General features: G+C 68.7%; 52 protein-coding genes and 2 pseudogenes (1 of these 54 cut by a window edge). 37 read left to right on the top strand and 17 right to left on the bottom strand.

What is annotated here, in order from left to right; all coding sequences use genetic code 11:
- Positions 1-121 precede the first annotated feature (121 nt).
- The 15 genes and pseudogenes from ACN28I_RS27505 (at position 122) to ACN28I_RS27435 (ending at position 18,040) form a co-directional block, all read left to right on the top strand.
- Positions 122-625 (top strand): DUF3304 domain-containing protein, encoded by a 504-nt coding sequence (locus ACN28I_RS27505; protein WP_420944903.1) that lies wholly within the window; start codon positions 122-124, stop codon positions 623-625.
- A 114-nt stretch (positions 626-739) separates the two neighbouring features.
- Positions 740-1,246 carry a DUF3304 domain-containing protein gene (locus ACN28I_RS27500; RefSeq protein WP_420944902.1) on the top strand — a complete coding sequence of 169 codons (507 nt, stop codon included), beginning with the start codon at positions 740-742 and terminating at the stop codon, positions 1,244-1,246.
- Positions 1,170-2,216: pseudogene (locus tag ACN28I_RS27495) on the top strand (T6SS phospholipase effector Tle1-like catalytic domain-containing protein); the annotation flags it as partial. The gene ACN28I_RS27500 and the pseudogene ACN28I_RS27495, both read left to right, overlap by 77 nt.
- Before the next feature lie 622 nt (positions 2,217-2,838).
- On the top strand, positions 2,839-3,123 hold the full coding sequence (locus tag ACN28I_RS27490) for a hypothetical protein (RefSeq protein WP_420948898.1): 285 nt from the start codon (positions 2,839-2,841) through the stop codon (positions 3,121-3,123).
- A gap of 242 nt (positions 3,124-3,365) precedes the next feature.
- On the top strand, positions 3,366-3,599 hold the full coding sequence (locus tag ACN28I_RS27485) for a hypothetical protein (protein ID WP_420948897.1): 234 nt from the start codon (positions 3,366-3,368) through the stop codon (positions 3,597-3,599).
- Positions 3,600-3,797: 198 nt separating this feature from the next.
- Positions 3,798-5,054, top strand: a complete 1,257-nt coding sequence (locus ACN28I_RS27480; protein WP_420944901.1) for an aromatic ring-hydroxylating oxygenase subunit alpha — start codon at positions 3,798-3,800, stop codon at positions 5,052-5,054.
- Positions 5,055-5,059: 5 nt separating this feature from the next.
- Positions 5,060-5,530, top strand: coding sequence for an aromatic-ring-hydroxylating dioxygenase subunit beta (locus ACN28I_RS27475; protein ID WP_420944900.1), 471 nt, complete (start codon positions 5,060-5,062; stop codon positions 5,528-5,530).
- A gap of 16 nt (positions 5,531-5,546) precedes the next feature.
- A complete protein-coding gene (ilvC, locus tag ACN28I_RS27470; RefSeq protein WP_420944899.1) occupies positions 5,547-6,542 on the top strand; it encodes a ketol-acid reductoisomerase in 996 nt (331 codons plus the stop codon).
- 319 nt (positions 6,543-6,861) lie between these two features.
- Positions 6,862-7,806: a LysM peptidoglycan-binding domain-containing protein gene (locus tag ACN28I_RS27465; RefSeq protein WP_420944898.1), complete on the top strand. Its 945-nt coding sequence runs from the start codon at positions 6,862-6,864 to the stop codon at positions 7,804-7,806.
- A gap of 176 nt (positions 7,807-7,982) precedes the next feature.
- Complete coding sequence (locus ACN28I_RS27460; protein ID WP_420944897.1) at positions 7,983-9,095, top strand: SH3 domain-containing protein; 1,113 nt, start codon at positions 7,983-7,985, stop codon at positions 9,093-9,095.
- Positions 9,096-9,158: 63 nt separating this feature from the next.
- A complete protein-coding gene (locus ACN28I_RS27455; RefSeq protein ID WP_420944896.1) occupies positions 9,159-12,599 on the top strand; it encodes a hypothetical protein in 3,441 nt (1,146 codons plus the stop codon).
- A 1,945-nt stretch (positions 12,600-14,544) separates the two neighbouring features.
- Positions 14,545-15,930 (top strand): hypothetical protein, encoded by a 1,386-nt coding sequence (locus tag ACN28I_RS27450; protein ID WP_420944895.1) that lies wholly within the window; start codon positions 14,545-14,547, stop codon positions 15,928-15,930.
- Positions 15,893-16,858, top strand: coding sequence for a hypothetical protein (locus ACN28I_RS27445; protein WP_420944894.1), 966 nt, complete (start codon positions 15,893-15,895; stop codon positions 16,856-16,858). Before ACN28I_RS27450 ends, ACN28I_RS27445 begins: the two co-directional genes overlap by 38 nt.
- On the top strand, positions 16,855-17,154 hold the full coding sequence (locus ACN28I_RS27440; protein ID WP_420944893.1) for a hypothetical protein: 300 nt from the start codon (positions 16,855-16,857) through the stop codon (positions 17,152-17,154). Before ACN28I_RS27445 ends, ACN28I_RS27440 begins: the two co-directional genes overlap by 4 nt.
- On the top strand, positions 17,138-18,040 hold the full coding sequence (locus ACN28I_RS27435) for a hypothetical protein (protein WP_420944892.1): 903 nt from the start codon (positions 17,138-17,140) through the stop codon (positions 18,038-18,040). The genes ACN28I_RS27440 and ACN28I_RS27435 overlap by 17 nt, the downstream gene beginning before the upstream one ends.
- On the opposite strand, the gene ACN28I_RS27430 is transcribed toward ACN28I_RS27435, so the two are convergent.
- Positions 18,018-18,215: a hypothetical protein gene (locus tag ACN28I_RS27430; RefSeq protein WP_420944891.1), complete on the bottom strand. Its 198-nt coding sequence runs from the start codon at positions 18,213-18,215 to the stop codon at positions 18,018-18,020. The two genes, ACN28I_RS27435 and ACN28I_RS27430, sit on opposite strands and share 23 nt — an antisense overlap.
- 93 nt (positions 18,216-18,308) lie before the next feature.
- Here ACN28I_RS27430 and ACN28I_RS27425 point away from each other — a divergent pair, with 93 nt between their 5' ends.
- From ACN28I_RS27425 to ACN28I_RS27400, 6 genes are all read left to right on the top strand, one after another.
- Positions 18,309-18,722 carry a hypothetical protein gene (locus ACN28I_RS27425; protein ID WP_420944890.1) on the top strand — a complete coding sequence of 138 codons (414 nt, stop codon included), beginning with the start codon at positions 18,309-18,311 and terminating at the stop codon, positions 18,720-18,722.
- A gap of 154 nt (positions 18,723-18,876) precedes the next feature.
- On the top strand, positions 18,877-19,341 hold the full coding sequence (locus ACN28I_RS27420) for a hypothetical protein (protein ID WP_420944889.1): 465 nt from the start codon (positions 18,877-18,879) through the stop codon (positions 19,339-19,341).
- Positions 19,342-19,354: 13 nt separating this feature from the next.
- Positions 19,355-19,987 (top strand): hypothetical protein, encoded by a 633-nt coding sequence (locus ACN28I_RS27415; RefSeq protein WP_420944888.1) that lies wholly within the window; start codon positions 19,355-19,357, stop codon positions 19,985-19,987.
- Positions 19,984-21,321 carry a hypothetical protein gene (locus ACN28I_RS27410; protein ID WP_420944887.1) on the top strand — a complete coding sequence of 446 codons (1,338 nt, stop codon included), beginning with the start codon at positions 19,984-19,986 and terminating at the stop codon, positions 21,319-21,321. Before ACN28I_RS27415 ends, ACN28I_RS27410 begins: the two co-directional genes overlap by 4 nt.
- Complete coding sequence (locus ACN28I_RS27405; RefSeq protein ID WP_420944886.1) at positions 21,321-22,592, top strand: two-component system sensor histidine kinase NtrB; 1,272 nt, start codon at positions 21,321-21,323, stop codon at positions 22,590-22,592. Before ACN28I_RS27410 ends, ACN28I_RS27405 begins: the two co-directional genes overlap by 1 nt.
- Positions 22,593-22,737: 145 nt before the next feature.
- Positions 22,738-24,168, top strand: a complete 1,431-nt coding sequence (locus tag ACN28I_RS27400; protein WP_420944885.1) for a hypothetical protein — start codon at positions 22,738-22,740, stop codon at positions 24,166-24,168.
- Positions 24,169-24,186: 18 nt separating this feature from the next.
- Here ACN28I_RS27400 and ACN28I_RS27395 read toward each other — a convergent pair whose 3' ends face one another.
- Both ACN28I_RS27395 and adh read right to left on the bottom strand, forming a co-directional pair.
- The gene (locus tag ACN28I_RS27395) at positions 24,187-24,579 is read right to left on the bottom strand and encodes a DUF779 domain-containing protein (RefSeq protein WP_420944884.1); all 393 of its coding nucleotides are present in this window, start codon (positions 24,577-24,579) and stop codon (positions 24,187-24,189) included.
- 21 nt (positions 24,580-24,600) lie between these two features.
- Positions 24,601-26,128 (bottom strand): annotated as a pseudogene (gene adh, locus ACN28I_RS27390) (aldehyde dehydrogenase).
- 418 nt (positions 26,129-26,546) lie between these two features.
- On the opposite strand from adh, the gene ACN28I_RS27385 reads away from it, so the two are divergent.
- From ACN28I_RS27385 to ACN28I_RS27375, 3 genes are all read left to right on the top strand, one after another.
- Entirely contained in the window at positions 26,547-27,998 is a 1,452-nt protein-coding gene (locus ACN28I_RS27385; protein WP_420944883.1) for an ELWxxDGT repeat protein, read from the top strand.
- A gap of 289 nt (positions 27,999-28,287) precedes the next feature.
- On the top strand, positions 28,288-29,640 hold the full coding sequence (locus ACN28I_RS27380) for a sigma-54-dependent transcriptional regulator (RefSeq protein ID WP_420944882.1): 1,353 nt from the start codon (positions 28,288-28,290) through the stop codon (positions 29,638-29,640).
- Positions 29,641-29,749: 109 nt separating this feature from the next.
- Positions 29,750-30,292 carry a hypothetical protein gene (locus ACN28I_RS27375; protein ID WP_420944881.1) on the top strand — a complete coding sequence of 181 codons (543 nt, stop codon included), beginning with the start codon at positions 29,750-29,752 and terminating at the stop codon, positions 30,290-30,292.
- A 106-nt stretch (positions 30,293-30,398) separates the two neighbouring features.
- Here ACN28I_RS27375 and ACN28I_RS27370 read toward each other — a convergent pair whose 3' ends face one another.
- Positions 30,399-31,850, bottom strand: a complete 1,452-nt coding sequence (locus ACN28I_RS27370) for a peroxidase family protein (RefSeq protein ID WP_420944880.1) — start codon at positions 31,848-31,850, stop codon at positions 30,399-30,401.
- Between the two features lie 327 nt (positions 31,851-32,177).
- On the opposite strand from ACN28I_RS27370, the gene ACN28I_RS27365 reads away from it, so the two are divergent.
- From ACN28I_RS27365 to ACN28I_RS27355, 3 genes are all read left to right on the top strand, one after another.
- A complete protein-coding gene (locus tag ACN28I_RS27365; RefSeq protein ID WP_420944879.1) occupies positions 32,178-33,344 on the top strand; it encodes a TPM domain-containing protein in 1,167 nt (388 codons plus the stop codon).
- A 29-nt stretch (positions 33,345-33,373) separates the two neighbouring features.
- On the top strand, positions 33,374-34,030 hold the full coding sequence (locus ACN28I_RS27360; protein WP_420944878.1) for a 2-hydroxychromene-2-carboxylate isomerase: 657 nt from the start codon (positions 33,374-33,376) through the stop codon (positions 34,028-34,030).
- Positions 34,031-34,112: 82 nt separating this feature from the next.
- Entirely contained in the window at positions 34,113-34,646 is a 534-nt protein-coding gene (locus ACN28I_RS27355; protein WP_420944877.1) for a hypothetical protein, read from the top strand.
- A 9-nt stretch (positions 34,647-34,655) separates the two neighbouring features.
- On the opposite strand, the gene ACN28I_RS27350 is transcribed toward ACN28I_RS27355, so the two are convergent.
- The 4 genes from ACN28I_RS27350 to ACN28I_RS27335 all read right to left on the bottom strand — a co-directional run bounded on the left by ACN28I_RS27350 (position 34,656) and on the right by ACN28I_RS27335 (position 39,825).
- A complete protein-coding gene (locus ACN28I_RS27350) occupies positions 34,656-35,156 on the bottom strand; it encodes a phospholipase D-like domain-containing protein (protein WP_420944876.1) in 501 nt (166 codons plus the stop codon).
- Positions 35,086-35,892 (bottom strand): phospholipase D-like domain-containing protein, encoded by an 807-nt coding sequence (locus tag ACN28I_RS27345; protein WP_420944875.1) that lies wholly within the window; start codon positions 35,890-35,892, stop codon positions 35,086-35,088. Before ACN28I_RS27345 ends, ACN28I_RS27350 begins: the two co-directional genes overlap by 71 nt.
- A 95-nt stretch (positions 35,893-35,987) precedes the next feature.
- Positions 35,988-38,798, bottom strand: a complete 2,811-nt coding sequence (locus tag ACN28I_RS27340; protein ID WP_420944874.1) for a TonB-dependent receptor — start codon at positions 38,796-38,798, stop codon at positions 35,988-35,990.
- Between the two features lie 28 nt (positions 38,799-38,826).
- The gene (locus ACN28I_RS27335; protein ID WP_420944873.1) at positions 38,827-39,825 is read right to left on the bottom strand and encodes a hypothetical protein; all 999 of its coding nucleotides are present in this window, start codon (positions 39,823-39,825) and stop codon (positions 38,827-38,829) included.
- A 336-nt stretch (positions 39,826-40,161) separates the two neighbouring features.
- Here ACN28I_RS27335 and ACN28I_RS27330 point away from each other — a divergent pair, with 336 nt between their 5' ends.
- Positions 40,162-40,800 carry a PaxA gene (locus ACN28I_RS27330; protein WP_420944872.1) on the top strand — a complete coding sequence of 213 codons (639 nt, stop codon included), beginning with the start codon at positions 40,162-40,164 and terminating at the stop codon, positions 40,798-40,800.
- A 25-nt stretch (positions 40,801-40,825) separates the two neighbouring features.
- On the opposite strand, the gene ACN28I_RS27325 is transcribed toward ACN28I_RS27330, so the two are convergent.
- The 5 genes from ACN28I_RS27325 to ACN28I_RS27305 all read right to left on the bottom strand — a co-directional run bounded on the left by ACN28I_RS27325 (position 40,826) and on the right by ACN28I_RS27305 (position 46,917).
- Positions 40,826-41,599, bottom strand: a complete 774-nt coding sequence (locus tag ACN28I_RS27325) for a DnaJ domain-containing protein (RefSeq protein ID WP_420944871.1) — start codon at positions 41,597-41,599, stop codon at positions 40,826-40,828.
- Positions 41,600-41,612: 13 nt separating this feature from the next.
- Positions 41,613-43,145, bottom strand: coding sequence for an Hsp70 family protein (locus ACN28I_RS27320; protein WP_420944870.1), 1,533 nt, complete (start codon positions 43,143-43,145; stop codon positions 41,613-41,615).
- Positions 43,146-43,168: 23 nt separating this feature from the next.
- A complete protein-coding gene (locus ACN28I_RS27315) occupies positions 43,169-45,127 on the bottom strand; it encodes a serine/threonine protein kinase (RefSeq protein WP_420944869.1) in 1,959 nt (652 codons plus the stop codon).
- The gene (locus ACN28I_RS27310) at positions 45,124-46,317 is read right to left on the bottom strand and encodes a hypothetical protein (RefSeq protein WP_420944868.1); all 1,194 of its coding nucleotides are present in this window, start codon (positions 46,315-46,317) and stop codon (positions 45,124-45,126) included. Before ACN28I_RS27310 ends, ACN28I_RS27315 begins: the two co-directional genes overlap by 4 nt.
- 153 nt (positions 46,318-46,470) lie before the next feature.
- Entirely contained in the window at positions 46,471-46,917 is a 447-nt protein-coding gene (locus ACN28I_RS27305; RefSeq protein ID WP_420944867.1) for a hypothetical protein, read from the bottom strand.
- 318 nt (positions 46,918-47,235) lie between these two features.
- Here ACN28I_RS27305 and ACN28I_RS27300 point away from each other — a divergent pair, with 318 nt between their 5' ends.
- The 6 genes from ACN28I_RS27300 (at position 47,236) to ACN28I_RS27275 (ending at position 52,329) form a co-directional block, all read left to right on the top strand.
- Positions 47,236-47,916, top strand: coding sequence for a Crp/Fnr family transcriptional regulator (locus ACN28I_RS27300; RefSeq protein ID WP_420944866.1), 681 nt, complete (start codon positions 47,236-47,238; stop codon positions 47,914-47,916).
- Between the two features lie 546 nt (positions 47,917-48,462).
- Positions 48,463-50,085, top strand: a complete 1,623-nt coding sequence (locus ACN28I_RS27295) for an ATP-binding protein (RefSeq protein WP_420944865.1) — start codon at positions 48,463-48,465, stop codon at positions 50,083-50,085.
- Positions 50,086-50,275: 190 nt separating this feature from the next.
- Entirely contained in the window at positions 50,276-50,725 is a 450-nt protein-coding gene (locus ACN28I_RS27290) for an NUDIX domain-containing protein (RefSeq protein WP_420944864.1), read from the top strand.
- Positions 50,726-50,743: 18 nt separating this feature from the next.
- On the top strand, positions 50,744-51,289 hold the full coding sequence (locus ACN28I_RS27285) for an NUDIX domain-containing protein (protein WP_420944863.1): 546 nt from the start codon (positions 50,744-50,746) through the stop codon (positions 51,287-51,289).
- A 14-nt stretch (positions 51,290-51,303) separates the two neighbouring features.
- Entirely contained in the window at positions 51,304-51,837 is a 534-nt protein-coding gene (locus ACN28I_RS27280; RefSeq protein ID WP_420944862.1) for a hypothetical protein, read from the top strand.
- A 102-nt stretch (positions 51,838-51,939) separates the two neighbouring features.
- Positions 51,940-52,329 carry a hypothetical protein gene (locus ACN28I_RS27275; protein ID WP_420944861.1) on the top strand — a complete coding sequence of 130 codons (390 nt, stop codon included), beginning with the start codon at positions 51,940-51,942 and terminating at the stop codon, positions 52,327-52,329.
- A gap of 44 nt (positions 52,330-52,373) precedes the next feature.
- On the opposite strand, the gene ACN28I_RS27270 is transcribed toward ACN28I_RS27275, so the two are convergent.
- Positions 52,374-52,739, bottom strand: coding sequence for a hypothetical protein (locus ACN28I_RS27270; RefSeq protein WP_420944860.1), 366 nt, complete (start codon positions 52,737-52,739; stop codon positions 52,374-52,376).
- A 71-nt stretch (positions 52,740-52,810) separates the two neighbouring features.
- Here ACN28I_RS27270 and ACN28I_RS27265 point away from each other — a divergent pair, with 71 nt between their 5' ends.
- Positions 52,811-52,942, top strand: a complete 132-nt coding sequence (locus ACN28I_RS27265; RefSeq protein WP_420944859.1) for a hypothetical protein — start codon at positions 52,811-52,813, stop codon at positions 52,940-52,942.
- A complete protein-coding gene (locus ACN28I_RS27260) occupies positions 52,939-53,073 on the top strand; it encodes a hypothetical protein (RefSeq protein WP_420944858.1) in 135 nt (44 codons plus the stop codon). Before ACN28I_RS27265 ends, ACN28I_RS27260 begins: the two co-directional genes overlap by 4 nt.
- A 140-nt stretch (positions 53,074-53,213) precedes the next feature.
- Here the strand turns inward: ACN28I_RS27260 and ACN28I_RS27255 are convergent, their stop codons facing one another.
- Both ACN28I_RS27255 and ACN28I_RS27250 read right to left on the bottom strand, forming a co-directional pair.
- Complete coding sequence (locus ACN28I_RS27255) at positions 53,214-54,128, bottom strand: hypothetical protein (RefSeq protein ID WP_420944857.1); 915 nt, start codon at positions 54,126-54,128, stop codon at positions 53,214-53,216.
- The gene (locus ACN28I_RS27250) at positions 54,125-55,288 is read right to left on the bottom strand and encodes an endonuclease/exonuclease/phosphatase family protein (protein WP_420944856.1); all 1,164 of its coding nucleotides are present in this window, start codon (positions 55,286-55,288) and stop codon (positions 54,125-54,127) included. Before ACN28I_RS27250 ends, ACN28I_RS27255 begins: the two co-directional genes overlap by 4 nt.
- A gap of 269 nt (positions 55,289-55,557) precedes the next feature.
- Here ACN28I_RS27250 and ACN28I_RS27245 point away from each other — a divergent pair, with 269 nt between their 5' ends.
- On the top strand, positions 55,558-56,316 hold the full coding sequence (locus ACN28I_RS27245) for a class I SAM-dependent methyltransferase (RefSeq protein ID WP_420944855.1): 759 nt from the start codon (positions 55,558-55,560) through the stop codon (positions 56,314-56,316).
- Between the two features lie 47 nt (positions 56,317-56,363).
- Here ACN28I_RS27245 and ACN28I_RS27240 read toward each other — a convergent pair whose 3' ends face one another.
- A protein-coding gene (locus tag ACN28I_RS27240; RefSeq protein WP_420944854.1) for an FG-GAP repeat domain-containing protein crosses the window boundary here: on the bottom strand, positions 56,364-56,389 show its 3' end. 802 nt of this gene lie beyond the right edge of the window; the window shows 26 of its 828 coding nt (coding positions 803-828); the start codon falls outside the window, past its right edge; the stop codon is at positions 56,364-56,366.

Here is a 56,389-nt window from a genome sequence, read left to right as displayed (position 1 = left end):
GGGCTCGGCAGCGCGGGTGGGGCGCGGAAACGCGGAGCAACGACCATTGATCCGCTCCAATGTCGCGGCCAGGCGCCTATTCGAGAGACGCGCAGGGCCGCTGCTCCTTGTGGGGCTCTCGATGTTGGTGGCCTGCAACAAGCCGAAGGCCGAGGAGAAGCCGGGCGCACAACTCGCGCAGGTGGAGGAAGCCCCCGTCATCACCGAGCCCGTCTCGCTGGAAATCAACGGCTTCAACTACACCGACTTGTACATCGACAGCTTCGAGGTGAATGGCCAGGGTGGAGGAAACCTCTTCGTCAGCTCTCCGACCTCGGGCGGTGGTGGAGGCGTGTGCTGTGTGAGCTTCACTCCGGGCACCCGACTTCCGGTGCAACTGAAGCTCAAGTGGACACGGGACCGGAAGCGCTGGTGCGAGAAGGAAGCGCTGCTCACTGGGCCAGTGCCAGCCAATCCCCGCCATCTCGGAGTGCACTTCTTTCTCGATGGGCATATCGAGGCCGAACTCACGGAGCAGGACCCGGAGCCGAGGCTACGACTGGAGCGAGTCGATCGAGGTAAACGCAAGGAGTCGGGTAACACCGTGACGGACGAGCAGACCGCGAGGTGCAAAGATGGCTACTAACGACGAGCCGAACGAACTCAGGGGCGTGTGATGGTAAGCGGATCAACGAGTCGTCATCAGGCCCGGAGTTTCCCGCGTGCGGCGCACGGGCGTCTGCTGCTGGTGGGGCTCTCGATGCTGGTGGCCTGCAACAAGCCGAAGACCGAGGAGAAGCCGGGCACACAGCCCGCGCAGGTGGATGAAGCACCCGTCATCACCGAGCCCGTCTCGCTGACGATCAACGGCTTCAACTACACCGACCTGTACATCGACAGCTTCGAGGTGAACGGCCAGGGCGGAGGAAACCTGTTCGTCAGTTCTCCGACAGCGGGGGGAGGTAAAGGCGTGTGTTGTATGAGCTTCAGGCCGGGTACCAAGCTGCCGGTGCAACTGAGAATCAAGTGGACGCGGGACCGGAAGCGCTGGTGTGAGAAGGAAGCGCTGCTCACTGGACCGGTGCCAGCCAATCCGCGCCATCTTGGGGTGCATTTCTTTCCCGACGGACATATCGAGGCCGAGATCACGGAGGACTACCCGGAGCTGAAGCTGAAGCTGCAAGATTATAATGATGAGCAGCGCAAGGCGTCGGGTAACGCCGTGGCGGACGAGCAGACCGCGAGGTGCAAAGATGGCTACCACTAGCGAGCCGAACAAACTGCAGTCTCCGGGAGTCCTGTGCCGGTCCGCATCACTTGCGGGCAAGACGGCCGACAAGACCGGGCGAGTGCCAGCCCCAACAAGCCATGTCTCCTCCAAGGACTCCATTGCTCCCGCTCACCAAGGCCTCAGGATTGCCTTCTTCTTCGATGGCACGGGCAACAACCTGGAGGCGGATGTCGGAAACGAGGAGCACAGCAATGTGGCGCGGTTGTTCCGAGCGCACCTACGAGACGACCTGGGTCAGGGAATAATCAGCTACTACATCCCCGGTATCGGCACGCGCTTCAAGGAGATCGCCGACTCCGGCGGAGAGACCCTGGGACTCGCCTTCGGTGGAAAGGGCCAGGCTCGCCTCGATTGGGCGATGCGCCAGTTCGAGGAGCGCGTCACCCAGAGCAAGGGCCACACGATCCACCTGGCGCTGTTCGGCTTCTCCCGGGGCGCGGCGCTGGCTCGCGCCTTCGCACGAATGGTCGCCGGACGCTGCGGTCGCGCGCCTGATGGCCTCTGGCGCTTCACGCACAAGGCGGGCCGGTATCCGATCCGCCTGTATTTCATGGGGCTGTTCGATTCCGTGGCTTCGGTCGGTGCGCCGATGGGCACGAACAATCTGCAATCCCTCGACCTGACGACTGGCGTGATGAAGCTGGAGCAGGTGCTGCAGAGTCGCCATGCCTACGGCAGCACGCTCGATGACATCGCCTTCGCGGATGGCGGCGCGCCAGGCGCGGATCCGTCTTCGGGCATGTACGACGGCCATATGGGCTGGGCGTCCGACCTCCGCATTCCCGAGATGGTCGAGAATTGCCTCCACATGGTGGCGGCCCATGAGATCCGCAATTCCTTCCCGCTGGACAGCGTCGCCCAGGGCTCTCGCTACCCGAAGAACTGCCGCGAGATCGTCTATCCCGGCGCGCACTCGGACGTGGGCGGCGGCTACCGCCAGGGTGAAGGCGCGCGAAGCCCGTCCCGCGGTTCGTTTCTGAGCCTGATGCCGTTGAGGGTCATGCGCGCCGAGGCCATCCGCGCCGGAGTGCCTCTGCGAGAGCAAATGCTCTCGGAGAGCCTGAAGGGGGACTTCGCGGAGGATCCGGCCAGCAAGGCCGCCCTGAATACGCTCGAGCGCCGCTTCAAGCTCTACATGGACACCGCGGGCTGGGGCGGCAGCAAGTCGTTGGGCGAGACGATGCTGGCCCACATGAAGCTCTACTACCAGTGGCGGTTCTACAGGATGGCGACCCGTGTTCCTGGCAAGCCCACGCCGGACCAGCTCCTTCTCCAGGAGTTCGAGCCGGGCTGGGCCAAGGAGGAGCGCCGGCTGACCAAGGACACGGAGGCGCTGCGGCGCGAGGCCAGTGAGCACAAGAAGATGGCCAGTCAGCTCGCCGGGTCGTCGGGGGGGTGGATGTTTGGTCCCGTGGCGAAGCGGTTCGAACAGGAGTTGAAGCTCGCGAACCAGAAGGAGGAGGAGTACCTCACGCAGAAGACCTTCCTGGACACGATGCCGAGGCTCGGATGGCTCATTCGCGCGCAACTCGGCCATCTACGACAACCAGCTCCTGGTGGACGCGCGCATGCTCCAGGCCTTCGCGAAGAAGAAGGGACGGGACAAGCTGCGCCCGCACTACAAGGCGGTGCTCGAGGCGTACGAGGCCGAGTTCGAGCGCAAGCAGGGGCTGCGCAACCAGGAGATCATCGCGTTCTTCGAGACCTATGTTCACGACTCCCTGGCGGGATTCGCCAAGGACGCGACCCTGCCTTCCGATCCCCGGGTCATCTACATCGGCGGGGACGAGAAGCTGCGCTACGCCGTGAACCAGCCCGCTGGACGGAGTTTCTCGAACACCGCCATCGGCTGAGCCCACTGCTTCGTGCCGGGGGGGCTTCCAGCCAAAGCCCCCGGCGCTGGAGTGGACACCACCGCTGGAGCGAATCAGCGCTTCCCACGTGCATTCCCACCCGCCTGCCCCGGCTCTCGGACGAGCGGAGGGCGAGCAGCCGGGCTCGGGCCCTTGTCGGGTGCCGGGACGCTTCGGACCTTTGCCTCATCACCGGGCCTCGTGCGGTGGCGTGCGGGGCCCCTCTGCGATGGGAGAGAGCGATGGCGGAGAATCAAGGTGGGCCGGACAAGCGCATCATGAATCCACGGGCGGACCAGGACGCGGAGAAGCTGAGGAAGGAAGCCCGGCACGAGGAGGAAGGTCAGGAGCGCCGGGACGTGGTGGACTCGGACGTGGGCATCGACGGCATCCTGGAGAAGGGCGTGGGCGGCCGCGGGGCCGACGACTCGAACGTGAGCAAGCGTGAGTCGCCGCCGCTGAAGGACAACGGCTAGCCGGATATCCCCTCTCCCCCCGGGAGAGGGACGGGGTGAGGGTTTCTCGCGCACTCGGGTTGCGAGCACCCTCTCCCTCTGGGAGAGGGCTGGGGTGAGGGACTGTTCCTCCCCCGTGGCCCGGACGAAGACCTGACTCCTTCACCGTGGTGAGGACGCGGGCCCACCAGCCCCGGCCCGCCGCGCCGGGAACCTCACATGCAAACTCCTCCTTCCGCGGAATCCTTCTGGCCGTGGCCCGAAGGTGACACGGCGCACGTGCCCTATCGTGTCTTCACGGACCCGGAGCTCTTCCAGCGCGAGCAGGAGCGCATCTTCCAGGGGCCCACGTGGAGCTACGTGGGGCTGGAGGCCGAGGTGCCGGAGGAGGGCAGCTTCCGCACCACGCACATCGGCGACGTGCCGGTCATCCTCTCGCGGGCGAAGGACGGGCAGGTGTACGTGCTCATCAACCGGTGCTCGCACCGGGGCGCGCTGGTGCTGCACGAGGCCTGCGGCCAGCACAAACGCTTCAACTGCGTCTACCACCAGTGGGGCTACGACCCGGACGGGACGCTGCGCGCGGTGCCCTTCAAGAATGGGGTGCAGGGGCAGGGCGGCTACTGCGGCGTGGACGTGGACATGAAGGCGTTGAGCCTGCGGCGGCTGCGGGTGGAGGTGCTCAACGGGCTCGTCTTCGCGAGCTTCCGCGAGGACACGCCGCCGCTGCGCGAGTACCTGGGAGGCGTCTGGCCGCAGCTCACGCGGGTCTTCGATGGGCGGAAGCTGCAGGTGCTCGGCTACCTGCGCCAGCGGGTGCGGGCCAACTGGAAGCTGTACTTCGAGAACGTGAAGGACCCGTACCACGCGGGCCTGCTGCACCTGTTCGTGGCGACCTTCGGGCTGTTCCGCTCGACGCAGCGGGGCGAGACGCTGGCGGAGCCGAGCGGCTGCGGGCACCTCGTCTCGTACAAGGGCGGCGCGGAGGAGCACCGCGAGGAGTACGAGCAGCAGGGAATCTCGACGTACCAGAAGGGCTACCAGCTTCGCGCGCCCGAGCTCATGCGCAAGCTGCCGGACTTCAAGGACGACATCGCCGTCTCCATCCAGACGATCTTCCCCAGCCTGGTCATCCACCGCATCTCCAACAGCATCGCCACGCGGCACGTGTTGCCGAGGGACGTGAACGACTTCGATCTCATCTGGACGCTGCTCGGCTACGAGGACGACACAGTGGAGCTGCGCAACCAGCGCATCCTCCAGGCGAACCTGGTGGGGCCCTCGGGCTACATCTCGCTGGAGGACGTGGAGGCGCTCGAAATCGTGCAGCGGGGCATCCAGGGCGAGCGGGGGGCGGCGGCCTTCGTGGCGCTCGGGGGGACACAGGTGCGGTACGGCGAGCCGACGAGGGATCTGGCCAACGAGACGGCCATCCGCGGCTTCTGGAAGACGTGGCGCACGTTGATGGGAGTGTGACGAGCATGGGGGACCCGACCATCCGCTGCACCGTGGAAGACCTGCTCTACCGCTACGCCGAGGCGCTGGACGATGGCGAGCTGGAGCGCTGGCCCGCGCTGTTCCTCGAGAGCGGGCAGTACCGGTTGATACCGAGGGAGAACCACCAGAAGGGGCTGCCGGTGAGCCTCATCCTGTGCACGAGCCGGGCGATGATGGAGGACCGGGTGGTGGCCATCCGCAAGGCGTGCGTCTACACGCCGCACGTGTGCCGGCACCTGCACACGAACGTGCGGGTGGGGGAGGTGGAAGCGGGGCACGTGGAGGCGCGGGCGAACTACGCGGTGTACCGGACGACGGAGGACGGCGAGACGGTGCTGCTGAGCGTGGGGCACGTGGAGGCGCGGGTGGCGCTGGAGCCGGAGCCTCGTTTCGAGCGGATGGACGTGGTGTACGAGACGTTCCGGATACCGGGGCTGCTCGTGTACCCGATTTGAGCGTGGGGGGAGACGAATGGCGCGGGTGTTCTACGACGCGGACGCGGACCTGGGGCTGCTGAGTGGGCTGACGGTGTCTGTGTATGACTATGGGAGCGTGGGGCGGGCGCAGGCGTTGAACCTGAGGGACTCGGGGGTGAGCGTGGTGGTGTGCGAGCGGCCGGGGACACCGGCGGCGGCACGCGCGGAGGCGGAGGGCTTCGAGCGGGTGGACGCGGTGGAAGCGGCGAGGCGCGGGGACGTGCTGGCTCTGCTGGTGGCGGACCTCGCGCAGGCGGAGCTGTTCCACCGGGCGGTGGAGCCGAACCTCACACCGGGGAAGCTGCTGCTCTACTACCACGGCTTCGCCATCCACTACGGACTGGTGCGCCCGCCGGCGCGGGTGGACGTGGCGATGATTGCCCCGAATGGCCCGGGGGACCTGGTGCGCAGGACGTACGTGGAAGGGCAGGGGGTGCCGTGCCTGGTGGCGGTGAATCAGGACGCGACGGGACAGGCGCTGGAGCGGGCGTTGGCGTATGCGAAGGGGATGGGGGCGACGCGGGCGGGAGTCCTGGAGACGAGCTTCCGGGAGGAGACGGAGACGGACCTCTTCGGGGAGCAGGCGGTGCTGTGCGGAGGAATCACGGCGCTGGTGCACGCGAGCTACGAGACACTGGTGGAGGCGGGCTACTCGGCGGAGGTGGCGTACTTCCAGGTGATGCACGAGCTGAAGCTGGTGGTGGACCTGATGTACGAGCACGGCATCGCGGGGATGCGCGAGCGCATCAGCGACACGGCGGTGTACGGGGACCTGACGCGGGGCCCGAGGGTGGTGGACGGGGCGGTGCGAGCGCGGCTGACGGAGATGCTGCGGGAAATCCAGGACGGCCGTTTCGCGAAGGAGTGGATCGCCGAGAACGAGGCGGGCCGGCCGAACCATCAGAGGCTGCTCGAGGAGGGCAGACGCCACCCCATCGAGGAAGTCGGCCGCCGCCTGCGAGCGATGATGCCGTGGTTCCAGAAGCCCTGAGCCAGGCCGTGTTGGAAAACCCGGTGTGATGGCTCCTTCTCGCGCCTCTCCCGGCGCTCGCTCTCGGCCTGCTCGTCGCAACAGGGCACGGAGTTCCTTGGGCCGCGTTCCTGCCCAGCTTCCTCTTTCTTGGCATTGCCGCGACGCTTCTTTGCATCGGAAGGTGCCGTCCGCCAGTTGCGCGGATTTTCATCCGTCCCAGCGGATGGCGAGGGGTTTGCCGGATTGACCACCCACCTCGGCGCGTGCTCCGCTGATCCCCATGGCCAGTGAATCGTATTCTGGGGGAATGGCCGCTTTTGGAATCCTTCGGCCTCGCTTGCGACACGGGGAGCACGAGTACGTGCTGCTCCGCTTCCACGAGCCACTGCCCGAGCGACATGAGCTCGTGGTGCTCGGGGACTCGTGGCAGGCCGAGCGCCGGCTGCGCGAATTCGCCCAGGACTCCTTCAACCTGCGGACGCTGCGCGAGCTGGTCTACACCCAGGTGAACGCGCGGCCGTATGAGCCGCTCTCCGAGGAGTCCGTGCTGCGGCAGGCCGCCACGCTGCTCGGGAGCAAGCACCTGAGGCTCGCCCGGGTGCCCCTCCCGAAGATGCCAGGAAGGATGATGCCCCGCGAGAAGGTGGAGCAGCAGCCGCCTCCCGCCGTGGTCGAGGAGAAGCTGCGGCTGATGGTGCAGATCGTCGACGACTTCAGCGAGGAGCCGATCACTCAGCTCGAGCTGAGCATCAAGCTGCCCGACGGCTCCAAGCAGAAGGCCACCACCGACGGCGAGGGCCGCATCTCGCTCTGGGACGTGCCCAAGGGGCGCGTCGACATCACCTCGGCGCTCGAGGGGGCGACCCTGGCCGAGACGCTGGCTTTCGTGAAGGCGGGTATCCTGGTGTCCCTCTCTCCGGGGAAGCGCCGCCGCCGCAAGCAGGCGCCCTCGGGGAAGTTCCTCGCTCGCATCACCGAGCACAAGGTGAGCGACGGCGAGACGCTGGAGAGCATCGCCGAGACGTATGCGCTCACGGCGGACCAGCTCGCGAAATTCAACTGGGGCACGACCGATCCCGAGGAGCTCCAGCGTCACCTGTACCTCGACGTGGGCTGCAAGACCAAGGACGACAGCGGCAAGTTCGTGCTGACCAGCCAGGACAGCCCCGGAGTCCTCTACATCGCCCGTCCGCTGGAGATGAACTGGGTGACGCTGGAGGATCGCCACATCTGGCGGGTGAAGCGGGTGCCGGAGCCGCGGCCCTACCTGTTCTCGGTGTGAGCCGCGGGCGCTGAATCTTCCGCGCCGCCCCGGTTCCCTTGCCCGGTGGGAGCGGGGGCTGGATACTCCGGGCGAGACTCATTGCCCGGTCGGGGGATTCACGAATGCGCGCGCTATTGCTGGTTCTGCTGCTTGTGAATGGTGGAGGTGACGCCGGTGGGGAGCGAGACGCGGGCGTGGCTCAGGACGCCGGTGTCGCGGGACCACGGGTCTACGTCCAGGGCTCCTCCATCAACCTGCGCAAGGAGCCCACCAAGGACGCGGAAGTCCTCCAGAAGCTGCAGATCGGAACGGAGTGCCTCGTTTCCGAGCGGCTCGAGGGGGGGCAGTGGCTGAAGGTGCGCTGCGGAGAGGTGGAGGGCTACGCGTCGGCGCCGCTGCTGGGGCCGGAGAAGCCCTCGGTCGAGAAGCTCAAGGCCGAGGCGATGAACCCCGCCCTCCCGCTCGCGCAGCGGGAGGAGAGCGCGCTGCGAGCCGCCATGCTGGCCCCGGAAGATGCCGGGCTGCATGAGGAGCTGGGGAAGCTCTTCTTCGAGCGCAACCTGGATTTCGTCGCCCGCCTGAAGAAGCCGCTCATGCGGAGACGGTTCTCGTTCTCGTGCTCCGCGGAGGATGCCGCTCGATGCCTCAACGGCACCAGCTCGATCTACCTGAATGGCATCAAGGTCCGGGTTCAAACGAAGAATGATGCGTTCGTCACCGCCCTCGGCGTCACCGACAAGGTGGTTGTCTATCGGGGCAAGTACCGCTTCAACGCGAAGACGGGTGCACTGACGGGAGAGGTGCTCGAGCAGGTGGAATTTCCCCTGACTCCGGTATTCGAGAAGGCACTCTTCTCCGGCGTCGAGGTGATGCAGGGCGACGAGCGAGACCCACCTTTTGGCCGGTACTTTCTCGACGAGGCCTCACTGGCCCTCCTGGCAGACGTGCCCAGGACGTGGGGCCTCCTGACGATGCAGGATGCCCGCGGGCCCAGGATTCGGTGGGACTCCTGCGCCAGGAGGCCGTACCAACTCCAGTTCCGGCCAGACATCCACGGGCGGGTCCTCGTCTATATCGAGAACGCAGACACGGATGGGCTGGAGATCTACTGGATTTCCTCCTTGTCGAAGCGCGAAAAAACCCTCGACCTGACACTTGAGGCCTTCTACGGATCGAAGACGAGACACGAGCTCTTCAGGCTCCCCGAAACGGGTGAGGACATCGCGTACCTCGGGAATACGCCCTATACACACACACCTCGATTCTACCCGGACATCGGCCAGCCCTGTATCGAAGGGGGGCCGTAAGACCGGAACATCGAATCGTCGGGCTCGGGAGGAAACGAAGTTCAGAGAGTGTGGGGGGACGCCGTGGCTAAAAAAAACATCTACCCGGTCAACTGGCAGTACGAAATCCCAGAGAACGTACTGGCGACGCTGGATGAGTACCACATCCTGAAGGTCCCGCTCCTCGGGCAGCATTACGTCGATGGCCCCTGGAACTGGTGCGGACGTACGTCCTGCTCCATGGCGTACAACTACTACCAGATGGTGCAGGGCGGAGACTTCGCGTCGAGGTTCATCACCCACTGGGATGGTGGCAAACCAGGGCAGTTCGTCGATCTGCGCTACCCGGGAGGCCAGCGGGCCTTTCACACGAAGCCAACCCAACCCCCTCACAACCAGAACGTCAGCGACTACGCGATTTCGACCCACCACTATGATGATGTCGCGAGCGTCGTTCCACCAAAAGAGTTCTCCCGCGGTGTCACCGAGGGCGACTTCAGTGGGTCCAGGGTCCTCGGATTCTCCCGAACCGCAGTGCTGCCCTACACAGAGCCGGACCGGAAGGCGCTCGCAGCCCAGATCGCGAACGATCCCCGCCAGATTGAAGCCAGGTTGGCCACCGTCCTGAAGGCGATCACCAACAACAATCCGGTCATCTTCTATTCGGGGTTTTCCGCCACCCACACGGCGCCGGTCCACCTCATCCTGATCATTGGCTACGCCTACCTGGTCGATTCGACGGGCCGACACCTCTGGCTGGTGGTGGCCGATCCGTCGACCCAGGGGAAGAAGGTCGGAGACAAGAAGGGGGCCAACCTCCTCTTCCCGCCCAATCCCGACAAGAACGGGCACGATCTGAACGCGTTCCTCGCCAAGCAGATCTCAGGGGATCACGACCTCATCCGGCTGATGCCCGGCAACTGGGACAATGCCGAGGCGTCCCTGGTCTTGATCCGGGCCAGGAAGCTCTTCGAGGAGAACCCGCACAGCACCGTCCGTGACGACCTGTTCATGGACTACTGCAATGAGTCCGCCAAGGGCGGCACCTTCATCTACTCGCACCGACAGACGCCCGTTCCCCCCGAGCTCGTCTACACCAACGTAATGCGCTCCGTGGCCTACCCATTCGACGGAGCGAAGGAGCGCTTCCGGCCCGCGAACTGCTACGCGCTGACGGAGCAGTCCGCGGCGGGGCTCTTCCCGCTCGGAAGGCGCCGGAATCTCCACTCGGGAATCCACCTGGAGGTCTCCCCCTTCGTCCTGCCCCCTCCCCCGGCCCCACCGGCCCAGGAGAAGAAGGCGGAGGCTCAGGCCAAGACGGGCCCGGAAAAGGGGCAGAAGGGGCAGGCGCCCGCGAAGAGCCCGGAGGTGAAGGCACCACCGCGGCCCCCGCCCCCGAGCACGGCTCGAGCAGGAGAGCGCGAGGTGCGCTGCTTCGCGCCGGGTTACGTGGTGGCCGTCCGGCTGACGAACGCACTGCCGGAGCCCATCAAGGAGACCCAGAAGCCACCGCCGCAGCAGGGACAGGCTCCCCAGGACCCGGCCCAGAAGGGAGAACAGCCCCAGAAGGAAGAGGTCAATCCGAACGAGCTGGCCAGGGAGTTCACGGGAAATCACAACTCCTTCATCCTGGTCCGGCACGACGTCGAGGAAGTCCTCCAGAAGGACGTCGAAGAGCAGCCGAAGCGTTTCACCTTCTACAGCCTGTACATGCACCTGGCTCCACCCGACTGGACGTCCGCGGGCACGTACCGGGATGTCGGCTGGCTCAAGACCCTCGCGCGCCGCAACGGCTGTCTGATCGTCCTGGATTCCCGGAACGAGTCCTTCCGGAAGATCCGGTGGTTGCAGGAGCCGCCAGCCGACGCCGCGTCTTCGCCGGAGAAGGAGGCGATCGTCCCGAAGAACAAGGGCACCTTCTCCGTCATCGGTTCCGGGCTCGGCATGCCGGAGGAATTCCAGCTTGGCAACGACGACGTGGATTACGTCCGCGCCCTCTGGAAGAAGCCGGAGCGGGATCTGACCGAGCTTCACAAGGCACTGTGCCAGGGCAAGATCGTCACCCTGCGCCATCCCTTCCTGCAGCTCGCCGCGGGAGATCTGGTCGGCTACGTCGACCAGAAGAACCCGGGCGTGGGGGACGGCTTCCTCCACTGGGAGATCCTCGGTCCCTCCGGTCAGGGCCAGCTCAAGGACTTCCTCGACTTCGCGGAACAGAAACTCGGGCAGAACGGCCTCTTCAAGCTCTTCTCGGAAGAGGACCAGAACAACTTCTTCGATCCCCCCGCTGTCGGAGCGGACGAGCTGGGCTCGCTGATGGAGTTCGCTCCCATCTCGAAGCGAGCGGGCAAGGAGGAGACCGCCAGCGTCAAATCCTTCCAGGACACGTACGATCACGAAAAGCTCAAGGAGGCCCTGAACTCCTCTCGGGCCCTGGCGTTCTCCGCGGATGACACGCAGGGCGCGGCCCAGGATTCCGGTGCCCCCCAGGAGCAGGAGTCGGCCGAGCCCACCTACCCGGCGGAGCTCCTCATCTCCAACTACAAGAACGCCCTGCCCGCTCCGGACGCCTCGGCGCCCTACCAGCTCAAGATCACCTTCGATCCGGACACCCTGCCGCCACTCTTCGTCAAGTACGACGGGACGCAGACCCGCATCCCCATCCGCCTGCCCGCGAAGGCGCGGCGGATCTTCGTGGAGCCGGAGGATTCGAACAAGCTCCTGCTCCAGACGGGAGGTGGGGTCAAGGATGCCCTCCAGCGAGACATCGAGCACTTCAAGCGCCTGGCCTCCGTCCGGTGGCGCGGCGTCGTCCTGAGGCACCTCAACGAGTGGATGCCCGACAGCATCGTGACGCAGGTGATGGAGCACCTGGAGGTCCACAAGGAGCTGGGGGTCGGCGATTCCATCCTGGAGATCAGCGACAAGGAGGGGGCGAAGAAGATCCTCGGGAAGTACGCGGATGCGGTGGGCTGGTGGGCGCACAAGGAGGAGGTGCCCTTCCTGGGCCCACGGGAGGGCACGGACCAACAGAAGAAGCTCTTCGCGGACAGTCCCGATGCGGATCAGCTGCCCTCGAAGGGGTTGATCGACAACCCGCACCCCGTCACCTTCGCCTGGCTCCTGATGCTCATGAGCCGGCACAACCTCATCCGCTTCGTGGAGACTCCGCTCTGGAAGCTCGGAGGAGATGAAGGAGCTGATCGCTGCCGGCTGGCTGCCGGCGCGAGAGGCCCATCCACCTCGCAGGGTGGGCGATCTCGTCTACGTCGGAGCCGTGCCACGGGGGAGCGGCAAGGAGCCGGTCACCGTGCATGCGATGTTCGGCGGCAAGAAGCTCCGCATCGCCAGCGGAACCTGTACCGACGGCGCATTCGTCGAGCCCGCGGAGGTGCCCGGCTGGGGCGTCTGGACACTGGACACGGCGGGCGGCCAGCGCATTGGCTCCCTGGAGCTGGAGGGGCTCCGTCCCTCGCTGCTGGGCGGTCGCGAGGTGCCAGAGGCACCTGGCTCGGAGGCCGCTGATTCCCTCTTCGCGCCGGAGTCCCGCAAGGACGGGACCTTCTCGTGGCGGATTCCCTTCCGGAAGAATTGTCCGAAGCTCCTCCGGGGCTGGGTCGTCATGCGCACCTGGAGGCAGCCGACGAAGCGGGACAAGAGCGCCCCCTTGCCCTCCCCCAAGTTCACGCTGGCCGACGTGGCCATCCCCGTCCAGGGGCGAGAGGATACCGCCTTCAACGAGAGTTCTGGCCTCGCGGTCGTCGACGGCTACATCCAGAAGGGCAGCCTCAAGGACGCCAGCACCTACGTCACCCAGCACTTCACGTACAAGGCCTTCCTCGACGCGGCGAACAAGCCCCCCGACAAGCCTCCAGCCAATGCCCAGAAGGCACCCGCCGTGGCGCCTCCCGCTCCTCCGACAGCCCCTCCTCCGGCACCCGTCGACACCGGACCGAAGCTCGCCTGGGAGCTCGCCGAGGCCGTGGAGCGCATCCAGTGCGAGTACTCGCCCAAGCAACTCCTGTCCCTGGCCGCGCTCTCCGAGGATGGACTCTCCATCCAGCTCAAGGGCTCGGACCCCAAGCGGTTGCATGACGCCGTGGACAAGATGATGACGAACGGCTGGCTCGAGTCGTACATCGAGGAGAGCCCGAAGGTGTACCGCGTCGTGGTGAGACCGCCGGAGCAGAGCAAGCTCCCCGGTGACATCGTGCTCGAGTTCGACGCGAACGAGGCCTTCACCCGGTTGAGGCAGGGCGTGCCGGAGACCGAGGAAGTCCACGTGCAGTTCGGCTGCCTCTTCCCGAACGGAGGCGGCGCGCTGGACGAGCGCTTGCACCCCACCGAGACGCTCGGGACGCGGTGCGAACCGGTGTCGCTCGACGTGCTCAAGGGCAAGGCCGCGTTCGGTCATCTGGAGCTGTGGTCGTCGACGGTGGCGGAGGTGTTGCACGCCCCCAGGTTCGAGGCCCCGACGGTGTCGGTCACCGAGAAGGGCATCCGGATCTCCGCACGGCTGGTGGGCGGCAACGCCGACTTCTGGAAGGCGGTCGGGCCAATGATCAAGGTCGGTGTCATCGAACTCGACGAGAACGCGAAGAAACAATCGCAGGTGGAGAAGGACTGCGTCGTGCGGACGTTCTCCTTCAGCGACGAGAAGGTGAAGGACAGGGCGTTCCAGCTCTCGGTCGAGGCCCACGACAAGCGCGCGCCATGGGGGCCCGAGCGGATCCACGTCCAGACCGTGGAGGGTCCCGCCTACAGCATGCGGCGGCGCGGCAAGCTCGAGACACGGCTCAAGGCGACGGATCGGTTCATCCTGGAGGTGGCCCTCCACACGACGGCGGTCGGCCTCAACAGGGGCTTCAAGCTCGAGCTCATCGATCCCAACGCCCGCCCCCCCGAGCCCAAACCGAAGGGCAAGGGCACGCCGCCCTCGAAGTGGAAGAAGACCACCATCCGCTACAAGCCGGACAAGGGCGGACATGGCGTCACGGACGTGGAGGGCGTCTTCCACGCCGAGGTGGACCTGAACGATGTCGCGGCCGCGCTCGAGGACGGTGGCAAGGAGTACCACCTCCGCGTCCTCCCGGAGAAGCCAGAGGACAAGGACCTCGTCCCACGCGAGCCCGTGAAGCTCTTCATCCCCGAGCCCCTCGAGCAGCAGAAGGTCGAGGACGAGCGGCTCTTCCCCGACATGTGGGACCTGCCGGGGGGAAGCATTCCCATGAAGGGAGAACGCGTATGAAGCCCCGTTCTGGTGGCGAGCGGTTCGAGTTGCGGATCGAGCCGGGCTCGGAGGGCGTCATCAACCTCGTGGCGGTCGCGCCCACGGAAGCTCCATGTCTCCCTGGACACGAGCAGCATCCGGCACTCCGGCCGCAGCACCTTCGTCACGCTCCGCGGCACGCACGAGCACCTGCCGGCGGACACGGTCTGCAGCGTCATCGTCAAGACGACCTCCTGCGGCATGAAGCCCCGCGAGTACACGATCCTCAACGTGCCCATGCGCATCAATGGGAAGTCGTGCTCCATGGAGGTGGAGATCGACATCTTCGAAGCGAGCTTCTTCGGAAAGGGCACGGCCGAACTCACCGCCATCCCCGACTTCCCGTTCGCGCAGGAATGCAAGATCGAGCAGTTGCTCGAGTTCGACAACCCGTTGGGCGTCCTGGGGCTCGAGCTCGAGAAGGCGGTCCTCATCGGCAAACAGTTCCAGCTCCGCGCGGAGATGAGTGACCGGTTCAAGAAGTTGAAGGCGACGCTCAGACTCTCCGTCTTCAATTCCATGGAGACGCGGAAGGGCGAGAAGCCCCAGATGGCGCCGGACGCCCAGCGCTATGCCACCCTCGAGTGGGCGGGCGACAGCCTGAGCAAGACGAAGCACTGGCGGGTCGGCTGCGCGTCGAGCGACGACTCCCTCCGGCTGGCCTATTTCGAGTCGTTCAAGGCGGTGTACGCCTTCGACCTCCGGGTCGAGGTCCTCCAGGAGCTCAAGGGAGAGGAGCAGGCCTACCTGCTGTGGGAGAAGCCCCAGGTGTTCTCCTACCCACGGCCGAGGCTCGCGGGCTTCGAGCTCAAGGACAAAGTGGTGAGCGTGAAGGTGGAGAACCTCGATGCGGACTTCAAACTGCCCCTCGAGCTGACGCTCTGGCAGTACGAAGCCCGCGTCCTCGGGGATGCCTACACCTTCGCGGCGATGGACCCCATCTCGAAGCCGGTGCTGGTGCACGCGAACTCCCCGGAGCGCTTCTACCGGCTGCATTGGCAGGAGCTCTGGAAGGAGAAGGAAGGGCCCGGGCGGAAGGTCTTCGCGCTCCTGCGCATTCCCAGGTCACTGACGGGGACGCAGGAGTACGTGCCCATCCACGCGGTGATGGACTACGAGGACAAGACGTACCTCCCGTTCGATGACGACGAGCTTCTGGCTCGAGCCTCCCAAGGTCAAGGTCCAGCCCAAGCAGAAGCAGCAGAAGACCACGAAGGAGCTGGCCACGGCGATCGCTTCGCAGGAGTTGCCGTCCCGCGCCTCGCGAGCCCCCCGCTTCGGAGAGGTCTGGACGGGGGTGCGAGACAACGGCCTGCTCGTGTGCATCAAGCTCGTCGGGGAGATCTCCTACTGGCGGGAGGCCGCGCCCCTCTTCTCCCTCTGCGACCCGTCCGGAGAGACCGAGCTGATGCGCCTGGAGGCGAAGCCTTCACGGGACAACCCCCGGCTCTACGAGGCGCTCGTCCCGTTGGAGGACACGCGCATCCTCGGCAAGAAGGTGAGCATCCGCGGGCAGGTCTCCCGGGCCGGAGCACGGCTGTGGGAAGAGGTGATAGCCGATCCACCCGCCTTCACCCTCCCCTATGAGGGCGTACCCAAGCTCAGCGCTCTCGATGAGAACATCGTCAAGCGCACCGACGATACGTCCTACCTGGAGGTGCGGTGTCTGGCCCAACACATCCCGAACGGAAAGGACGGCTCGGTGATCGAGTTCCGTCTCTCCGAGTACTTCATGGATCAGACCGAGCCCATCTTCCTGGCGGGACTGCCGTTCCGGTATGACCTGTCCAAGGCCAAGGGGGGGTTGTGTGATTCGCGGGGCTGGGTGATGGCCAGGCTCCAGCACGACGAGGTCATCAAGAGAATCCCGAACCAGGGCAGGTTCCGGCTTGAGGCCCGTGTGCTGCAGAACGAGAAGGCGAACCGCTCCATCGAGCTTCCCGTCATCCACAAGGACATCGGGACGTCGCCGCGGAGGCTCGAAGGCACCATGGTCTACGGGCTCCACAAGAACGTCTCCAGGGAGTTCCGCCAGAAGGTGCTGGCCATCTGCTCGTTCCTGAAGATGAACCCGGATCACCTGATGGCCTGCATGGCCCTGGAGACGGCCGGGACGTTCAGCCCCAGCATCCAGAACTCGGGGGGCTCCCGTGCCTTCGGCCTCATCCAGTTCACGGCGGGTCCGGTCAAGGACATCGACCCGAACCTGAAGCTGGAGACGCTGGCGGCGATGAGCGCGGTCCAGCAGCTCGACTACGTCCAGGCGTACTTCGTTCCCTTCGTCAAGAAGGCGCCGCTCACGAACATCGGGGACGTCTACATGGCCATCCTCTGCCAGAGAGGCGTTGGCCAGCCGCCCGATTACGTCTGTTACAAGAAGGGACAGAATGGATACGCCGGCAACGCCTCCCTGGACGTCGGGCCGAATGGGAAGCCCAAGGGCTACATCACCAAGGGCGATGCGACGGCCAGGGCGGAGCGATGGCTCGCGGAGGGGCAGCTCCTTCGCGGATGATGCCCCTTCCCCACCCTGGCTCGGAGCATCATGACGAGGGGTACCTCCAGTGGTGGGCGACCGGGGACTTCAATGCCGACGGGGACGAGGACGTGCTCGTTTTCCGCAGCCTGGGCGCCACCGGCGCAACCATCGCCGATCCGGCGGCGTTCGTGCTGACCCGTACCCAGCCCAGGGGCGTTCTCCAGGTCCTGAACGTCTGCGGTGACCGCATCGTAAATTTCCGGGGGGCGCCTGTCGTCATGGAGGACAGGCTCTCATCCAGAAAGGCGGTTCTCGATGTTGCCTGTCAATGAAGGTGCTCCCCGCGGTGGCGCGGCGGGTTGGAGAACCCTCTCGGCCGTATGTGCCCTGGCGGTGCTCGCCGCACCCCAGCGCGCGCGCGCGGAGCAGCTGTGCGACCAGGAGTGGGATGGTCGGGCCCTCGTCATCCAGATTGGCGAGCGGAAGAACGATGGTACGCCGCTGGAGCCATACGATCCTCAGCAGCCGATGAACCCCTATGAGTTTCCCGGGGACCGCTATCTCTTCCGGGAAAAGGGCATGGTCTATCGCGCCGTGGGCAGGTTCCAGGACCGGGCGGAAGGCAAGGAGGCCTTGAAGCTGGTCTACAACGAGATGCCGCACCTCTATACGGGCGCCTACCCTCCGCTTCTCTCGACTCCCGGGGCGTATCTGGTGACCAACTCGCCCAGGTGCACTATCAGCCGCAAGAACCCCGTCATCGACCCCGCCTCGTGGATCCTTGAGAAGGACGGCGTGATGCTCGTGGGGGCACAGTCGGAGTGCAATAAGGGCCAGCTCACCAAGACCATCACCGTGGTGTCGTGCGACGGCATGAAGAACCTGCTGACCGAATCCGTGTCGGCGCCTTGTGACGCGGGGCGCGTCACCTCCTGCATCCACCCCGTCGTGCCGGGGGTCTTCGTGTTCGAGCACTCCTACTCGGCACCGGTCCAGGGCACACAACTGCACCTGCGCGTCTACGACGTTCCCAAGAAGAAGCGGCTGCACTCTCTCGAGGCCGGCCATGACGGAGGCCCGGAGACCGAACTGATGAGCGTCCAGGACATCGACAAGGATGGTGTCCCGGAGATCGTCGAGACCATCGCCGGCACCGGGGAGCGCACGTCGGTGCTCAAGTGGACCAAGGGCAAGTTCACCAAGGTGAAGGCCCCATGAGGTGGAAGTGCGGCGTCACCTGCAAGGCTGAGCCGAAGAACTGGATGAATGACACGGCCCCGGCCTGCCCACCACGCAGGCCCTGTCGCCGTGCCCTCCGGCGCTGCAGGGCGAACACCGCGCCCAGGAAGACGGTGAGGGCATCCGAGAGCAGTCCCATGTCCTTGAGCAGCACCCACCGCACCCGGTGCGGAGAGAGGGGCTCTAGAGCCTCGGGTTCCCACCCGTGCCCGGGTTGCCAAGGCACGAACGCCCCTTAGGTTGACCCATGGCTGGAATCCGCGAGGACTACATCGAGCGAATGATCGAGCGGCTGGTGGCGGCGCTCGCGGCCATCCTGAAGGCGGGCAAGAGCCAGAAGACGGAGGAAGCGCTCGACCTGGTGCACCGAACGAGCCTGTCGCTCTTCGGGATGGAGTACCGGATGCTCATCACCATCGACGCGGGCTCGGTGGCGGGGCTGCTGGAGCACCCGGAGAAGCTCAAGGCCCTGGCGAAGCTGGTGAGCGCGGAGGCGGAGCTCCTCCAGCAGAGCGGAGACACGGAGGGCGTGGCACACCGGCTCGGTCACGCGCTCGCGCTGCTCGAGGAGGCTCGGCGCAGGAGAACGAAACCGGACGCCGAGCTCGAGGAGCTCCAGCGGAGCGTGCGGGACAGGCTGACGCGGCTCGATGCGCCTTGACCCGCGGACGACCCTCACCCCGGCCCTCTGGGGTGTACCGGTTGGTACAGCCGGGTGTCCCGGATGGTGCATGCTCCAGGACCAGACAGGCTCCTCGCGGGGGAACCGGAGCCAGGCACGGAGAATGCTAGGCTTCTGCATCGTGGAGGCAGTCATGCGCGGTGTCCTCATCCTCGCCATCTCGTTGTGGGCCGTGGGCGCCAGGGCCGAGGAACCGTCGCGCCGTCAGGAGCCCCGGGCCGCCATCCTCGAGGCGCTCGAGGTGCAGGCCTCGCTCCCGGCGCAGCTTCCCCGCCTGCCCGATGAGGCCTCCCCGGTGGCCGAGTCGGCCCGGGACACCGCCACGCAGGGTGCTCGCCGGGACGCGGCGGCCCGCACCCGCGGTGAGGCCGCCGGCAAGGCCCGCCGTGAGGCCTCGGAGCACGCCGCGCGGACTCCTCCCGGACAGGGCATCAAGGCCGCCCGCTCCGCCGCGTTGGGCGCCGCTGGAGGGGGCTCGGAGGCACAGGATGCCGCGGGCCGCTCCCGCGCCGAGCAGGTGCGCAAGAACAAGGACACCCGGCCCGACAGTCCGGGGAACGGCCGGCCGGCGCAGCCGAATCCCATTCGCGGACCGTGATAGAAGGTCTCGCGTGAAGCGTCTCGCGCTTTGCCTCGTCCTGCTCGGACTCACGGCGGCCACCCCCCCGGATGCGACACCCCACCTGCTCCAGGGGGCCCGCCACTTCCGCGAGGGCCGTTTCTCCAACGCCCTCGTGGAGTTCAAGGTGGCCCAGCGCCTGGGCACGGACGGGGAGGCGGACTGGTACATCGCCGCGTCGCTGGTGAAGCTCGGCCGCGCCGAGGAGGCGCTGGAGGCCTTCTCCACCGCGCGCAAGACGGCTCCGGACGCACGCGACGCGCTGCTCGACTACTACCAGGCGCTGGCCTGCTACGAGGCGCGCCTCTACCTGTGCGCGGACACGCTCCTGGACGCGGTGGGAGATGCGTCCGGGCCGCGCATCGGCGAGCAGGTGCGCAAGCTGCGCTCGGACATCGCCGCCCTCTTCCGCTCGGCGCCCACGCCCGCGTCCATCGACTGGTACCACGCGCGCGCCGCCCAGGTGCGTGCCTCGGGGCGCCCGGTGCTCGCCGCGCACTACCTCGAGGAGGCGATTCAGTTGGCCGCCAGGCGGGAGGACCGCCACCGGCTCGCCGAGGCCCGTGCCACGCTGGGGGCGCTGTCCGAGCGGCCCACGCCCCTGGTGGGAGGAGGAGGCCCGTGAACCCGGGCCTGCTGGTGGCCGCGCTGCTCGCCGAGCCCGGCCTCTGCGGGCCGGTGACGCCGCTGGCCTCGCCCGACCCGGCCGCCGCCGCGCCCTACGTGGAGGTGGCCGAGGCCGAGCAGGCCGCGGGGGACACGGAGACGGCGCTCGTCGCCTGGCGCGAGGTGCTGCGCAGGGACCCGCGCAACGCCCGGGCGCGGGCGGCCCTGAAGGAGCTCTGCCAGGAAGACCCGGACGCGCAGGAGGAGGCCGCGGCGGCGTCGCTGCTCTCCGGCCTCTCCCTCTTCGAGCGCGGGGAGGACGCGGCGGCGGAGGCGGCCTTCCGCGAGGCCCTCTCCGAGCCGGAGCTGGTGGACACGGCCTCCTTCTTCCTCGGGGTGCTGGCCCTGCGCGAGGGCCGCGCGAGCGAGGCGGGTGTCTTCTTCGACGCGGCGGCGGTCTCCCCGGACGAGGGGCTCGCGAGGCGCGCGGAGGAGCTGCGCCTGCAGGCCGCACGCGAGGGGCGGGTGGCGCTCTCGGTGCGGTTGGGCAGCGAGTACGACTCCAACGTGGACCTCGCGCCGGACGGCACGCGGCGGCGGGGCGGGAGCGCGGACGGAGTGGGCACGGGCCTGGCCGAGCTGCGCCTGCGTCCCTGGGGCCAGCGGGGGCCGTACGCGCGCCTCTCCGGCAACTACCGGGGCCACCTGCGCTTCCAAGGCTTCGACATGGCGGGGGCGGGGGGCGCGCTGGGCTGGGCGCACGTGGGCCCGGTGCTGCAACTGTCCGCGGAGTACGGCCTGGACGCCCTGTCGCTCGGGGGGGCGCCGTACCTGCGCGCGCACCGGTTGCACGGAGCCGCGCGCGCGGCGGTGGGCCCGGTGGTGGTGGTGGGCTCGGTGGCCGTGCGCCGCGAGGACTTCCTGGACACGGCGTTCAGCGGTTACTCCGGGTGGCGGAGCACGGCGCGGCTGGACGTGGAGTGGAACCCCTCCGAGTCCGTCTCCGTGTCGGCGGGCTGGTCCGGCGGCCTGCTGAGCACGTATGACCTGGCGCTCGGCTACCTCGAGCATGGCCCTCGTGCGGGGCTGCGCCTGGGCCTGCGTCCCGGGCTGCGCATGCTGGGCGAGGTGGGCCTCTCGCGGCGCGGCTACCAGAACTTCGACAACCCGCTGGGGGCCCTCCGCCAGGACCTGTCCCTCGATGCGGACGCGGTGCTGGAGTGGGACATGGCGAGGAACTGGAGCGTGCAGGCCTCGGTGGGCTGGCGCGGTGCGTCCTCCAACGTCTCCGAGCTCAGCTACGGCCGCTTCACGGGCGGGCTGGCGCTGGTGTGGTCGCGAGGGCTGTACTGATGGCGCGGCTCGCCTCGCGCGCCTTGGGCCCGCTGGGGCTCGCGACGCTCGGACTGGTGGGGGCGCTGGCGGCGACCCTGGCCCTCTACCGAGCGGGCAGCGCGGCGCTGGAGCAGGCGCTGGATGCGCGGCTGCGGGGCGCGGGAGAATCCGCGGCGCTGCTGCTGACGGACACGCTGGCCTCGCCCGAGCGGCTGGAGGCGCTGATGCGGGCCAACGCGCTGGACGGGGTGTACGTAGTGGACCGGAAGCTGGCGGTGCCGGCGGACGCCACGGGACCGGCGCGCAGACGGGTGGACCTGCTGCGCACGGATCCGGCGGGAGTGGAGGCGGCGCTCGCGGGAGAGACGCGGGTGGGCCCGGGCTACGCGATGGGAGACCTGCAGGTGACGGTGGGGTACTTCCCGGTGCGCGGGGGCGGGGGGCAGGTGGAGTCGGTACTGGTGCTGGAAGCGGGGCGGGCCTTCTCCAGCGCGCGCGATTCGCTGCGGCGGGCGCTGTGGGGCGGGGTGGCGCTGTCGGCGGTGGGCGCGCTGGCGCTGGCGCTGGTGGCGGCGCGGTGGCTGCGGGACGAGCGGGCGCGGCGCGAGGCGGCGGCGAAGGCGGCGCGAGGCGAGGCGCTGACGAAGATGGCGGCCATGGCGGCGCACGAGATCCGCAACCCACTGGGAGTCATCCGCGGCACGGTGGAGCTGATGCGCGAGCGCAGCGGGGCGAAGCTGTCGGAGCGGGACAAGGAATCGCTGGAGGACGTGCTGGGCGAGGTGGAGCGGCTGAGGCGGCTGACGGAGGACCTGCTGGACCTGAGCGCGGACCGGCCGTTGGCGGCGCAGCGGGTGTCTCTGTCCGAGGTGCTGGAGGAGGCGGCGAGGGCGACGGAGGCGGCGTTCCCGGGAGTGACGGTGCGCCGGAGCTTCGCGGAGTTGCCGCCGGTGGAGGGGGACGCGGGGAGGCTGAGACAGGTGTTCGCCAACCTCCTGCAGAACGCGGCGCAGGCGCAGGGGGAGGGCGAGGTGCGGCTGGCGGCGGAGCCGGACGGGAGGAGCGCGGTGCGGGTGCGCGTGGAGGACGACGGGCCGGGAGTACCGCCGGAAGTCCGCCAGCGGCTCTTCGACCTCTTCGTGACGGGAAAGGCGAACGGAACGGGACTGGGCCTGGCGCTGTGCCGCCGGCTGGTGGAGCGGCACGGTGGCACGGTGGCGCTGGTACCCGAGCAGCGCCAGGGCAGCACCTTCGAGGTGCGGCTGCCCGCGGCGCATCAGGCCCGCTGAGCCCTCAGGAACGGCAACGGTTGGGAGCCTCCCGGGCGCGTTGTTCACGAACTTGTCCAACAGTTGGACAACTTTGGGAAGAGCGCGCCCGGACGGGTCCGGATGACTCCCGGTTCGCGGCTGGAGCAGGATGGAGCCCATGGACGTGAAGACTCGAACGATGAAGGGACGTTGGCTTGCGGCATGGCTCGCCTTGCCGCTCACCGGTTGCGCGCTGGGCAGCGTGCGTCAGGTGAAGGTGGATGCGCTCGGCCCCTATGATGAGGCGCGCGGCGTGACGGTGGAGGTGAAGGGCGAGGTGCCCGACGCGCTGAAACAGGATCTCCAGGAGTCCTTCCAGCGCGGCGTGGAGACCCGGGCGCGCAGGCCCGCGGATGCGAGTGGCGAGCCGCTGCGGCTCGAGCTGCGTGTCGTGGAGGCCAGCTCTCCGGAGGCTCAGTCCACCACGGTCTCCGAGCAGGCCGCCGAGAAGGCGCGGACGGTATTCGGGCTCACCGAATTCGAGAAGAAGAGCGGACGGCTGGCCATCGAGGGCCTGCTGCTGGCGCCCGGGGGAGAGGAGCGGCTCGGGCTGGTGCGGTGGGAGTCGGCGGGGAATCCGCCGGACCTGGCCTCGCGCGCGGGCCGCGAGGCGGGCGAGGCGCTCGGCCGGGAGATGGACACCCGGCGCGAGGACTTCGTCACCCGGCGGGCCGCGGACGAGCGGTTGTTCCTCACGCCCACGGCGCTCACGCTGGAGCCCGGCGAGGTGGTGTTGAGCAACGACGAGCTGCTGCTCTTCCGCCTGGGGGTGGGCCTGGGGCGGCGCGTGCAGTTCGACGTGTGGGGCGGGGGGCTCCCCATTCCGGCGGCTGCGGGCGTGCCCCTCTTCGCCGTGCACGCGGCGGGCGGCGCGGGCGCGGCGGGGCTCGGAGTGCTGGGAGCCTTCGACCTGGGCCTCAAGGTGAAGCTGCTCGACGAGTCGCGCTACCTGCCGGGCGTGTCCGCCTCGTATGACTTCCTCAACCTCTTCGCGGGGGCGGTGGGCGGCGGGGGCATCGTGGTGCTCGGCCATGGCGTGGCCGGGGGCGGGACGGCGGGCGCGGCCGGAGCCAACCTCCAGTTCAACCTCTTCAGCGTCGTGGCCGGAAAGCACTTCGGCAACTTCCAGCTCACCGCGGGCGCCTACGTGCTCGACAACCACCACTTCATCCCGCAGAACGCAGCCATCACGGTGGGCGCGGTGGGCGCGGGCGGTGACGACGTGGGCGGCGGCACGGGCAGCTCGAGCACCCCCATTCCGCGCATTCCCACCCAGGTACAGGCCTTCGTCGGAGCGCAGTACGTGCTCGGGCCCCACAGCGAGCTCGCGATGGAGCTCTTCCCGCGCCAGCCCTTCCGGGACTCGTTCGGCACCACGGGGGTGCGCTGGCTGCTGGGCGCCGACGCGCCTCGCGGGCCGGTGGCGTTCGACCGGCTGCGCGTGCGCATCGACGTGGCGGCGCTCTGGGTGTACCTGCCCCCGTCCGAAGACGGGCGCCGGGGCGGCACGCCCTTTCCGCTGCCATGGGTGGGGCTCGGCCTCTACAAGCTCTGAGCCCGCGGCGCGAGCGCCTCAGCCGTGCTGGGGCCCGCGCGGGGCGGGGCCGGCCTTCTCCAGGGCGTGGAACTCCTCATCGGTGAAGACGCGCGAGCGGATGAGGAAGCGCACGCCCTCGGGCGCCTCCGCGGAGAAGCCGCTCCCGCGTCCCTTCACCACGTCCACCGTCAGGTGGGTGTGCTGCCAGTACTCGTACTGGGCGCCACCGATGTAGAAGGGCGTGTCCACGATGGTGCCCAGGTACACGTCCTCCTGGCCCACCTTGAACTCACCCCTCGGGAAGCACATGGGCGCGCTGCCGTCGCAGCACCCGCCTGATTGATGAAACATCAGGGGGCCGTGAATCCCTTGCAGCTTGCGCAGCAGGGCCTCGGCGGCGGGAGTGACGGCAACGCGCTCGATGGTCATCGGTGGCTCCCCGGTTCTGGCCTAGAAGAAGCCCATGGGCTTCGGGTCGTAGCTCACCAGCATGTTCTTCGTCTGCTGGTAGTGCGAGAGCATCATCTTGTGCGTCTCGCGGCCGATGCCCGACTGCTTGTAGCCGCCGAAGGCCGCGTGCGCCGGGTAGAGGTGGTAGCAGTTGACCCACACGCGGCCGGCCTGGATGGCGCGGCCCATGCGGTAGGCGGTGTTCGTGTCGCGCGACCACACGCCCGCGCCCAGGCCGTACAGCGTGTCATTGGCCACCGCCAGCGCGTCCTCCATGTCCTTGAACTTCGCCACCGACACCACCGGGCCGAAGATCTCCTCCTGGAACACGCGCATCTTGTTGTGTCCCTCGAAGATGGTGGGCTCCACGTAGTAGCCCTCGGCGAGCGAGCCGGCGAGGTTGGCGCGCCCACCGCCGGTGAGCACCTTCGCGCCCTCCTTCTTGCCGATGTCGATGTACGAGAGGATCTTCTCCAACTGGTCGTTGGAGGCCTGCGCGCCGATCATCGTCTTGGGGTCGAGCGGGTTGCCCTGGACGATGCGCTTCGTGCGCTCGACGGCCTTCTGCATGAACTCCTCGTAGAAGCGCTCCTGGACGAGGGCGCGCGAGGGGCAGGTGCACACCTCGCCCTGGTTGAGGGCGAACATGGCGAAGCCCTCGAGCGCCTTCTGGGCGAACTCATCGTTCTGCGAGAACACGTCCGCGAAGAAGATGTTGGGCGACTTGCCGCCCAGCTCCAGCGTCACGGGGATGAGGTTCTCCGAGGCGTACTGCATGATGAGGCGGCCGGTGGTGGTTTCCCCGGTGAAGGCCACCTTGGCCACGCGCTTGTTGCTGGCCAGGGGCTTGCCGGCCTCGATGCCGAAGCCGTTGACGATGTTGAGCACGCCGGGCGGCAGCAGGTCGCCCACCAGCTCCGCGAACTTGAGGATGGTGACGGGAGTCTGCTCGGCGGGCTTGAGGACCACGCAGTTGCCGGCGGCGAGCGCGGGCGCAAGCTTCCACGCCGCCATCAGCAGCGGGAAGTTCCAGGGGATGATCTGCGCCACGACGCCGAGCGGCTCGTGGAAGTGGTACGCGACGGTGTGCTCGTCGAGGCTCGGCGAGGCTGCCCTCCTGGGCGCGCAGGCAGCCGGCGAAGTAGCGGAAGTGGTCGATGGCCAGCGGGAGGTCCGCGGCGAGCGTCTCGCGGATGGGCTTGCCGTTGTCCCACGTCTCGGAGACGGCGAGCATCTCCAGGTTGGCCTGCATCCGGTCGGCGATCTTGTTGAGGATGTCGGCGCGGGCGGTGGGGGAGGTGCGAGCCCAGGCGGCCTTGGCCTTGTGGGCGGCGTCGAGCGCCTTCTCGACGTCCTCGGCGGTGGAGCGGGGGATCTCACAGAACGGCTTGCCGGTGACCGGGGTGATGTTCTCGAAGTACTGCCCCTTCACGGGCGGGACGAACTCGCCGCCAATGTAGTTTCCGTAACGGGGGAGGTACTGGACCTTGCTGCCCTTCTGTCCCGGCGCTTCATAGATGGTCGACATTCGGACCTCGGCTTGATTCGTGGGTTGAACTGGCAACGGCAGGGGAGAGGGCACCGAGGATAGACAGGTGCCGCTCCGCGTCATCGCCGGAAAGGAACACGGGACCGTCCGAAATTGATCAGCGGGCCCAGATGCCCGGTCCCATGCCCGCCCTGTAAGCTTGGTCGATGCGGGGGCGAGTGCTCGCCCGCGAGTCGTTGCATGACAGGAGGGGGATGACATGAAGTGGAGCAGTTGGCGTATGTGGTTGGGCAGTGCCGTGCTGATGCTCGGGAGCGGTTGTGAGCCTTCGCTCGAAGAGCAGGACGCTGCCAACCAGAAGCCGCCCGTGCGGGTGGCGCACGAATCGAGTCTTGGGGAGCTTGCCCGGAGCGACAGAAGGGAGGTGCCCGCACACGGTCCCTCTGGATTCGTCTCCGTGGGAAACACCCTCTTCTTCACGGCCACGGATGTCGGGCATGGCACCGAGCTGTGGAAGAGCGACGGCACGCAAGCGGGGACGGGGCGGGTGAAGGACATCGTCCCAGGTCCCGGGAGTGCTTTTCCGGGTGATGTCGAGATGGTTGGCACTCCCTTCGTCAACCTGGACGGGATCCTCCTCTTCTTCGTGGACCAGTCAATTGGAGCAGGGGCCTCCGGACTCGAGCTGTGGAAGAGCGACGGAACGGAAGCGGGGACGGTGCGGGTGATGGCCCACCCCGCGTGGGGGGCCGAGGGGTACCCCCAATTCGTTCATGTCTCCGGTGGGCAGGTCCTCTTCGTGGCCGGGGACGCGGCGCATGGTGCCGAGCTGTGGAGGAGCGATGGAACGGAGGCGGGAACGGGGCTCGTGGTGGACCTGGCTCCAGGGCCGGCGAGCAGTATCGAGGGGGCTCTCGGGAGCTTTGGCGGCCTGTTCTACTTTTTCGGGCACACGGGGGATGGAGATTCCGAGCTGTGGAGGACGGACGGGACCGCGGCGGGGACGACGCGGGTCAGGGACATCCGTCCAGGGGCCGAAGGCTCCAGCTTCGGCTACCAAGCCATCGCGGTCATCGGTGATGGCGCTTTCTTCTTCGAGGCGGACGATGGCGTCCATGGTGTCGAGTTGTGGAAGAGCGATGGGACGGAAGTGGGCACGGTGTTGGTCAAGGACATCACGCCCGGTGCTGAGTCATCCACCTTCAGTTCGAAGCGCTGGGTGGATGGCAGGCTCTTCCTGTCTCTGTTCACTTCCTCGGGGGGGGAGCTGTGGAAGAGCGACGGGACGGAAGGGGGCACGGCGAGGATCAAGGTGGTTTCCCCGCCCTCGGTGGGCGCCGCGCCTTCCTGGTTTCGCGAGGTGAATGGGCTGCTCCTCTTCAGGTCCGCGGATGCCGCCGCCACGGCCTACTCCAACACGGCCGAGCTGTGGAGGAGCGATGGGACGGAAGCGGGCACGGTGATGGTCAAGGACATCACTCCGGGCGCGGCTGGCTCCGTGATGGATCTGTACAAGAGTGGAGGCACGCTCTTCTTCACCGCCAACGACGGTGTCTCCGGCCGCGAGCTGTGGAAGAGCGATGGGACGGAAGCGGGCACGGTGATGGTCAAGGACATCGCACCGGGAGGAGCGAGCAGCTTGAGCGTGCGGAAGTTCCTGGATGTGAACGGGACGCTCTTCTTCCTCGCGGACGAGACCGGCTCCGCCAGACCCTTCCAGCTGTGGCGGAGCGATGGATCGGAGGCAGGTACCGTTCGCGTGAAGGATGTGTCCCTGAGCGAGCCCGAAGGCCCTCCGGAGCCCGAAGGCCCTCGAGACCGGGGCTGTTCGGCCTCGCCAGGAAGCCCGCTGGGTTGGGCGTTCCTGACCCTGCTGCCGCTCTCCCTGCGCCGCCGTCGCGATGAATGAGCGCGCACTGCGTGGGGAACTGTTTGAGCTGAGCCGCCATCCAGGCAAGCTCGACGGTATCTGGCTCCAACTGCATGGGTGTGGCTGACGCGCGCACCGGAAGCCAGGAGGCTGGTCCCAGGTGCATGGGACCGGCCTCCCGTGCGTCTCGGGTGTGAGACGTATCGCCCAGGTGGCGAACGGCTATCGCCGCACGAAGCTACCGGCGGAGAAGCCTGGGCCGGGCACGAGCCGGAGGCGGGGTGATCGGCGTGGGCGCGTCGGGGTCATCGGACGAGTGAGGTGAAGCATGGCGCAGGTGTTGGTGGTGGATGACGAGGTGAAGCTGGGCAAGCTGGTGGCGGAGGCGTTGGAGCTGGACGGGCACGAGGTGGCGCGGGTGGCGGGGGGGCGCGCGGCGCTGGTGGAGCTGGCGCGGCGGGGCTTCGACGTGGTGCTGACGGATTTGATGATGCCGGAGGTGGGGGGGCTGGAGGTGTTGAAGGCGGCGCAGGCGCTGCCCACGCCGCCGGCGGTGGTGATGATGACGGCGTACGGCAGCGCCGAGAACGCAGTGGCGGCGATGAAGGGGGGGGCGGCGGACTACCTCACCAAGCCCTTCGCGATGGACGAGGTGCGGCTGCGGGTGAGGCGGCTGGCCGAGCAGCGCGCGGCGGAGACGCGGAGCGAGCGGCTGGTGCGAAGGCTCACGCCGGAGTTGGTGGCGGAGAGCCCGCGGATGAAGCAGGCGCTGGCGTCGGCGAGGCAGGTGGCGGCGAGCGACGCGAGCGTGGTGCTGCTGGGGGAGAGCGGGACGGGGAAGAGCCAGTTGGCGAGGCTCATCCACTATTCGAGCAAGCGCGCGGCGGGGCCGCTGGTGGAGGTGCACTGCGCGGCGCTGCCGGAGACGCTGCTGGAGGGCGAGCTGTTCGGCCACGAGAAGGGCGCGTTCACGGGAGCGACGGAGCGGAAGACGGGGCACCTGGCGGCGGCGGACGGGGGGACGCTGTTCCTGGATGAGATTGGCGAGGTGACGCCGGCCACGCAGGTGAAGCTGCTGCGCTTCCTGCAGGAGCGCGAGTTCGTGCCGCTGGGCAGCACGCAGGCGCGCAAGGTGGACGTGAGGGTGGTGGCGGCGACGAACCGGGACCTGGCGGCGGCGGTGCGCGAGGGCCGGTTCCGGGAGGACTTCTACTACCGGCTGAACGTCTTCAGCATCGAGGTGCCGCCGTTGCGTGAGCGCAAGGAGGACCTGGTGCCGCTGGCGCACGCGTTCCTGGCGAGGAAGGGACTGCCGGCGTCGAAGCTGTCGAAGGACGCGGAGGCGAGGCTGACGGGGTACACGTGGCCGGGCAACGTGCGCGAGCTGGAGAACGCGCTGGAGCGCTCGCTCATCCTGTCGGGAGAGGGAGACATCCAGGCGGAGCACCTGGGAGCGGGAGGCCCCTCGCTGTCACGAGGAGGCAAGGGTGTGCGGGCGGCGGACGTGCTGGGGGAGGGCTTCAACCTGGACGCCTTCGAGCGCGAGCTGCTGTACGCGGCGCTGGAGAGGGCGGGAGGCAACAAGACGGCGGCGGCGAAGCTGCTGGGCATCACGCGCCGGAGGCTCTACTCGCGGTTGCAGAGCCTGGGCGAGAAGGTGACGGACCCGGACTCGGATTGAGCCCGGGTGCCAGGTCCCCGGGTTGGACTCCAGGCGGGCGGGCGCCTTGGAGACGTGGAGGTCCACGCGGGTGCCTACCCTTGGAATGCATCTCTCCCAAGGAGCCCGCATGGAGACCACGCCCCACGAAGCGAAGCATCCGCGAGAACTGGTTCACGTCCCCGTCTCGGTGAGTGAGCGCAAGGGCCTGCTCGACAAGAGCGCGGCGGCCGGAATCCCCGCGATGCCTCTGCTGGGCAAGCTGCCGCTGCGCCGGCTCATCCCGCAGAACCTCCACTCGGTGCTGGACTACCAGGGAGCGCTGACGGTGGCCGGGGTGGGGCTGCTGTCCGGAGTGGGGGCGGCCCGGACGGCGGGCCTGGTGCTGGGCGGCTCGGGCGTGGGCGTGGCGCTGTTCACCGACTACCGGCTGAGCTTCAAGAAGCTCATCCCCATCGAGGTGCACGAGGTCATCGACTACGTGTGGAGCGCCGCCGTCATCGCCGCGCCCTTCCTCTTCGGCTACTCGCGCCGCGGCCGGCTGGCCACCTGGGTGCAGGCCTTCGTGGGCGTGAGCACCATCGCCGCCTCCCTCGTCACCGACTACCGGGCGCAGCGCGGCGTGCAGTGGCGCAAGGGATTGAAGACGGACCTCGGCCCCGTGAACGGCTGAGGCCAGGACGGCGCGGTGATGTCGAGCCCGAAGTGACTCAGGAGTGTCGTGACCCGGCCGGCAGAGCGGACCGGCCGGGTCACATCCCCCTCACGGGCGGCTCACGTCACGGGCCCGTCAGGTTCTTCGCGTCGTTGATGGGCGACAGGTCCCCCACGAACCGGAGCATGTCCGCCATGGTGAAGTGGCCCGGCTTGCTCGAGGGCAGCGTGGGCTTCCACTGCGGGTTGCTGGCGAGGAAGGAGCTCGAGTCGTACTCGAGCAGGCCCACGAAGACCTCGGACAGGATGCGGCTGCCCACGGGCCCGAGCCGCTTGCTGTTCCCGCGCTGCTCGGCCTCCTTGAGGATGTAGTACCAGAGCGGGGTTTCCAGGTGCAGGTTGTGCCTGGCGGCCACCTCGCCATCGGGCCCCTTGGCGATGTCTTCGGGGGACAGGGGCTTGAGGCGCATGCGCCGGGCCACGTTCTGTCCGGAGGGCAGGCCGAGGCTGCGCCCGCGTCGCAGGTTGGCGATGGGCAGGTTGACGCCGGGCAGGACGCCGCCGTCGGGAATCTCGGAGAGCGTGGGCGCGAGCAATGGATCGAGCTTGCGGCTGAGGCCGGCCGTCACCCCGTCATTGGGGAACTGGAAGAAGCGCCGCCAGTCGATGATCCAATCGCTGGGGATGGGCACGCTGGTGCCCGAGCGCCCGGAGAAGCGGAACAGCAGCGCGAGCGAGGCCGTCGCCCGGCGGCGGGGGCCCTGCTTGAAGGTGAAGACCTCGTTGTAGTCGTAGCCCTCGCGCACCATGCTGTGCCCCAGGCGGTACGCGGCGGCGGCGAACTCCACGGGGATGAAGGCGTCGCGGTGCGGGCGGTAGAACGCCCGGCCCTTCTCGAGCACGTCCTCGAGCACGTCCTTGTCCACCAGCCGCTTGAGGAAGTCGTGCAGGACGATCCACTGGTAATGCCAGATGACGAGCTGGCGGGCCTCCTCGAACAGGCTGCGCCGGGCGGCCGAGGGCGGCTTGACGGTGCCGGCCTGGAGCCCCTCGACGATCTTGTTGTGGAAGCGCATGAAGGCCAGATGCATCTGGGCGACGATGATGTTCTCGTCGTTGCGCGGATCTCCGAGGACGGCCAGCCCCTGCGGGCCACGTGGGAGGTCGAAGTCGAGCGACGGCTTCACGGTCGGGTCGCCGCCGCCGGGATTGGGGCTGGTCTTGCCGATGACGAAGAGGGCGTCGTTGGGAGGGAGCTGGTAGAGGAAGGGCTGGTCGGCTGGACCCCTGCCGTAGAGGGAGTCGAGGTCCAACGCGGGGGTGCGGAAGTTGTGGAGCGCCAGCGGGTCGACGAGCACCTCCTGGATGGGAGTGGTGTCGAAGGTGATGTCGTGGTCGATGAACTGGCCGAGGTACGTGTAGCCGGCGGGGACGTCCTCGTTGTCACCCTTGGGGTCCGCCGGGGTGGCGTCCTTCATCGCGCGGCCGAGCTCCTCCAGGGCCTCGGGCGGGGGCGTCAGCGGCTGGAGCGACGGAAAGAGCCGTCCGAACTTGCCCGTCGGGACGTACTGGCCCAAGGGGGTCCCTTCCCCATTGCGTAGCATGAAACCATGAATGGCTGGCATTGTGCTTCCCTCCACGTGGTGGTGCGCTTGGACAGACACGGTCCGGCGCATTTGTGAGCGGCGTTCCGTGCCGGGTGGGAAGCTCGGCGGCTCTGCGGTCATGTTGTGTCCCCCCCCTCTCTCGGCCTGATGGCACCGAGAGAGCGGCCCATGGATTCCAGTTCGGTGCGCGGGCCGCAATGCCCTGCAGGGCACCTGTCCGGAAGCGCGCGAGGGCCCCGGACCGGAGGGAGGGGCCGGGATCCATGACTCCCGATCTTTCGCGGTATGCTCGGGCGCATGCGCGCCCTTCTCTGTTGGACCCTCCTGCTCAGCCTCCTGGGCCTTCCCGCCCGGGCCGAGACGGTGGACTCGATTCCCCGCCCGCGGCCGGGCTCCTGGTCCGTGGACACCACGGGTTCGATGTCCTCCTCGACGCTCGCCGGAGTGGACCGGTGGGGCGCGGAGGTGAACAGCAAGGGCCTGGGCCAGCTCACGGTGGTGGTGGTGGGGACGACCGGGGGGCGCAACCCGCGCACCTTCGCCACCGAGCTCTTCAACCTGTGGGGCATCGGCCATGCCGGGCGCGATGATGGCGCGCTGCTCCTCATCGCCCTGCGCGACCGCAAGGCGGAGATCGTCCTCGGGGATGGCGTGGACAGCCGCTCGGACACGGACCGGAGCGACGCCTTGATGTCCGGGGAGATCATCCCCGCCTTCAAGCGCGGGGACCCGAACGCAGCGGTGCTCGCGGGAGCGCGGGGCCTGAGCGATCTGCTCGAGCGCTCGCCTCTCAATGCGTCCGTGAGCAGCACGGCCTCCGTGCCGGACGTGCCCCACTCCCCGCCCTTGGATGTCACCACGCCCGTGCAACCGGCGGTCCGGTTCCAGGGCCGGGGCCCCTACAACTCGGGGCCCTACTATTCTCCGACCGTGATGGAGCGGGTGGCCTCGAGCGACATGGCTCCCTGGTTCTTCGGTGGGGGGGCTGGCGCCCTCGTCGCGGGGGCCGCCGGCCTGCGCCGCTGGTTGCGCCGGCGTCCGCGCATTTGCGAGCACTGCACGCAGCCGCGCCAGCTCCTCGACGAGGACAGTGACGATGATCACCTCGACCGGGGACAGCTGCGTGAGGAGAGCCTGGGCTCGGTGGACTATGACGTGTGGTGGTGCACGTCCTGCGAGGACGCGCGGGTGGAGCGCTATGGCGCCTGGTTCACGGCTTATTCGAAGTGCCCGCGTTGCAGCTACAAGACGAAGTCGGAGTCGACCACCACGCTCGTGTCGGCGACCTATGACCACGGCGGCACGGTGCGGGTGACGGTCACCTGCAAGCACTGCAGCCACCACGACACCTTCACGCGCAGCACGCCCAAGCTCACCCGCCCCAGCTCGTCTTCCTCTTCCAGTGGAGGCAGCTCCTTCGGTGGAGGACGCTCCTCGGGCGGAGGCTCCAGCGGGAGCTGGTAGGCGGCTCCGAGTGGCGTAGAGTCGGAGCCATGAACCGCGCTCCGCTCCGCTTCTTCTTCGACTACGTGTCGCCGTATGCGTATCTCGCGTGGACGCAGCTCCCGGTGCTGGCCGAGCGTCATGGCCGCACCGTGGAGCCGCTGCCCGTCCTCTTCGCCGGCGTGCTCAACGCGCTCGGCACGACGGGGCCCGCGGAGGTGAAGCAGAAGCGGTTCTACATCTACAAGCACACCTCGCGGCTCGCCCACGAGCTCGGGGTGCCCTTCGCCTTCCCCTCGGCACACCCCTTCAACCCGTTGCTCGCACTCCGGGTGACGGCGGCCGTGCAGGACGCGGAGGCCCGGCGCCGGCTCGTCTCCGCGCTTTACGCGGCGGTGTGGTCCGGAGGCGGAGGGCTGCTGCAGCCGGAGCATGTGGGCGAGGTCGTGGCCTCGGTGGGGCTCGATGCGCAGGCGCTGCTCGCGGCGGCCCAGACGCCCGCCGTGAAGGACCAGGTGCGCCGCAATACGGAGGAGCTGCTCGCGTTGGACGGCTTCGGCGTCCCCACCTTCGTCGCCGATGGAGAGCTGTTCTTCGGCGTCGACTCCCTGAGTCACCTGGAGCGGTTCCTGCGCGGAGAGGAGCCGCTCTCCCGCGAGGAGCTGGAGCGCCTGCGGACCCTGCCCGTCGCCGCTTCACGGATTTGAACCAGGGCGGTGGCACGTGGCCGCCCGGCTCCCTACCTTCTTGGGGAGGGTCTCTTCGATGCCACCACCTCCCGGATCCACCATGTCGTCCTCCCGCAACGTCTCCATTGATGAGCTGCTCCGCTCCGCCGAGGAGCGGGAGGAAGCGGGGGATGCGCTGGGGGCCGAGGCGCTGCTCGGCCGCGTCATCTCGCTCAAGCCGGAGTTCTCGCTGGCCTGGTACCGGCGCGGCATGCTGCGCCTCTTCGAGCAGGAGGCATACGAGGAGGCACTCGCCGACCTGAGCCGCGCCGCGGAGCTGGGCGTGGACCAGGTGGGGATTCCTGTGTCGCAGCTCCATTACCTGCACGGAGAGTGTCTGTTCGGCCTCGGCCGGTTCGAAGAGGCCGAGGTGCGGCTCCAGCAGGGGCTCATCGGCGAACAGGACGAGGTGCTGCGGGCGGAGATCTACTTCCGGCGCGCCGAGTGCGCCGACGAGCTGGGGCGGCCCGAGGCGCTGCGCGAGGCGCTCACGGGCTTCCTGGCGCACAAGGCCGCGTTCCTGGACTCGGGCGGGGAGGGCGAGCAGGTTGAGTGGGCCGAGACGCGGCTCGCCGGGCTCTCCGGCGAGCCGTGAGGCGCGAGGTCACGGCGTGCCGCTGACGTTCGGCGGCGTGTAGGTGGCCTTCGGGTCCACCTCTGCGGCGTAGGGGCTCGTCCACGTGTCCTGGAAGAAGCGCTCGAGCTGGTTGGCGAACGGCTCGCCCTCCACGATGACGCCCACGTTGCGGCTCTGCGTGAAGTAGTCGCGCTCCCAGTTGCTCGTGCCCAGCCACGCCTGCTCCCCGTCCACCACCATGTACTTGGCGTGCACTACGCGCGCGAACGGGATGAAGCCGCCGGACCACTGCGGAATGGTGACCAGCTTCACCGTCAGCCCCGGCGGGGCGTGCAGCGCCTGCAGGCCCTCGATGGTGCCCTTGCGCTTGCCCCAGTCCGCCAGCAGCAGCTCCACCTTCACCCCGCGCGCCGCCGCCCGCTTCAGCGCGTCCTCCAGCTCGGGGAACGGCTTTCCGTCACGGCTCTTCGCCTTGTACGTGAGGAGCTGCACCCGCACCGAGCGCTTCGCTCCGTCGATGAGCGTCAACAGCTTCGGCAGGTCCCACGTGGCCGGGTCCGGCAGGTGGCCCTCGGGGCTGTGGGCCGGCGTCACGCGCACCGTGCCTCCCGCGTAGCTCGCCGGGAACGGGCCGCTCACCGCCGCCGTGGCCGGTGCCTGGCCTCCGGTGGCCAGCGCCCAGTCCTGCTCGAAGATGTCCGCGAGCGAGCGCACCACCTCGGGCACCCGGATGCGCAGCCCGAGCTTCCTGGATGTGCTCCAGCGAGCGCCAGTCGAAGTTCTGGCTGCCCAGGAAGGCTTCGCGCCCGTCCACCACGAAGTACTTCGCGTGCAGCACGCCGCCCATCGCCTTGCCCAGGTCCACCCGGCGCATCTCGATGCCCGGCCGCTTCGCCAGCCGCTCCAGCGTCTCCGGGTACGTCTTGTAGAACTTCTCGTCCGCGAGCACCCGCACCTTCACGCCCCGGTCCGCCGCCGCCTCGACGGCTTGAATCACCTTCTCCAGCCGGCTGCCCGGCGCGTTGCTCACGTAGAACTGGGCCACGTCCAGCGTCCGCGCCGCCCCGTTCACCATCTCCGGCCACACCTCGTGGGCGTCGGGGATGTCCGCATGGTCCAGCGTCGTCTCCACCGGGCTGCTCTCCACCAGCACCAGTCCGGGAAGCGCGGCCTCGGGAGCGGCGGCACGCACCGTGGAAGCGGGCGCGGCGCACGCGAGGGACAGCACGAGGGGAAGCAGCAGGGCGTTCAATCTCAGGGACATGGGCGCACCGTATACAAAAACCAAGGGCCCCCCGCGATCGCTCGCGGAGGGCCCCGGGTTCACACCGTTGGTTCACGCCGTTGCCGGCGTGGGAACTAGTTGCGGAAGCGCAGCAGCAGCTCCGCCTGCATCGGGCGGTTGCGGAAGCGCGACAGACCGTAGGTGGTGGTGCCGGTGTTCCACCGGTCGTACAGCGCCGTGGTGTCGGTGTTGTTCAGCGCGTTGACCACGAGCAGCGTCAGCTCCAGCTTGTTCGCCATGTTGAACAGCCGGCCGATGTCGTAGCGGGCCTGGGCGTCGATGATGAACTGGTCCGGGTTGCGCAGCTCGGAGATGGCCGACGGATCGTTGAAGTTCGGCGTCCCCGAGCGCAGGGTGTGGCCGGTGCCGCGCGGCGAGCGGTAGAACGTGCCGTTGCCATTGCTGAGGTTCTGGTTCATCCACAGCGGCGTGCCCGTCAGGTAGCGGAAGCGCAGACCGAAATCGAGGCCGAAGGTGGTGGCGTAGCCGAGCGCGCCCTTGACGGTGTGGCGGATGTCGTCCGGCGTCGGGCCCCCGAACAGGTACTTCATGCGCGGGTTCTGGCCGTAGCCGTCGAAGTACTCGCCCACCGTGCCGTTGTTGTAGCCCAGGGTGTAGCTGGCCAGCACATCCCAGCCGCCGTACTTGCCCTGCAGCCACAGGTCCACGCCCTTGTAGTCACGCCAGGCGTCGTCCGGGTTGTGGATCTTGATGATGGCGTGGGTATCGCCATCCAGGCCGCGCACGATGTTCGTACCGGTCAGGTCCCACACCCGGTTGACCTCCTCGTCGATCCACAGGTTGTTGTAGCGGCGGTACGTACCGTCCACGCCCACCACCATGCCCTCGGCGACCTCGCGGTGCAGCCCCAGGCTGATCTCATCCACGCTCGGCGGGGTGTGGCCCTTGTCGAAGTAGCGGCCACGGGCGCCACCCGAGATGTTGCAGACGCTCGTGCTGGGGCCCTCCGGGGGGCACTCGTGGAAGGCTCCCTCCGTCCGGTTGAAGTCGGAGCGCACCTGGAGCATCTCCGGGTTGGCGTGCTGGGCGATGAAGACGTCGCCCATCTCGTTGGAGCGGCCGTAGTGCGCCTTGAGCAGCGTCTTGCGGTCGTTGGTGATGTCGTAGGTCGCCGACAGGCGCGGTCCGATGCCCACCAGGTTGGTGATGAAGGTGTCACCGGCGTACATCCGGCCCACGTCCGCGCGCAGACCCGCGACCACCGTGAGCTGACGGTTGACGGTCCAGCGGTCCTGGAAGAAGGCGCCGAGCTGCGCCACCGAGGCGCTCGTGGTGAGCGGGCCCGGCTGGCCATCCAGGTTGTAGAAGGTGGTGCGGCGGTTGCAGAAGGCGAAGGTGGAGGGATCCTCCGGGTTGCACACGCCCCCGCGGTCGTCGTAGCGCACGTTGCCCGAGGTGCCCACCTGCTGCTCGCCCATCAGGTAGCCGAGCTGCACGCCACCCTTCATCTGGTGCGAGCCCACCTTGAAGAGCACGGTGGGGTCGAACTGCAGGCGCCACTTGTTCTCGGTGGAGTAGTTGCCCGCCAGGCCCGTGAGGGAGCCGGAGCTGCCCGTGGTGAAGAAGTTGTTGTCACGGTCCGCGTGCGACGCCGCGTCCAGGTCGTCGTTCTGCGGGCCCATGTACGCCTTCTTGTACGTGGCGCCCGTCTGGAGCTGGAAGAGGACGTTCTCGGTGAAGTTGTGATCGTAGTTGGCGATGAAGAAGGCGCCACCGCGGTCGATGCGGGACTCGGCGTCCAGCGCGACGGTCGAGCTGCTGCGGTTGTTGGAGATGACGTTCTGGTCCACGTTGACGGCGAAGGACACGCGGTCCTTGTCCGTGGGCTGCCAGGTGAGCTTGAGCCGGCCCAGGCGCGTCTGGGTGTTCTTGGGGCGGTTCTCCTGCACGCCGTTGATGGTCAGCGGCGTCTCCTGGTTGGAGATGTTCCACTGGCCGCTGGCGTAGAACCACAGCCGGTCCTTGATGATGGGGCCGCCCACGGCCACCAGCGGGGCGTAGAAGGACGTCTCCGCCTGCGGCGCGTCATTCTGCAGGTAGTTGCCGGTGATGATGCTCTGGTCCGAGCCGTACGTCGCCTTGGCGTTGCTGAAGGCCGGCGAGAGGATGAGCGAGACGTCGTAGGTGAACTTGTTGGAGCCGCTCTTGGTGACGACGTTCTCCACCATGCCCAGCGCGTTGTACTGCGCGTCCAGGCCGCCGGTGATGATCTCGAAGTTCTCCACCGCGTAGAAGTTCATGGGGGCGGTGATGGAGCCGTCCGACACGTCGGTGGTGTCCATACCGTCCACGTAGAACTTGCCGTAGCGCGACAGGCCGCCGCGGCTGCTCGGGGCGTTGCCGGGGCCCACGCCGGCCACGAGCTGCGGCATCGTCTGCACCTGGTTGAACACGGGCGTGGCGGCCGCCTTCTCCGCCGTCATCACCGCGCCGGTCTGCGCCGAGTCCGGGTTGATGATGGGGTTGACCTTCTCGACGATCTCATAGGTGGCCACCGCGTTCGTCTCGGTGAGCACCTCGAGCTTCACGTCCACGGGCGTGTTCTGGCCCAGGCGGACGATGATGCCCTTCTTCTTGATGGGGGCGAAGCCCTCCACCTGGACCTCGAGGACATAGCCCTCGCCCGGGGGGACCTGGCCGAACTCGAAGCGGCCGTCCTCGCCGCTGGTGCGGGCGATGGGCTGCTGCAGCGCGGGGCCGCTGATGGTGAGGGGGACCTCGGCCAGCGGGGTGCCGGTGGGGTCGTACACGTAGCCGGAAACGCGGCCGTAGTTCTCGCCGGCGGCGAGCGCGGTCATGGGCACGGCGAGCGCCAGCAGCGCCAGCAGCAGCGCCCGGCCGCGCAAGAGGATGGAAGTGGTCATGGATGATTCTCGGAAAGGAAGGGGGGGCTTACTGAGCGCTGCTCACCACGAAGAGCACGCTGTGGTCTTTGAGGGCCGTGGACGACATGTCGACGGTGTCCGCGGCGCAGTCCGGGGACTGGTAGCAGAGGCCGGTGTAGGTGACGCCCGCGGTCGGCGTGAACTCACGCAGGCGGACCACGGGAGACCAGTTCTCGTCGCCGGGCTTCGCCTGGAACAGCAGTTTGGCGGTGGCGTCCGTCGGCTTCGCGCTGGTGCTGGAGGGCTTGAGCCACACGCCGTCCATCATCTTCACGGCGTGCACCGTCTTCGCGGCGTCACCCGTGCCCACCGTCACCTCCTCCGTCGGCACCGCGCCGCCGTCCAGGAAGACGAACTGCAGGCCGCGGAACCAGCCGGGCTGGGGCGCGAAGGCGGAGGTGCTGTTCAGGGGATTGAAGGTGGCCGTCAGGTCGATCACGGCGCGCAGGGCGAAGAGGTCACCCTCGGCGGCGCGTCCACCGAACGTGCCTTCCGTCAGGGACGAGGCGTCCTTGACGGTGTTGCAGGTGTACTGGGGCATGCCCTGCCAGCTCTTCACCTTCACCAGCGGCAGCACCGGCGCGCTGCTGGTGGTGAGGGGGAGCGCGTCGAACAGGGTGTACTGCGCGTCCTCGCGGTACGCGTCCGTCCGCTCGTTGTACTCCTTGCCCGTCTTGCAGGGCTCGGAGAACTCGTACGTGGTGGTCTTCGCCAGGGTGACGGGCATCACCAGCTTCGTGCCGTCCTTGGTGAGGGACCTGTCGTTGGCGGCCAGCACGCCCAGGTTGTAGAAGGGAAAGTTCGTCCCCTCGGCGGTACCCGACATCGGCTGGTAGCACCGGGTGGCGGTGTTGCCGGTGCCGCAGGTGCCGGGCTGGAACTTGGACTCGAGCCCGGTGCCGTCGATGACTCCCATGTAGGGGTCACTCGGCTCGGTCGAGCCACCACAAGACATGGCACTCAACGCCATCGTCAGCGTCAGTGCCCACTTCTGCTTCGTCTGCACGAGAGCCTCGCGGGGAGATGGGGGGTGGCTCACGGCTCGGACGTCAGGTAGCCAACGCAGGCCGCTGCCGGGGCGGCCATGTATCAACACTTCGGACTCTTTTCCAAGTAGCCGGCCCGTTTTCACCTTGAGTTCACACCCTGACCCGGGGGGTAGGGGAGACAGCGGGCCGCTCTGGTGCTATGAGAGGACGCCCCTCTCCGCTCAAAGCCCATGTTCGCGCAGCAGACCGCTTCCAACGATTCCCACCTGTTCGGTCCTACCCTGTTTTCCGTGGTAGTCCACGTTGGGGTCATTGGGGCCCTGTTCCTCCTGGCGACTCCGAAGGAGAAGCCCGTGGAGGAGAAGGAGGTGGCGGTCTCGTTGATGAGGAGCCTTCCGCCTCCGCCGCCGCCCCCTCCGCCCGGGGGCGTGCGCTCCGTGGTGCAGCAGCGCAAGCCCACTCCGCGCAAGGAGATGGTGATTCGCCAGCCGGAGAAGATCGAGCCGATCAAGGTGGAGGAGAAGCCGAAGGAGCCCGAACCGGAGCCGGAGCCGGTGGCCGAGTCGGAGCCCGTGGCGGATGCGGCCCCGGCGGGTGTCGCGGGCGGCGTGGTGGGCGGAGTCGAGGGCGGCGTGGTGGGCGGAGTCGTGGGGGGCGTGGTGGGCGGAGTGCTGGGCGGGCAGCTCGGAGGGACGGGCGAGCCGCCGAAGCCGAAGAACGTGCCGCCCTTCGTCATCCAGCGCGACGTGGTGCGTCAGACGCCGCCGCGGCTGTCCGAGGTCTTCAAGCAGTCGCACCGCAACGCCGGGACGATCAACGGCATGTACCGCATCTGCGTGTCCACGGACGGCAACGTGTACGAGGTGACGGCGGTGAAGTCCGTGCCGGGCGCGGACTCGGACATCATCGCGGGCATCAAGGACGGCTGGCAGTACAAGCCGCAGAAGGTGCCGGTGTGCTTCCTCTACAACATCCCGATCACCATCTCGTGAGGGGGCGGGGCGTCAGCGCCCTTTTTCAGCGCCCTCTGATGTAGCGGCCGGACTGCTTGTCGAGCAGCTCCAGGCCCACCTTCGCCTCGCGGCACTCGGGCAGGAGCTGGAGGGCGCGTTCGAAGCTCTCGCGGGCCCGATCGAAGAAGCGCGTGCTGAGGTACTGGTGGCCGCGGCACACTAGCTCCATGGCCTGGTGGCGGGGCGTGGGCGACAGCCTGGCGGCCTTGGAGAACAGGTCGAGCGCCTTGGCGTAATCGACGGCCTCCAGGGCGAGCATGCCCAGCTTGTAGAGCTGGAGCGCCACCGCGGCCGGCTGCACGGCGCCGGAGGGAGTCCGGGGCACGGCGGAAGCGGCCGGGGGGGGCGAGGCCACGGGTACGCCGTGAGCCGGAGTGAAGGCGGGACGCGGGGCGACGGGCACGCCGTGGGCCGGAGTGAAGGCGGGGCCCGGGCGGGGCGCCGCCGGAGCGGAAGGGGCGGGGGCCTCGGGAGGCGGCGTCACCGGGGCGGTGGGGGTGCGCGGCTTCGCGCGGGCCATCCGCTCGCTCCACTCGCGCCGCCTGTCCGGCTGGGAGAGCACCTCGAAGGCCTTCTTGGCGCTCAGGAAGAGCTCGAGGGCCAGGGCCTTCTCCTCCGGCGGCTTCGTGCGGAGCCGGTCCGGGTGGGACTGCGCGGCGATGCGCAGGAAGGCCTTGCGGATGGCGGCCAGGTCCTCCGTGCCCTGCAGCCCGAGCACGTCGAAAGGGTTCTTCTCGAAAGGGGGCTTGTCGTGAGGGGACGAGGGGTCCTGGGACATGGGAGCACCCTCCTCAGGGCGAGGTGGCGGTGGGCGGGCGCAGCGTCACCTCGGCGGTGCGGCCGGTGGCGGGCTCGCGCGCGGTGACCTGGAGGATGCCATCCGCGTCGATGGTGAAGTCCACGGCCACGCGCACGGTGCCGGCGGCGGCGGCGGGCAGGCCGGCCAGTTGCAGCTCTCCGAGGTAGCGGTTGCCGTCCACGGTGGGGGCCTCGCCCTGGTAGACCTCGAGGTCCACGTGCGTCTGCTGATCGAAGGTGGTGGCGAACACCTTCGTCTCGCGGGTGGGGATGGTGGTGTTGCGGGGGATGAGGACGCTGAAGCGGCCGCCCTCGGTGCGGATGCCCAGGCTGCGCGAGAGCACGTCCAGCAGGAGCACCTTGGGCAGCTCGGGCGAGGTGCCGGCGACGATGTCCGCCTCGAGCGCGGCGCCGATGGCCACGGCCTCGTCGGGGTTGACGGTGCGCTCGCCGGGCCGGCCCAGGAGTTTCTCGGCGCGGGCGCGCACCGCGGGCATGCGCGTCATGCCGCCCACGAGGACGACGCGGTGGATGTCCTCCACCTGGAGGCCCGCGTCCTGGAGGGCCTGCTGGCACGGGGTGCGCAGCCGCTCCAGCTCGCGGGCGGCCAGGTTCTCCAGGAGGGTGCGCGAGAAGGAGGGGAGGGCCAGGTGCAGCGGCCCATCGGCCGCGGCACCGAGGAAGGGCAGCTCGATGCCCGTCTGCTCCAGCTCGGAGAGGGCGCGCTTGGTGGACTCGGCGGCGTCCTTGAGGCGCCAGAGGGCCTCGGGGCTGGTGGCCAGGTCCACCCCGGTCTGCTTGAGGAAGATGCGGCGCAGCGCGTCCACGACGACCTCGTCGATGTTGTCGCCGCCCAGGAAGTTGTCGCCACTGGTGGCGAGCACCTGCACCACCTCGTCCTCGACGTGGAGCAGGGAGATGTCGAAGGTGCCGCCGCCCAGGTCGAAGACGGCGATGTTCTCCGGGCGAGACTCGTCGAAGCGGCAGGCGAGCATGGCCGCGGTGGGCTCGTTGAGGAGCCGGTGCACGGTGAGGCCGGCGCGCTGGCCGGCGGCCTTCGTCTCCTGGCGCTGCACCTCGTCGAAGTAGGCGGGCACGGTGATGACGGCGCCCTCCACGCTCTGGCCGAGCTGGGCCTCGGCGCTCTCCTTGAGGTAGCGCAGCACGTGGCTGGAGACCTCGGCCGGCGTCATCACCTGGCCGTGCACGCGCACGGCGGCGTTGCCGGAGGGGTCCGCCACCACCTCATAGGGCAGCAGCTTGCGGAGCTGCTGCACGGCCGGGTCCGAGAAGCGCCGGCCGATGAGCCGCTTGACGCTGAAGACGGTGTCGCGCGGGTGGAGCACGGCCTGGCGGCGGGCCGCGCTGCCCACCGTCACCTTGCCCGAGGCATCGAAGCCGACGACGGAGGGGGTGGTGCGCTCGCCCTCGCGATTGGGCAGCACGCGGGCCTGGCCCGTGGCGGGGTCTGCCACGGCCATGCAGCTATTCGTCGTGCCCAGGTCGATTCCGAGAACGATTGCCATACAACCCGTCCGCCCCGCGCGCCTCAAGCCGCCAGGAGCCCTACCTCCGTGAAGAGCAGCGCCACGCGGCGCAAGGCTACTTCATCCTCCGGACGCTTGAGTTCCGCAAGCGCGGCGGACAGGGTATTTCCCGGCTTGTTGAGCAGTGAGGAGGCGCGCAGCTCGCTGGCCGAGAGTGCCAGGTCGCTGGCCGCCACGGGCGCGTCCGGGTTGCGGTGCAGCGGCTTGTGGCGCAGGGCCTCCTGCTCGCGGACCAGCCGCTCGAGCGGGTAGTGCGCGCGCAGGCCCTCGTTGAGCAGGGCCAGGCCGCCCAGCCGCTCCTCGGTGCCGTCGGTGATGGGGGCCTCGCCGTCGAAGAAGGCGTAGCGGCCTCCCGCCCAGCCGAGCAGGCTGAGCGCCACGGTGCGCCGGTGCTCGCGCGTCCACTCGGCCAGCTCGGACGGGGAGAGGACGCGGGAGGCGAGCAGCGCGTCCATCAGCCGTCCGGAGAAGGGGCGCGTGTTCTCCACCGCCCGCTGCCACTGCTCCGCCGACAGCTTGCCCGTCTGGAGCAGGAAGGGGCCGAAGCGGTCCGCGGCGAGGCTCGAGCGCACGGAGATGATCTGCCCCGCCTTGAGGAAGAGCTCCTTGTGGGCGCGGTTCTGCTCGAAGTGGAGCCGGCCGGTGGCCCTGGCGAGCATCAGCCGCGCGAGGACGCGCAGCGGAGACACCCGGCCCAGGGTGCCGGCGTAGCGGGGCGGGCGGGCCTTGGCGAGCCGGGCCTCGAGGCGCTCCTGGGCCGAGGCCGCCACGGCGCTCACTCCGGGGAAGGCCGAGGGCGGCAGGAAGGGCCCGCCGGACTGGGACACCTGGGCCTGGGGCGAGAGCTTCCCGGAGGCGAAGAGCAGCCGCACGTCGTCCTCGCCCAGCTTCGCGAGGGAGAGGCCGCCGCCCGGCTCGCGCACCGCGTAGGAGGCCGTGGGCTGCGCGGAGGGCACCTCCTGCGCGAGCAGCGCCGGGGGGATGGGGGGCTGCACGGGCGGGGTGCGCACCTCCGGCTCGTAGTAGCTGGCCATCAGCGAGGCCAGGTCCCGCTGGGACACGCGCAGGCCGGCGGACATCAGGAACTCGTCCAGCGCGTCGAGCACGTCACCGGCCTTCTGGTAGCGCTCGTCCGGGTTGGCGAGGATGCACCGGTTGACCACCGCGCACAGCGGCTCCGGCAGGAAGGGGGCCGCGTCCTGGAGGCGCAGCGGCCGGGCCTTCAGCGTCACCGTCTGCTTGAGCACGTCCATCACCGGGCCGGGCTTGAAGGCATGGCGCCGCGACAGCATCTCGTAGAGGGTGATGCCCAGGGCGAAGATGTCGCCGCGCCCGTCCGGCTTCTTCCGGGCGAGCTGCTCGGGTGGGATGTAGCCCGGCTTGCCGCGCACGTTGGTGGCGATATCGCCGCTGTTGGAGCTGCCCACCAGCGCCACGCCGAAGTCCAGCAGCTTCACCTCTCCCTCGAAGGAGAGGAGGATGTTGGTGGGGTTGACGTCGCGGTGCACCAGGTGGAGCGGCTCGCCCGCCGCCGAGCGCGCGCGGTGCGCGTAGTCCAGCCCCTTGAGCACCTCCATGGCGATGTAGCAGGCCAGGTGCACGGGGAGGCCCTGTCCCCGGGCCGCCACGCGCTTCATCAAGTCGTACAGGTCGCGGCCATGGATGAACTCCATGGCGATGAAGTACTCGCCGCGCTGCTCTCCGAAGTCGAAGATTTGCGCGATGTTCATGTGCTGGAGGAGCGCCGACAGCCGCGCCTCCTCGATGAACATCTGCACCGCGGCCTCCTGCTGGGTGGCCTCCGGGAGCACGCGCTTGACGACCACCTGCTTGGCGAAGCCGCCGGCGCCGAGCGCCACGCCGCGGAAGATGTCCGCCATGCCGCCGCGGCCCAGGTGGTTGAGCAGCACATACCGGCCGAAGCGGGCCGGCAGCGTCTGGTACTCGGACGGCGCGCTCATTTCTTACCGGATCCCCCGAGGGGGTCCTGCTCGACGAGCATCTCGTTGAACATGTCCTCGCTGATGACGAGCGTGCCGGCGCGCGCGGGGACCGGCCGGGGCGGACCGGGGATGGGCGCGGGCGTCAGGGCGGGGCCCGAGGGCATGATGCGCGCGCTCGCCTTGGGCATGAGGGCCGCCGCCTTGGACGCCAGGGCCGACACCGCCGGCACCGGTGGCACCACCGGCACGGGTGGCGGCAGCGAGGGCCGGGGTGCCTCCAGCTCGTCGAGCGGCTCGAGCATGATCTCCATGCTCGGCACCCTGCGCTCGGGCGCGAGGGGCTTGCTGGCCACGGGCGGCGGAGAGGCGGGAGTGTTCTCGCCCAGGCTCTCCAGCATGCTGTTGGCGAGCTGCATGGTGCTGTTGCCGAACATGGTGTCGGACTTGGGCCGGGGCGGAACCGCCGGGGCCATGGGCGGCAGAGGCGGCACCCTGGCGGCGAGGTTGACCACGCTGGCGGGCGCCGGGGCGGGCCTGGGCGCGGACGGGGCGGAGGAGGCCGTGTCCCCCGTGAGCAGGACGATCATCCTGCGCAGATCCTCGATGGTCTGCTCCTTGGCCGTGAGCGTCTGCTCCCGGGTGGTGAGGTTCTTCTCGAGCTCGGCCACGCGGTGGGCGAGCCGGTCGCGCTCGGCGCGCAGCCTGGGCAGCACCTCGTTGTCGGCGCGCAGCCGCTGCAGCTCCTCCTGCTGAGCGGTGGAGGGACCCGGGGGGCCGCCCGCGCCGCGCACCTGCTCCCGCAGGGTGTTGAGCTCCTGCAGCCACATCCGCTTCTCCTCGCGGGTGATGGCCTCCTGCTCTCGCTGCTGCTCGTCCCGCCGCGCCAGTCCACCCTGGAGCTGCTCGCTCAGGCCTCCGAGCGACGACATGAAATCCTTGAGGCCCCGGCTGGCGCGCTCCAGCCGCCGGACCGCCTGGTTCTGCTCGTCGATGCGCTCGAGCAGCTTGGGCGGCACCGTCTGCGGCGCCTCGCGCGTGCCCGCCCTGCGCAGCTCGTCCCGCTGCGTCTCCAGCCGGGCGAGCTCCTGGGTGGCCTGGCGCAGCAGGGGGAGCACCAGCTCGGCGATGCCCTCGGCCTGGCGCCCCAGCTCGACACAGCCTTGCCTCACCCCCTGGAGGTCCGCCGAGGAGTCCGTTGATGGCTCCATGCTGGTTGCGTTCCTCATCGCGCTTCCTCCACTCCCTCCTCGAGGCGTGCCGTCGTCGAACCGCGCGCGCTGGTGATGATACCCCACCGCCCCGTGCCGGGCTTCATGGGGTTGTGGGCTCGGCCGTCAGAGCACCAGCCTGCTGGATTGCTCTCATTTCCCCTGCAAATGGGAGGCGGACGCTCGCTGGGGCAGCGGGGGAAAGGGCTCGAAGGACTCCAACGCGAGCTTTCCGAGGTCCACGTTCGCCTCGGGCAACCGCTCGATGTCCTCGGCGAACCAGGGCATGTCGAGGTGGGTGGGGGTGGGGGCCGCCGGAGCCTGGGCCTGCGCCGGGGCCGCCGGCTGGAGCGCCTCCGTCTCGATGTCGGATTGCGAGAGCTCCACCGTGAAGGTGACCATGGGCTGCGCCTCGGCGCGCCGCGGGCCGGAGACCTCCACCATGGGACGGCGCCGGGGACGTGGGCCTCCCTGACCGGCCTGGGGCGCGGGAGCGGTGGGCGGTCCCGAGGGCTCTGCCGGACGCACGCTCACCTGCAGGGCGGCACCGCATCCCGTACAGCGGATGACCTGGGTGCCAGGGCCCGCCAGGGGCACCATCGTCCCACAACGTGGGCACAGGGGGCGCGCGGCCGGTGTGGAAGAGGGAGCCTCTGTGGTCATGGGCTCGTCGAGCTCCGAGCAACACGACAGGGGCATCCACGCGTGCTGGACTCGGCGTTACACCATCGACGCATCATTCCGCAAGAGGACGTCCCGGTCAACGAGCGCCCGGGGGGGCGTGGCGGGACCTGACGGGGGTGTAGGCGGGGGAGCATTGCACCCGCGGTGAAGCCGATAACGTTTGGACCCGGGCCGGAGGAGGTGGAGAATTCCGGTGTTCGCCTGCTTCACCCGTCCGGAGTCCGAGGTTTTCACATGTCTTTCGCGCCGTTGCTGGCTCAGATCCCGATGTTCGAGCACCTCGCGCAGGAGGATCTGGACAACCTGTCGCGGCTGCTGCAGCAGCGGCGCTACAGCAAGGGCGAGGTCATCTTCCACCAGGGGGACGTGGGCACGGCGCTCTTCATCGTCCGCCGGGGCGAGGTGGCCATCCGCCTGAGCTCCTCGGAAGGCAAGGAGGTCATCCTGGCGCTGCTGGGCCGGGGCGACGCCTTCGGCGAGCTCGCGCTGCTGGACGGGGAGCCGCGCTCGACGGACGCGGTGGCGCGCGACGAGACGCACCTGCTGAGCCTGCACCAGGAGGACTTCCGGCGCTTCCTGAGCGAGCGCCCGCAGGTGGCCATGGGGCTGCTGGCGGTCCTCAGCCGGATGGTGCGGCGTGTCACGCAACTGGTGCACGACTCGGCCTTCCTGGATGCGCGGGCGCGGCTGGCGCGGGTGCTGTTGGACCTGGCCCGGACGCAGGGCCAGCCCGCCGCCGAGGGCGGCATCGTCATCCCCAAGCTGACGCAGGCGGAGCTGGCCAACCTGTGTGGGGTGACGCGCGAGAGCGCCAACAAGTGGTTGCGCTTCTACACCCGCGAGGGGCTGCTCACGTCCGAGCACGGGCAGATCACCATCGTGGACCCCGAGCGGCTGCGCCGCGACGTGGACTGAGGCAAGGAGGAGCCCGCGCCCCCCGCGCGGTCTCGGACTCCCGGGAAAACCATGGGCGGAGGCCGCGCCCCCCGGCGCGGCCCCCTGGCCCTGGGACCCTGGAGGATGCCCTCGCGCGCCTTCCCAAGGCGGAGCGGGGCGGAGTCCCCCCGGCGAGGTATCGGCGGCCATCCCCCCTCAGGACATGGCGGCCTTCGGCGGCCTCGCACAGACATCACTCCGCTCGCACCTCGGGCGCGGCGTTCGGGTCCAACGGGGCATCGAGTCCCTGTTCCCGAAAGCAGTCATACCGCCGTGGGGCCTCCAGGGCTGTGAAGCGACTCACTGCGGGGGTGTGAAGCCGTTCACAGACACCCGGCCGGCTTCGTGCTGGGGGACCTGGAGGAGGGCTGCTCGCGGAGCTTCCGGGCGCCCGGACGTGGGGCGGCAGGGATACTCCAGGGGCCGGGGGCCTTCCACCTCCCACGGGCCCGGGCCGTGGACGGGCCTTGGGGAGATTCCAGTGTTAGACATTTGCTCCTGAGTTCCGGGATGAAGCCAATCGAGATGACATTGCGCAGCCGGGTGCTGCTCTTCGCGGCGGTCGCGGTGGGGTGCGTGGCGCTGGTGGGCGCCGCCCTCTTCGTGGTGGCGCACCGGGGCGAGGAGGGGCTGGGGCAGATGCTCGCCATCCAGGGGCAGATGGAGACCTACGGCCGGATGACGGACGACTCCTTCGGGTACCTGCACACGCTGCTCCACGAGAGTGAGACGGGCGGGGACACCCAGGCCGTGCTGGAGGAGCAGGAGCGGCGCTTCGAGGTGGCCTTCACCCGGCTGCGGGAGCTGGTGCGGCAGGAGCACCTGGGGGAGCCCGCGGTGCAGGAGCTCGAATACATCGAGCAACTGCGGCGGACGCTCCAGCGCTGGCTGAGGAACACCGAGGAGCGGGTGCGGCTGACGCCGGCGGGGGCGGAGGCCGTGTTGCCGCATGACGCGCTCTACGCCTTCCGCGAGAACGTGGCGCCGCACTTGAGACGGGCGTGGGACTCGGCGCGGGCGGACCTGGAGTTCCACAAGCAGAAGGGCCGGCGGGAGCTCGGGCTCGGCCGGTGGGTGGGCGTGGCCGTGCCGCTGCTGGCCCTGGTGCTCGTGCTGTCCATGGCGTCCGTCATCTACCTGAACATGCGCCGCGCCCTGGGGACGCTGCTGGAGCGCGCCGAGCGCATGGGCGCGGGGGACCTGGACAGCGAGCTGCCGGTGAAGGGCGAGCGCGACGAGTACGACCTGATGGCCCGGGCCATCAACCGCATGGCCTCCCAGCTCCGGGCCGCGGCGCACGAGCGCGAGCGCTACAACGCCCTGCTGGAGCAGACCGTGCAGCAGCGCACCGCCGAGCTGGAGCAGGCCAACGCCCGGCTCACCGACAGCCTCCAGCAGCTCCAGGCGGCGCAGTCCCAGCTCCTCTTCGCCGACCGGCTCGCCACCGTGGGCCAGCTCGCGGCGGGCGTGGGCCATGAGCTGAACAACCCGCTCGCCTTCGTGCTCAGCAACCTCAACTACGCCCAGCAGGTGGTGACGGAGATGGAGGCGGCGCCCACCCCGGTGGAGCGCCGGGAGTTGCTGGAGTCGCTCGCCGATGCGCGCGAGGGCGCCGAGCGCGTTCGCCTCATCGTGAGAGATCTCCGGATGCTCTCCCACCCGGATGACCGGGAGATGGGCCCGGTGGACCTGGTGAAGGTGGTGCGCAGCGCGGCGAAGATGGCGGCGCACGAGATTCGCGGCCGGGCGAACCTGGTGCAGGCGGTGGAGAACGTGCCTCCGGTGCACGGCAACAGCGCCCGCCTGTGCCAGGTATTCCTCAACCTGCTCATCAACGCGGCGCACGCGATCGTCCCGGGCGCGGTGGAGCGCAATGAAATCAAGCTGTCCGCCCGGGTGGATGGCACCCAGCGTGTCACCGTGGAGGTGCGCGACACGGGCAGCGGGATTTCCCGGGACAAGCTGGAGCGCGTCTTCGAGCCGTTCTTCACCACCAAGCCCTCGAGCGAGGGCAGCGGCCTGGGGCTCTCGGTGTGCAAGAGCATCATCTCCGCGCACGGCGGGGACATCTCCGTCGAGAGCGAGCCGGGCCAGGGCACCACCTTCCGCGTGAGCCTGCCGGTGTATGGCGGCGAGGCTCGCGTGTAGAGGGAGCGGTGACGCCTGCTACCGGGCCCTGCCGCGTTGCCTCAGACGCCGGGCATCCCACACCGCCACCCCCAGCATGACGAGGGCGATGAGGTCCGTCGGGCAGCGCTGTCAGGCTCACCACCCCAGGTGCCGCGGGAGCGGCATTCCACGTTCCGCTGTTTCTCTCTAAAGTCCGCTGACGGTACGCATGAAAATGGCCATCCCCCAATTCGGCAAGCGGGTCCCCGGCAAGGTCTATGTCGACCGGCCCGGCGCCTATGCCGTGATCGTCAACGAGCGGGGGGACGTGGCGCTGATTCGTGTTCCCCAGGGCTATTTCCTCCCCGGTGGCGGAATCGATCCCCACGAGGATGCCCTCGCCGCGCTGGCCCGCGAGGTGCGTGAGGAGACGGGACACGAAGTGCAGGTGGTTCGAGAGCTCGGATGGGCCTCGCAGTTGCTCGTGGTCCGTCACGACGAGCTCCACCTGAACAAGGTGGGCCGCTTCTTCGTCGCCCGCCTGGGGCCGAAGACGCAGGCACCGCAGGAGTCGGATCACTCGCTCGAGTGGCTCCCGATGGCCGAAGCCAAGAAGCGGCTCCGCCACGAGTTCCAGGTGTGGGCGCTCGCGCAGTTCGAGTCGTCCGCTGGCACGTGAAAGGCAAAGGCGGATTCGATGACCATCCGGACCCTCTCCTCCCGCGACGTGTACCGCAACCCGTGGATGACCGTCCGCGAGGACTCCATCCAGCGGCAGGACGGTTCGACCGGCATCTACGGCGTCGTCCTCAAGCCGGACTTCTCCATCGTCATCCCCTATGAGGAGGGGGCGTTCCACCTCGTGGAGCAGTACCGCTACCCGGTGCAGGGGCGCTACCTGGAGTTCCCCATGGGCACCTGGGAGACCCAGGTGGACGCCTCGCCCGAGACCGTGGCCGCGGGCGAGCTGAAGGAAGAGACCGGGCTCGTGGCGGGGAAGATGACGTACCTGGGCCAGCTCTTCATCGCCTACGGCTACTCGAACCAGGGCATGCACGTCTTCCTGGCGGAGGAGCTCACCCCGGGGGCCCAGGAACTGTCCCCCGAGGAGTCCGACCTCGTCTGCAAGAAGGTGCCAGTCGCGGAGTTCGAGGCCCTCATCCTGAGCGGCCACATCAAGGACTCCGCGACGCTCTCGGCCTATTGCCTGCTGCGCATGCAGCGGCGCATCCCCGGCCTCTGACAGAGGATGAACCCATGGTGGGGACTGAATCCGTAGAGGTCGAACGACGTGGGCGGCTCGAGATGGAAGGGGGACCCCTCATTGTCGCGGATCGACACCTGCTTGGCTCTTGGAGAGGCGTCGAGGGTGACGGTGCTGACTACCGGCGCGCGTGTGACTTCTTTGACCAGTTTCCGGAGGTAGAAGGGGGGACCATTCCCATGCGCAGTGGTGCTGCGCTCCTCTGGGAGATGCGTGGTGGGGGGACTGCTGACGTCTTTGTTCTGCCGGGGCCTGAAGTCCTGGTTGTGAGGACGTGGCAGCACGACCCACTGGATGAGGAGACGCCTGGCGAGTTGGCGACAACATCGGCTGACGAGACGATGCTTATCGGCGAACTCACCGTCACCGCGGGTTCTCTCGGGGTGCTTTGGGCGGCCGAAGAGGGCGCTCTTGTTGGGAAGGTAGGTGTGGAGGTGAAACTGCCAAACGGCACATACGTGTGCCGACACGAGCTCACCCACGGACGAGGGGGCCATGCTCGGCGGCTGAGGATCAGTCCGAGCTAGTATGCCGGGCGGAGGCAGTCGATGAGCCGATGCGCCGCGTTGGTCATGCTGCTCTGTAGCTGCGCCACCCCCGATGGAGGCCAGGAGATGAAAGGGCGCCCCATGCGCAAAGGCGATCCAGAGCCGGTCCACGAATTCGAACCGGGGCCGGCGGTCACCGACACGAAAGCCCTGGCGGCATGGCTCGAAGCGAATCGCGGGAAGCGTCTTCGCCTGCCCGTGGTGATCGAGCTCGGGGGACCCGGCCATGGCTTCAAGCGCTCCCGCGTGGGCGACGTCGAACTCCACGTGACGGAGCTGGCGCTCGGGGTGCCGCTGCGCGAGCGGATGGCGCAGAAGTGCGGGCGCGATGCGACCCGCTGCGCGCTCTGGCTCGAGGGCCGTTACGGGGAGCAGCCGCCGTTCCCGAACGACCGCCCTCAATACGAGGTCGTCAAGGTGGGCGGCGTCGTGGACGAGACGGTGGAGCTGAAGGGTGAACGGGCGAAGTAGCCCGCCGGGTCACCCTGCTGCTCCGGCGTCCGGAGCGGGCGCGGTTACATCACCGCGATGGGGACACGGCGGCGCCCGAAGTCTCCCGGCTTCGCGTCGAAGTGGCCCGGAATCTTCGTTCCGCAGTCCGGGCACTTGCCCTCCTCCGTCAGCCGGTAGGTGAGGATGGAGTGCCAGTCCCGCACGATGAGGTCCTTGCCACAGTCCGGGCACAGCGTCGTCTCGCCCGCCGGGTCGTGCGTGTTCCCCGTGTACACGTAGCGCAGCCCCGCCTTGCGTGCGATGTCCCTCGCCCGCCTCAGCGTCTCCGGTGGCGTCGGCGGGAGGTCCCGCAGCTTGTAGTCCGGGTGGAACGCCGTGAAGAACAACGGCACGTCCGGGCCCAGGTGCTTCAGCAGCCACTCGCTCATCGCCCCCACCTCCGCGTCCGAGTCGTTCTTCCCCGGTATCAGCAATGCGAGGCGGGCCGGGTGGCAGCTCGATGCTGAGCGCCGAGGAGGCCCAGCCCTACCAGCGGCAGTTCGGCCTCACGGGCGATCAGCTCTACGGGCTGCTCGACACCATCATCCAGGCCAACCCGGAGGATCCGGCCTCCGCGGTCGCCGCGGGATGATGCCCACCACTCGCGAGGGGTGGATCCAGAAGTACCAGGAGATGCTCGAGTGGCTCCAGGGGAGTGGTGGCGACGCCGAGCAGATCGCGACGATCAACGCGGTCATCGCCTACCTGCAATCCCTGCCCTAAGCCAGTGGAAGTCAGTTCTTTCAGGGGGCGGGAACGCACGGAGCGCCTTCGGGCCGCGCGGCGTGCCGACTGGTCCAACAATCGGACCAGTTGCTCCCCATCGCGCCCGGACCCCCCTGACAGGACATACCCCTCCTGGCTTAGCCCGAGTACGTGGGGAGAGGCGAGGCGCTGGAGTGTTGGGTGCTCCAGGCCTCGCGGTGGCGGCTCAGAAGCCTTGCCAGATGAAGTCCAGCGTCGGCAGGAAGTCGTTGCTCCGGACGCGGACGCGCTCGCTGAAGCCATCGGCGCCCTCGACCACGCGCGTGGCTCCCTGGTCCGCGTTGGCCCACAGGACACCCGCGGTGATGCGGCTGTGCCGGAAGAGGGCGAGGTCCACGCCCACGTGGGCCGTGAGCACCAGCGGTGAGATGGAGGCGATGGGCCCCATGTCCTGTCCCGAGACGATGAGACGGCCCTGCGAGCCGGTCACATAGAGGTTGAGCTTCTCCACGCAGGCGCAGCCGCTCGTTGAAGGCATGGTCGTACGCGCCCCCCACCCGCGAGCGGAAGCCCGTGAGCGGTGCCGCGAGCACCAGGTCCAACGGGGTGAGGAAGGAGTTGAGGGGCGTGGCGCTGTTGGGGCCCAGGGCCACGCGGAAGGCCGCGTCCGCCCGGAGCGTCCACACGTCGTGCGTGAGCACGTTCCCCGAGAGCAGCAGCCCCGCCCGCGGAATCAGCATCCACCCGATGTCATTCTGGCTCGTCTCCCAGCCGGGGAAGAGGTAGCCCTTCACCAGCCGCATGGCGAGCGTGGGCATGGACAGCCCGGCCTCGGCCGTCAGCCGCAGGGGCGAGCGCACCAGCGCGAAGCGGGCATCCACGTTGGGCGCCACGAAGAAGAGGAGCGGATGCGTCTGCAGCTCGAGGCCCTCGTGGACCGCGATGCGCAGCGGGTTGAACACGCCCACGCTCCACGAGCCCCGGGGACCCACGTCCGCGGTGTCCCGCGCCGGCAGGGGTTGCGCGAAGGCCAGGGTGCTTCCCAACAGGACGAACAGCAGGATGGCTCTCATGGCAGCCTCCAGGTACCGGCGACGGGGGCATGGTCGGACAGACGGCTCGCATCGCTCTGGACCCCGAGACGGCCAGGGCCCTGGATGACGTCCGTGTCCGTCCACACCTCGCCCTTGCGGATGAAGAGATAGTCCAGCGTGCGGTTCCACGTGCCGGGCACCCCCTGGTCATTCCGGCTGTCCGGGCCCAGCACCGAGTGCGTGAAGAAGGGCCGCTGGTTCTCCTCGCCCACGCCGTAGCGGGCCAGGGAGATGGACGGCTCGAAGTCGTCATAGAAGCGCTTCATGACGCTGGGCGTGTAGGGCGGCTGCTCGAACTCGGTGCCCTCGCTGCTCTCGCGCTCGTCCATGAAACCCGAGAGCCGCAGCTTGCCCACGCAGGACTCGGGGGTCCCCGCCGCCGCGCGCTCGTCGCAGACGGGCGGCAGCTCGTTGAAGTCTCCGCCAATCACCCAGGGCAGCGTCTCCGCCCGGAGCACGTCGTGGATTTGTTGGATCTGCCGCTGCTTGGTGCCGTCCTGGTCATACGCCTCGGTGTGCACCACGTACGCCGCGATGGTCCGGCCGTTGCCCACGTCCACTTCGGCCCGGCCGATGGCGCGCTTGATGTAGAACGTCGACGTCAGCGGATCCTGGTCCGTCCGGTCCTCCTGCCGGATGCGCTCCGCCTTGAGTATGGGGTAGCGCGAGAAGATGGCGTTGCCCAGGTCGATGCGGCCCACGCCCTCGGACGGCACGTAGCGCGAGTTCCAGGTGGACATGTAGGCCGCGTAGCGGAGGTTCGTGTTCTCCAGCAGGAAGCGCACCTGGTCGATATAGGCGCTGCGCTTGGAGTCGACCTCGATCTCCTCTGCCATGAGGATGTCCGGGTCGTACTCGCGGATGAGCGCCGCCACCCGGGTGAGGCAGTCCGTCACCTCGGTCTCGGACATCTGGACGCGGTCTCCCCAGAAGTCGAACCAGAAGTCGATCCGGCAGGCACCGTACTTCACGTTCCAGGCCATCACCTTGAGCGAGGTGGGGTTGGCCACCGGCGCCGGATGTTCCGTCCGGGCCTTGTACCGGGGAACTTCATCGCGGGTGAAGGAGAGCGGGTCGGCCACCCATTCGCAGCCGGCCAGCAACAACGGGAGGAGCAGCAACGGAAGCGTTCGTCTCATACGGGGCGCGAGGGTACCCCGACACCCCGGCCCATGGGGCGCGTCCCTCCCGGTGCACGCAGCTCTTTTTTCCCATGGCGGAATCGAACCTGCCGCCTGGCACTCCCAGAGTGGGCCTGGTGGAGTCTCGTAGGAGCCTGGCGGTAGCGTGTGCCCTGGCGAGGTGTAGCTGGGGAGGGGTTGGTGGGGGAGCACGGGTGGGAGTACCGGCGGAGGAGGCCGGAGGGGAGTTTGCCGCCGCCGGGGGGGGCCGGGGTTGAATGGCGTGCGTGGCCCCTGCACGCCCCAGCCAGAAGGAGGATGAGGAGGACCTGGCGGCGTTCGAGCTTCCGTTCCTCCAGCGCCTCGTCGTGCAGAGTTGGGCGATGGTGCTCGGGCTCATCACCCGGCTGACGGACGCGGTGTTGCTGGTGGGGAGTCCCGCGCTGGTGCGGCCCTATGTGGGCCTGTGGCTCGCCGAGCGGCTGCGCTCGCCCTACCGGGCCCGGCGTTCCTTCGAGGTGGTGCTCGCGCTCCGGGCCACGGGCCAGCGCATGCGCGAGCTCATCTACGGCGAGACGCCCCTCATGTCGGCGCTCTGGGTGTTCCGGCGTGCCGGCGTGGGTCCTGGCAGCCGGCTGGTGGACCTGGGGGCGGGGCGGGGGCGGGTGCTGCTCGCGGCGCGGTGGCTCGGGGCCGAGGCGAGGGGCGTGGAGCTGCTCGCCGAGCATGTGACGCGCATGGCGCACTGGCTGGCCCCCGCCGGCATCACGCTCGTGCAGGGGGACGCGGCCCAGGCGGACCTGTCGGACGCCACCCACGTCTTTACCAACTGGCTGGCATTCACCCCGGAGACGAAGGCCCGGCTCGTGGCGCGCTTGCGCACCTGTGCGCCCGCCACGCGCGTGCTCACGGTGCTACACCCCATCGAGGCGGAGGACTTCGTACGCCTGTCGAGCCACCGCGTCCTCTTCACCTGGGGCCTCGAGCGCGTGTGGCTCCACGAGTACCGGCCCTCGACGTGGAAGCCCACCCCTCCGACGTCCTGAGTACTCCAGCCGCCGGGAATGAGCCATGTCCGCCTGCGGCGATTCCGTCAGGGCCCGCAGGTGTTACGGAGGA

It is taken from the genome of Archangium gephyra (assembly GCF_049060025.1).
In the GTDB taxonomy this organism is placed as follows: Bacteria; Myxococcota; Myxococcia; order Myxococcales; family Myxococcaceae; genus Archangium; species Archangium gephyra_A.
The sequence above is the reverse complement of the archived record's forward strand: the minus strand, read 5'-3'. Positions and strand labels throughout refer to the sequence as shown.

Coding starts and splice junctions, on each gene's coding strand:
- ACN28I_RS27420 (WP_420944889.1), top strand. CDS start 18,877: ATGCGCGGTGTCCTCATCCTCGCCATCTCGTTGTGGGCCGTGGGCGCC.
- ACN28I_RS27320 (WP_420944870.1), bottom strand. CDS start 43,145: ATGGCAATCGTTCTCGGAATCGACCTGGGCACGACGAATAGCTGCATG.
- ACN28I_RS27360 (WP_420944878.1), top strand. CDS start 33,374: ATGAACCGCGCTCCGCTCCGCTTCTTCTTCGACTACGTGTCGCCGTAT.
- ACN28I_RS27435 (WP_420944892.1), top strand. CDS start 17,138: ATGTTGCCTGTCAATGAAGGTGCTCCCCGCGGTGGCGCGGCGGGTTGG.
- ACN28I_RS27355 (WP_420944877.1), top strand. CDS start 34,113: ATGTCGTCCTCCCGCAACGTCTCCATTGATGAGCTGCTCCGCTCCGCC.
- ACN28I_RS27380 (WP_420944882.1), top strand. CDS start 28,288: ATGGCGCAGGTGTTGGTGGTGGATGACGAGGTGAAGCTGGGCAAGCTG.
- ACN28I_RS27345 (WP_420944875.1), bottom strand. CDS start 35,892: ATGTCCCTGAGATTGAACGCCCTGCTGCTTCCCCTCGTGCTGTCCCTC.
- ACN28I_RS27450 (WP_420944895.1), top strand. CDS start 14,545: ATGAAGCCCCGCGAGTACACGATCCTCAACGTGCCCATGCGCATCAAT.
- ACN28I_RS27485 (WP_420948897.1), top strand. CDS start 3,366: ATGGCGGAGAATCAAGGTGGGCCGGACAAGCGCATCATGAATCCACGG.
- ACN28I_RS27475 (WP_420944900.1), top strand. CDS start 5,060: ATGGGGGACCCGACCATCCGCTGCACCGTGGAAGACCTGCTCTACCGC.
- ACN28I_RS27255 (WP_420944857.1), bottom strand. CDS start 54,128: ATGAGAGCCATCCTGCTGTTCGTCCTGTTGGGAAGCACCCTGGCCTTC.
- ACN28I_RS27490 (WP_420948898.1), top strand. CDS start 2,839: ATGCTCCAGGCCTTCGCGAAGAAGAAGGGACGGGACAAGCTGCGCCCG.
- ACN28I_RS27280 (WP_420944862.1), top strand. CDS start 51,304: ATGGTGGGGACTGAATCCGTAGAGGTCGAACGACGTGGGCGGCTCGAG.
- ACN28I_RS27295 (WP_420944865.1), top strand. CDS start 48,463: ATGACATTGCGCAGCCGGGTGCTGCTCTTCGCGGCGGTCGCGGTGGGG.
- ACN28I_RS27395 (WP_420944884.1), bottom strand. CDS start 24,579: ATGACCATCGAGCGCGTTGCCGTCACTCCCGCCGCCGAGGCCCTGCTG.
- ACN28I_RS27325 (WP_420944871.1), bottom strand. CDS start 41,599: ATGTCCCAGGACCCCTCGTCCCCTCACGACAAGCCCCCTTTCGAGAAG.
- ACN28I_RS27285 (WP_420944863.1), top strand. CDS start 50,744: ATGACCATCCGGACCCTCTCCTCCCGCGACGTGTACCGCAACCCGTGG.
- ACN28I_RS27270 (WP_420944860.1), bottom strand. CDS start 52,739: ATGAGCGAGTGGCTGCTGAAGCACCTGGGCCCGGACGTGCCGTTGTTC.
- ACN28I_RS27300 (WP_420944866.1), top strand. CDS start 47,236: ATGTCTTTCGCGCCGTTGCTGGCTCAGATCCCGATGTTCGAGCACCTC.
- ACN28I_RS27305 (WP_420944867.1), bottom strand. CDS start 46,917: ATGGTGCCCCTGGCGGGCCCTGGCACCCAGGTCATCCGCTGTACGGGA.
- ACN28I_RS27275 (WP_420944861.1), top strand. CDS start 51,940: ATGCGCAAAGGCGATCCAGAGCCGGTCCACGAATTCGAACCGGGGCCG.
- ACN28I_RS27480 (WP_420944901.1), top strand. CDS start 3,798: ATGCAAACTCCTCCTTCCGCGGAATCCTTCTGGCCGTGGCCCGAAGGT.
- ACN28I_RS27340 (WP_420944874.1), bottom strand. CDS start 38,798: ATGACCACTTCCATCCTCTTGCGCGGCCGGGCGCTGCTGCTGGCGCTG.
- ACN28I_RS27375 (WP_420944881.1), top strand. CDS start 29,750: ATGGAGACCACGCCCCACGAAGCGAAGCATCCGCGAGAACTGGTTCAC.
- ACN28I_RS27365 (WP_420944879.1), top strand. CDS start 32,178: ATGCGCGCCCTTCTCTGTTGGACCCTCCTGCTCAGCCTCCTGGGCCTT.
- ACN28I_RS27405 (WP_420944886.1), top strand. CDS start 21,321: ATGGCGCGGCTCGCCTCGCGCGCCTTGGGCCCGCTGGGGCTCGCGACG.
- ACN28I_RS27505 (WP_420944903.1), top strand. CDS start 122: ATGTTGGTGGCCTGCAACAAGCCGAAGGCCGAGGAGAAGCCGGGCGCA.
- ACN28I_RS27315 (WP_420944869.1), bottom strand. CDS start 45,127: ATGAGCGCGCCGTCCGAGTACCAGACGCTGCCGGCCCGCTTCGGCCGG.
- ACN28I_RS27425 (WP_420944890.1), top strand. CDS start 18,309: ATGGCTGGAATCCGCGAGGACTACATCGAGCGAATGATCGAGCGGCTG.
- ACN28I_RS27290 (WP_420944864.1), top strand. CDS start 50,276: ATGAAAATGGCCATCCCCCAATTCGGCAAGCGGGTCCCCGGCAAGGTC.
- ACN28I_RS27440 (WP_420944893.1), top strand. CDS start 16,855: ATGATGCCCCTTCCCCACCCTGGCTCGGAGCATCATGACGAGGGGTAC.
- ACN28I_RS27500 (WP_420944902.1), top strand. CDS start 740: ATGCTGGTGGCCTGCAACAAGCCGAAGACCGAGGAGAAGCCGGGCACA.
- ACN28I_RS27265 (WP_420944859.1), top strand. CDS start 52,811: ATGCTGAGCGCCGAGGAGGCCCAGCCCTACCAGCGGCAGTTCGGCCTC.
- ACN28I_RS27250 (WP_420944856.1), bottom strand. CDS start 55,288: ATGAGACGAACGCTTCCGTTGCTGCTCCTCCCGTTGTTGCTGGCCGGC.
- ilvC (WP_420944899.1), top strand. CDS start 5,547: ATGGCGCGGGTGTTCTACGACGCGGACGCGGACCTGGGGCTGCTGAGT.
- ACN28I_RS27310 (WP_420944868.1), bottom strand. CDS start 46,317: ATGGAGCCATCAACGGACTCCTCGGCGGACCTCCAGGGGGTGAGGCAA.
- ACN28I_RS27260 (WP_420944858.1), top strand. CDS start 52,939: ATGATGCCCACCACTCGCGAGGGGTGGATCCAGAAGTACCAGGAGATG.